At 69.8% G+C, this 56,184-nt stretch carries 52 protein-coding genes (1 of these 52 only partly in view); 23 read left to right on the forward strand and 29 right to left on the reverse strand.

The annotated features are described in order from the left end of the window. Window positions 1-48: 48 nt before the first annotated feature. The 4 genes from A4X17_RS02760 to A4X17_RS02775 all read left to right on the forward strand — a co-directional run bounded on the left by A4X17_RS02760 (window position 49) and on the right by A4X17_RS02775 (window position 4,305). Entirely contained in the window at window positions 49-1,347 is a 1,299-nt protein-coding gene (locus A4X17_RS02760) for a sugar ABC transporter substrate-binding protein (protein WP_064294151.1), read from the forward strand. A gap of 6 nt (window positions 1,348-1,353) precedes the next feature. Continuing rightward, window positions 1,354-2,334, forward strand: coding sequence for a carbohydrate ABC transporter permease (locus tag A4X17_RS02765; protein ID WP_064294152.1), 981 nt, complete (start codon window positions 1,354-1,356; stop codon window positions 2,332-2,334). Then, the gene (locus A4X17_RS02770) at window positions 2,331-3,167 is read left to right on the forward strand and encodes a carbohydrate ABC transporter permease (protein WP_064294153.1); all 837 of its coding nucleotides are present in this window, start codon (window positions 2,331-2,333) and stop codon (window positions 3,165-3,167) included. Before A4X17_RS02765 ends, A4X17_RS02770 begins: the two co-directional genes overlap by 4 nt. 145 nt (window positions 3,168-3,312) lie before the next feature. Continuing rightward, window positions 3,313-4,305, forward strand: a complete 993-nt coding sequence (locus A4X17_RS02775) for an NADP-dependent oxidoreductase (RefSeq protein ID WP_064294154.1) — start codon at window positions 3,313-3,315, stop codon at window positions 4,303-4,305. A 195-nt stretch (window positions 4,306-4,500) separates the two neighbouring features. Here the strand turns inward: A4X17_RS02775 and A4X17_RS19390 are convergent, their stop codons facing one another. From A4X17_RS19390 to A4X17_RS02785, 3 genes are read right to left on the reverse strand one after another with little or no spacing between them, the layout of a single operon-like run. Next, window positions 4,501-4,641: a hypothetical protein gene (locus tag A4X17_RS19390; protein ID WP_162852291.1), complete on the reverse strand. Its 141-nt coding sequence runs from the start codon at window positions 4,639-4,641 to the stop codon at window positions 4,501-4,503. A 34-nt stretch (window positions 4,642-4,675) separates the two neighbouring features. Further along, window positions 4,676-6,718, reverse strand: a complete 2,043-nt coding sequence (locus A4X17_RS02780; RefSeq protein WP_064294155.1) for a YhgE/Pip domain-containing protein — start codon at window positions 6,716-6,718, stop codon at window positions 4,676-4,678. Further along, entirely contained in the window at window positions 6,715-9,591 is a 2,877-nt protein-coding gene (locus A4X17_RS02785; RefSeq protein WP_064294156.1) for an MMPL family transporter, read from the reverse strand. Before A4X17_RS02785 ends, A4X17_RS02780 begins: the two co-directional genes overlap by 4 nt. 151 nt (window positions 9,592-9,742) lie before the next feature. On the opposite strand from A4X17_RS02785, the gene A4X17_RS02790 reads away from it, so the two are divergent. Continuing rightward, window positions 9,743-10,429: a TetR/AcrR family transcriptional regulator gene (locus A4X17_RS02790; RefSeq protein WP_064294157.1), complete on the forward strand. Its 687-nt coding sequence runs from the start codon at window positions 9,743-9,745 to the stop codon at window positions 10,427-10,429. 2 nt (window positions 10,430-10,431) lie between these two features. Here the strand turns inward: A4X17_RS02790 and A4X17_RS02795 are convergent, their stop codons facing one another. The 5 genes from A4X17_RS02795 to A4X17_RS02815 form a co-directional block, all read right to left on the reverse strand. Continuing rightward, window positions 10,432-10,887, reverse strand: a complete 456-nt coding sequence (locus A4X17_RS02795; protein ID WP_064294158.1) for a VOC family protein — start codon at window positions 10,885-10,887, stop codon at window positions 10,432-10,434. Window positions 10,888-10,973: 86 nt separating this feature from the next. Continuing rightward, on the reverse strand, window positions 10,974-12,185 hold the full coding sequence (locus A4X17_RS02800) for an ABC transporter permease (protein ID WP_064294159.1): 1,212 nt from the start codon (window positions 12,183-12,185) through the stop codon (window positions 10,974-10,976). Then, window positions 12,182-12,913: an ABC transporter ATP-binding protein gene (locus A4X17_RS02805; RefSeq protein WP_064294160.1), complete on the reverse strand. Its 732-nt coding sequence runs from the start codon at window positions 12,911-12,913 to the stop codon at window positions 12,182-12,184. The genes A4X17_RS02800 and A4X17_RS02805 overlap by 4 nt, the downstream gene beginning before the upstream one ends. Next, on the reverse strand, window positions 12,910-13,974 hold the full coding sequence (locus A4X17_RS02810; RefSeq protein ID WP_082915883.1) for a peptidoglycan-binding protein: 1,065 nt from the start codon (window positions 13,972-13,974) through the stop codon (window positions 12,910-12,912). Before A4X17_RS02810 ends, A4X17_RS02805 begins: the two co-directional genes overlap by 4 nt. Next, window positions 13,971-14,498: a hypothetical protein gene (locus tag A4X17_RS02815; RefSeq protein ID WP_064294161.1), complete on the reverse strand. Its 528-nt coding sequence runs from the start codon at window positions 14,496-14,498 to the stop codon at window positions 13,971-13,973. Before A4X17_RS02815 ends, A4X17_RS02810 begins: the two co-directional genes overlap by 4 nt. A gap of 190 nt (window positions 14,499-14,688) precedes the next feature. Between A4X17_RS02815 and A4X17_RS02820 the strand changes: the two genes are divergently transcribed. Further along, on the forward strand, window positions 14,689-15,351 hold the full coding sequence (locus A4X17_RS02820; RefSeq protein ID WP_064294162.1) for a response regulator transcription factor: 663 nt from the start codon (window positions 14,689-14,691) through the stop codon (window positions 15,349-15,351). Further along, complete coding sequence (locus tag A4X17_RS02825) at window positions 15,351-16,685, forward strand: cell wall metabolism sensor histidine kinase WalK (RefSeq protein ID WP_064294163.1); 1,335 nt, start codon at window positions 15,351-15,353, stop codon at window positions 16,683-16,685. Before A4X17_RS02820 ends, A4X17_RS02825 begins: the two co-directional genes overlap by 1 nt. Here the strand turns inward: A4X17_RS02825 and pnuC are convergent. Then, complete coding sequence (pnuC, locus tag A4X17_RS02830; RefSeq protein WP_064294164.1) at window positions 16,616-17,281, reverse strand: nicotinamide riboside transporter PnuC; 666 nt, start codon at window positions 17,279-17,281, stop codon at window positions 16,616-16,618. The two genes, A4X17_RS02825 and pnuC, sit on opposite strands and share 70 nt — an antisense overlap. Window positions 17,282-17,415: 134 nt before the next feature. Next, the gene (locus A4X17_RS02835; protein WP_064294165.1) at window positions 17,416-18,102 is read right to left on the reverse strand and encodes a GntR family transcriptional regulator; all 687 of its coding nucleotides are present in this window, start codon (window positions 18,100-18,102) and stop codon (window positions 17,416-17,418) included. Window positions 18,103-18,283: 181 nt separating this feature from the next. On the opposite strand from A4X17_RS02835, the gene A4X17_RS02840 reads away from it, so the two are divergent. Continuing rightward, window positions 18,284-18,724 carry a hypothetical protein gene (locus A4X17_RS02840; protein ID WP_064294166.1) on the forward strand — a complete coding sequence of 147 codons (441 nt, stop codon included), beginning with the start codon at window positions 18,284-18,286 and terminating at the stop codon, window positions 18,722-18,724. Between the two features lie 244 nt (window positions 18,725-18,968). Here A4X17_RS02840 and purL read toward each other — a convergent pair whose 3' ends face one another. Next, complete coding sequence (gene purL / locus A4X17_RS02845; protein ID WP_064294167.1) at window positions 18,969-21,302, reverse strand: phosphoribosylformylglycinamidine synthase subunit PurL; 2,334 nt, start codon at window positions 21,300-21,302, stop codon at window positions 18,969-18,971. Window positions 21,303-21,543: 241 nt separating this feature from the next. Here purL and A4X17_RS02850 point away from each other — a divergent pair, with 241 nt between their 5' ends. The 6 genes from A4X17_RS02850 to A4X17_RS02875 all read left to right on the forward strand — a co-directional run bounded on the left by A4X17_RS02850 (window position 21,544) and on the right by A4X17_RS02875 (window position 24,201). Further along, the gene (locus tag A4X17_RS02850; protein ID WP_064294168.1) at window positions 21,544-22,002 is read left to right on the forward strand and encodes an Asp23/Gls24 family envelope stress response protein; all 459 of its coding nucleotides are present in this window, start codon (window positions 21,544-21,546) and stop codon (window positions 22,000-22,002) included. Further along, the gene (locus A4X17_RS02855; protein WP_056008790.1) at window positions 21,999-22,190 is read left to right on the forward strand and encodes a DUF2273 domain-containing protein; all 192 of its coding nucleotides are present in this window, start codon (window positions 21,999-22,001) and stop codon (window positions 22,188-22,190) included. Before A4X17_RS02850 ends, A4X17_RS02855 begins: the two co-directional genes overlap by 4 nt. Further along, entirely contained in the window at window positions 22,187-22,600 is a 414-nt protein-coding gene (locus tag A4X17_RS02860) for a hypothetical protein (RefSeq protein ID WP_064294169.1), read from the forward strand. The genes A4X17_RS02855 and A4X17_RS02860 overlap by 4 nt, the downstream gene beginning before the upstream one ends. After that, entirely contained in the window at window positions 22,597-23,211 is a 615-nt protein-coding gene (locus tag A4X17_RS02865; RefSeq protein ID WP_064294170.1) for a DUF6286 domain-containing protein, read from the forward strand. Before A4X17_RS02860 ends, A4X17_RS02865 begins: the two co-directional genes overlap by 4 nt. Further along, complete coding sequence (locus A4X17_RS02870) at window positions 23,208-23,831, forward strand: hypothetical protein (protein ID WP_064294171.1); 624 nt, start codon at window positions 23,208-23,210, stop codon at window positions 23,829-23,831. Before A4X17_RS02865 ends, A4X17_RS02870 begins: the two co-directional genes overlap by 4 nt. A 151-nt stretch (window positions 23,832-23,982) precedes the next feature. Then, window positions 23,983-24,201, forward strand: coding sequence for a hypothetical protein (locus A4X17_RS02875; protein WP_064294172.1), 219 nt, complete (start codon window positions 23,983-23,985; stop codon window positions 24,199-24,201). 75 nt (window positions 24,202-24,276) lie between these two features. Here the strand turns inward: A4X17_RS02875 and A4X17_RS02880 are convergent, their stop codons facing one another. From A4X17_RS02880 to A4X17_RS02900, 5 genes are all read right to left on the reverse strand, one after another. Next, entirely contained in the window at window positions 24,277-25,053 is a 777-nt protein-coding gene (locus A4X17_RS02880; protein ID WP_064294173.1) for an amino acid ABC transporter ATP-binding protein, read from the reverse strand. Next, window positions 25,050-26,021: an amino acid ABC transporter permease gene (locus tag A4X17_RS02885; protein WP_231884275.1), complete on the reverse strand. Its 972-nt coding sequence runs from the start codon at window positions 26,019-26,021 to the stop codon at window positions 25,050-25,052. The genes A4X17_RS02880 and A4X17_RS02885 overlap by 4 nt, the downstream gene beginning before the upstream one ends. A gap of 2 nt (window positions 26,022-26,023) precedes the next feature. Then, a complete protein-coding gene (locus tag A4X17_RS02890; protein WP_175484425.1) occupies window positions 26,024-26,917 on the reverse strand; it encodes an ABC transporter substrate-binding protein in 894 nt (297 codons plus the stop codon). Between the two features lies 1 nt (window position 26,918). Next, on the reverse strand, window positions 26,919-28,622 hold the full coding sequence (locus A4X17_RS02895) for an amidohydrolase (protein WP_064294174.1): 1,704 nt from the start codon (window positions 28,620-28,622) through the stop codon (window positions 26,919-26,921). Between the two features lie 213 nt (window positions 28,623-28,835). Then, window positions 28,836-29,693, reverse strand: a complete 858-nt coding sequence (locus tag A4X17_RS02900; RefSeq protein WP_064294175.1) for an SDR family oxidoreductase — start codon at window positions 29,691-29,693, stop codon at window positions 28,836-28,838. 116 nt (window positions 29,694-29,809) lie between these two features. On the opposite strand from A4X17_RS02900, the gene A4X17_RS02905 reads away from it, so the two are divergent. Further along, window positions 29,810-30,181: a helix-turn-helix domain-containing protein gene (locus A4X17_RS02905; protein WP_064294176.1), complete on the forward strand. Its 372-nt coding sequence runs from the start codon at window positions 29,810-29,812 to the stop codon at window positions 30,179-30,181. Here the strand turns inward: A4X17_RS02905 and A4X17_RS02910 are convergent. The 11 genes from A4X17_RS02910 to gabT form a co-directional block, all read right to left on the reverse strand. Beyond that, window positions 30,178-31,431, reverse strand: coding sequence for a four-carbon acid sugar kinase family protein (locus A4X17_RS02910; RefSeq protein ID WP_064294177.1), 1,254 nt, complete (start codon window positions 31,429-31,431; stop codon window positions 30,178-30,180). The two genes, A4X17_RS02905 and A4X17_RS02910, sit on opposite strands and share 4 nt — an antisense overlap. Window positions 31,432-31,534: 103 nt before the next feature. Further along, window positions 31,535-32,422, reverse strand: coding sequence for an NAD(P)-dependent oxidoreductase (locus A4X17_RS02915; protein ID WP_064294178.1), 888 nt, complete (start codon window positions 32,420-32,422; stop codon window positions 31,535-31,537). A 180-nt stretch (window positions 32,423-32,602) separates the two neighbouring features. Beyond that, window positions 32,603-33,874 (reverse strand): HNH endonuclease signature motif containing protein, encoded by a 1,272-nt coding sequence (locus A4X17_RS02920; RefSeq protein ID WP_064294179.1) that lies wholly within the window; start codon window positions 33,872-33,874, stop codon window positions 32,603-32,605. Window positions 33,875-34,006: 132 nt separating this feature from the next. Continuing rightward, entirely contained in the window at window positions 34,007-34,714 is a 708-nt protein-coding gene (locus A4X17_RS02925; RefSeq protein ID WP_064294180.1) for a FadR/GntR family transcriptional regulator, read from the reverse strand. Between the two features lie 180 nt (window positions 34,715-34,894). Continuing rightward, window positions 34,895-35,596 (reverse strand): phosphoribosylformylglycinamidine synthase subunit PurQ, encoded by a 702-nt coding sequence (purQ, locus tag A4X17_RS02930; protein ID WP_064294181.1) that lies wholly within the window; start codon window positions 35,594-35,596, stop codon window positions 34,895-34,897. After that, window positions 35,593-35,853, reverse strand: a complete 261-nt coding sequence (purS, locus tag A4X17_RS02935) for a phosphoribosylformylglycinamidine synthase subunit PurS (protein WP_064294182.1) — start codon at window positions 35,851-35,853, stop codon at window positions 35,593-35,595. The genes purQ and purS overlap by 4 nt, the downstream gene beginning before the upstream one ends. A gap of 105 nt (window positions 35,854-35,958) precedes the next feature. Beyond that, a complete protein-coding gene (locus A4X17_RS02940; protein ID WP_064294183.1) occupies window positions 35,959-37,536 on the reverse strand; it encodes an APC family permease in 1,578 nt (525 codons plus the stop codon). Beyond that, entirely contained in the window at window positions 37,533-38,429 is an 897-nt protein-coding gene (locus A4X17_RS02945) for a universal stress protein (RefSeq protein ID WP_064294184.1), read from the reverse strand. Before A4X17_RS02945 ends, A4X17_RS02940 begins: the two co-directional genes overlap by 4 nt. Window positions 38,430-38,585: 156 nt before the next feature. Further along, window positions 38,586-39,944, reverse strand: coding sequence for an NAD(P)/FAD-dependent oxidoreductase (locus A4X17_RS02950; protein ID WP_064294185.1), 1,359 nt, complete (start codon window positions 39,942-39,944; stop codon window positions 38,586-38,588). Between the two features lie 240 nt (window positions 39,945-40,184). Next, a complete protein-coding gene (locus tag A4X17_RS02955) occupies window positions 40,185-41,651 on the reverse strand; it encodes an NAD-dependent succinate-semialdehyde dehydrogenase (RefSeq protein WP_064294186.1) in 1,467 nt (488 codons plus the stop codon). A gap of 146 nt (window positions 41,652-41,797) precedes the next feature. After that, window positions 41,798-43,162 carry a 4-aminobutyrate--2-oxoglutarate transaminase gene (gene gabT / locus A4X17_RS02960; RefSeq protein ID WP_064294187.1) on the reverse strand — a complete coding sequence of 455 codons (1,365 nt, stop codon included), beginning with the start codon at window positions 43,160-43,162 and terminating at the stop codon, window positions 41,798-41,800. Between the two features lie 156 nt (window positions 43,163-43,318). Between gabT and A4X17_RS02965 the strand changes: the two genes are divergently transcribed. Further along, window positions 43,319-44,914, forward strand: a complete 1,596-nt coding sequence (locus A4X17_RS02965) for a PucR family transcriptional regulator (protein ID WP_064294188.1) — start codon at window positions 43,319-43,321, stop codon at window positions 44,912-44,914. Between the two features lie 54 nt (window positions 44,915-44,968). Continuing rightward, window positions 44,969-47,020 (forward strand): bifunctional lysylphosphatidylglycerol flippase/synthetase MprF, encoded by a 2,052-nt coding sequence (locus A4X17_RS02970; RefSeq protein WP_082915884.1) that lies wholly within the window; start codon window positions 44,969-44,971, stop codon window positions 47,018-47,020. A gap of 13 nt (window positions 47,021-47,033) precedes the next feature. On the opposite strand, the gene A4X17_RS02975 is transcribed toward A4X17_RS02970, so the two are convergent. Together A4X17_RS02975 and A4X17_RS02980 are read right to left on the reverse strand one after the other, a co-directional pair. Continuing rightward, a complete protein-coding gene (locus tag A4X17_RS02975; RefSeq protein WP_064294190.1) occupies window positions 47,034-48,464 on the reverse strand; it encodes an alanine--tRNA ligase-related protein in 1,431 nt (476 codons plus the stop codon). A 58-nt stretch (window positions 48,465-48,522) separates the two neighbouring features. Continuing rightward, entirely contained in the window at window positions 48,523-49,668 is a 1,146-nt protein-coding gene (locus tag A4X17_RS02980; protein WP_231884276.1) for an alpha/beta hydrolase, read from the reverse strand. Window positions 49,669-49,930: 262 nt separating this feature from the next. On the opposite strand from A4X17_RS02980, the gene A4X17_RS02985 reads away from it, so the two are divergent. The 6 genes from A4X17_RS02985 to A4X17_RS03010 all read left to right on the forward strand — a co-directional run. Further along, window positions 49,931-50,851: a phosphate/phosphite/phosphonate ABC transporter substrate-binding protein gene (locus tag A4X17_RS02985; RefSeq protein WP_064294192.1), complete on the forward strand. Its 921-nt coding sequence runs from the start codon at window positions 49,931-49,933 to the stop codon at window positions 50,849-50,851. A gap of 137 nt (window positions 50,852-50,988) precedes the next feature. Further along, window positions 50,989-51,984, forward strand: coding sequence for a phosphonate ABC transporter ATP-binding protein (gene phnC, locus A4X17_RS02990; RefSeq protein ID WP_082915885.1), 996 nt, complete (start codon window positions 50,989-50,991; stop codon window positions 51,982-51,984). After that, a complete protein-coding gene (gene phnE, locus A4X17_RS02995; RefSeq protein ID WP_064294193.1) occupies window positions 51,984-53,741 on the forward strand; it encodes a phosphonate ABC transporter, permease protein PhnE in 1,758 nt (585 codons plus the stop codon). The genes phnC and phnE overlap by 1 nt, the downstream gene beginning before the upstream one ends. Beyond that, the gene (locus A4X17_RS03000; protein WP_231884277.1) at window positions 53,738-55,000 is read left to right on the forward strand and encodes a TIGR03364 family FAD-dependent oxidoreductase; all 1,263 of its coding nucleotides are present in this window, start codon (window positions 53,738-53,740) and stop codon (window positions 54,998-55,000) included. The genes phnE and A4X17_RS03000 overlap by 4 nt, the downstream gene beginning before the upstream one ends. Beyond that, a complete protein-coding gene (locus A4X17_RS03005) occupies window positions 54,997-55,797 on the forward strand; it encodes an HAD family hydrolase (protein WP_231884278.1) in 801 nt (266 codons plus the stop codon). The genes A4X17_RS03000 and A4X17_RS03005 overlap by 4 nt, the downstream gene beginning before the upstream one ends. A 19-nt stretch (window positions 55,798-55,816) precedes the next feature. Then, on the forward strand, window positions 55,817-56,184 hold the start of the coding sequence (locus A4X17_RS03010) for an alcohol dehydrogenase catalytic domain-containing protein (protein ID WP_064294194.1). Its footprint extends 760 nt past the window's final position; the window shows 368 of its 1,128 coding nt (coding positions 1-368); its start codon is at window positions 55,817-55,819; its stop codon lies beyond the right edge, outside the window.

Here is a 56,184-nt window from a genome sequence, read left to right on the forward strand (position 1 = left end):
CCCCCCCCCGCAGCACCCCCACCAGCACCACTCAAAGGAGAAGCGAGCATGAGGAAGTCACGCGCAACGGCCGCCATCGGCCTGTCCGTCGTCACCGGCCTCGCCCTGTCGGCCTGTGCCGGCGGCGCGAGCGACGGCACCGTCACCCTGCAGATGGTCGAGAGCCTGACCAACCCCGCCCGGACCGAGGTCCTGAAGTCGCTCATCGCGGACTTCGAGGCCGACAACCCGAAGATCAAGGTCGAGCTCATCTCGCCGCCGACCGATCAGGCCGACCAGAAGATCACCCAGATGCTGCAGTCCGGCTCCGGCGTCGACGTGCTCGAGGTCCGCGACATCACCGTCGGCCCGTTCTCCACCAACGGCTGGCTCGACGACATGAGCGGCGAGCTCGAGGACTGGAAGGGCTGGGACGACCTCACCGACAACGCGACGAAGTACGCGAAGGGCGAGGATGGCAAGGTCTACTACGTGCCCTACGGCTTCTACGGTCTGAGCCTGTTCTACCGCACCGACCTCATCAAGGAGGCCGGCTTCGACGGGCCCCCGACGAGCTGGGACGACCTCCTCGAGCAGGCCTCGGCGATCCAGGACCCCTCGAAGAACCAGTTCGGCTACGCCTTCCGTGGCGGCACCAATGCGAACAGCAACGTCGTCGCGGCCATCGAGGCCTACGTCGCCGACGACCTCGACACCGAGAACGCGTTCAAGCTGACCAACGGCGACACGATCTTCTCCGCACCGGAGGCGCTCGACGCCGTCAACACCTACTTCGACCTCTTCAAGGAGGCCTCGCCGCCGTCGTCTGTCGCGTGGGGCTACCCCGAGATGGTCGAAGGCTTCTCGAACGGTTCGACCGCGTTCCTCCTGCAGGACCCGGAGGTCATCGCGACCGTCGAGCAGTCCGAAGCGATCACGGCCGAGCAGTGGAGCACCGCTCCGCTGTTGACCGGCCCGACCGGCAAGGCCGCGCAGCCCATGGCGACCGCGGGCTGGGGCACGGCTGCGTCGAGCGAGCACAAGGCCGAGGCCGCGAAGCTCATCGAGTTCCTCTCCGAGGACAAGCAGGCCACCACCTTCGCCCAGGAGAACAGCCTCGTCCCGATCGTCAAGAGCGCGGCTGACAGCGACTTCTACAAGACCGGCCCGTGGGCCAGCTACGTCACGATGAACGAGAACCCGGACACCTACCTGAGCGTCACGCAGCCGCGCGGCTCCTCCTGGTGGACCGAGTGGATCCAGAAGTCCGACTCGGAGATCCAGCAGGTCCTCATCGGCCAGCTGACGCCGGAGAAGCTCCTCGCGGGCTGGGACGAGTACTGGACCGAGAAGTGGAAGAGCGAGTAACCGTCCATGACGACCACCACTGACGAAGCGGGTCGCACGCAGCAGCGTGCGACCCCGACACCCCCGGCCGGTCCCTCGCGGACCGCCGGTGGGCGTCGGCGGCGCACCTTCACGGTGCGCCGCGGCTTCGGCCTCCTCGCCTTCCTCGCCCCCGCGTTCATCTTCGTGGCGATCTTCATCTACTACCCGATGATCGCCGGCTCGCAGATGGCGTTCCGTAACTGGAACCTCGCCAACCTCACCGACACCTCGTGGGTGGGCTTCGCCAACTTCCTGGCCGTCTTCGCCGACCCGGCCTTCGGCAGGGTCGTCGCTAACACCGTGCTCTGGGTGGTGGCCTCGATCGTCCCGCAGTTCGTCATCGGCTTCGGCATCGCCCTGTGGCTGCGACGGAGGTTCCGTTTCCGCGGTCTCTACCAGGCGATGATCTTCTTCCCGTGGGCCATCTCGGGCTTCCTCATCGGCATCCTGTTCCGCTGGATGTTCAACAGCGAGTTCGGCGTGATCAACGACCTGCTCCAGAAGGTCGGGTTGATCGACACCCCGATCCCGTGGTTGGCCGACCCGAACACCGCGATGTTCGCCGTCATCGTCGCGAACGTCTGGTACGGCGTCACCTTCTTCGCGATCATGATCCTCGCCGCGCTGCAGTCGGTGCCGGAGGACCTCTTCGAGGCCGCAGCGCTCGACGGCGCGGGCAAGGCGCGCATGCTCTTCCAGATCACCATCCCGTACATCCGCACGACGCTCGCCCTCACGGTGCTGCTCCGGGTCATCTGGATCTTCAACTTCCCCGACATCATCTACGGCATGACGGGCGGTGGTCCGGCGAATCAGACCCACATCCTCACCACCTGGATGATCGCGACCACCCAGCGCGGCGACTACGGCCGGGCCTCCGCGATCGGACTCATCGTCGTCGCGATCCTGCTGGTGTTCACCGCGTTCTACCTGCTGTCCATGCGTGAGAAGAAGGTGAAGGCATGATCGACCAGGAGACCCGGACGGCCAAGGTCGTCAAGTTCCTCTTCCTCGGGCTCTGGCTCGTCATCACGGTGTTCCCGCTGTACTGGATCGTCGTCACCTCGTTCAAGAAGCCGGGCGCGATCTTCTCCTACCCGCTGACGTACTGGCCGGAGGTGTTCTCGATCGAGAACTATCTCGGTCTGTTCAGCAAGGCGCAGTTCGGCACCTACGTCGTCAACAGCCTCATCGTGGCGACGATCGCAGCCCTCGTGGCGACCTTCATCTCGATGCTGTCGGCGTACGTGTTGGCGCGGTTCGAGTTCCGGAGCAAGGGGGCGATCCTGCTGGCGTTCCTCGCCACGCAGATGATCCCGTCGTTCATCGCACTCGGCCCGCTCTACCTGCTGATGACTCAGCTCAAGCTCGTCGACAACCGGTTCGGGCTCATCCTCATCTACATCGCGGTGTGCATCCCGTTCTGCACCGTCATGCTCCGAGGGTTCTTCGAGAACATCCCCGACGCCCTCGAGGAGGCGGCCATGATCGACGGCTGCTCGCGGTTCGGCGCGCTCTTCCGGGTGCTCGTCCCGGTGCTGAAGCCCGGCATCGTCGCGGCGTTCATCTTCAACTTCGTGAACTGTTGGAACGAGCTGTTCCTCTCGGTGACGCTCATCAACAGCGATGCGAACAAGACGATCCCGACGGCGCTCAACGGCTTCATCACGAGCTACAACATCGACTGGGGCTCCATGTCGGCGGCCGCGGTGCTGACGATCATCCCGACGATGGTGCTGTTCGCGTTCGCGAGCCGGTACATCGTGCAGGGCCTGACCGCGGGAGCGGTGAAGGGCTGACCCCGCTCATTCGCCCGAACATGGGCGAACCGGCGCCCGTTCGCCCATTCCTGGGCGAGTGGGCGTCGTCACGGGCGGCCCTCGGTGAATCTGGAAGCCCGCTGATAGTTTGACGCTCTAGCGAACTGCAGGTGGAAGATGAACCATGTTCGGTTCGAAGCAGACGACGAGGTCACTCCGCTACGCCCGCTACGGCGGGCCCGACGTACTCGAGTTCATCGAGTCCGAGATGCCGCATCCCAGATGGGGCGAGGTCGTGGTCGACGTCCTCGCGAGCGGCATCAACCACATCGAGGCGTTCGTCCGCGAGGGGCACCTCGCCGAGACGGTGCCGATCGAGCTGCCGACGGGGCAGGGGAGCGACTTCGCCGGGTTGGTCCGCGAGGTCGGAACCGGGGTCGAGGGCTGGAAGCGCGGCGACGAGGTGATCGGGCACGCCGTCCGCGGCGCGCACGCCACCCAGGTCGTGGTCCCGGCGTCGTCCCTCGTCCGCAAGCCGAAGCGCGTGAGCTGGGAGGAGGCCGGCGGGCTCTACCTCGCCGGACTGACGGCGCTCGACACGCTCGACGGGCTGCATCTCAAGCAGGGTGACACGCTCGTCATCTCGGCGGCGGCCGGTGGCGTCGGGAACATCGAGGCGCAGTTGGCGAAGTTCGCGGGCGTGCGGGTCATCGGCACCTGCGGTGAGCGCAATCACGACTTCCTCCGTGAACAGGGCGTCAAACCGGTCGTCTACGGCGAGGGCATGGCGGATCGGATCCGCAAGCTCGCGCCAGAGGGCGTGACGGCGTTCATCGACAACTTCGGTCAGGACGGTCAGGAGCTCGCGTTCGAGCTCGGCGTACCACCTGAGAAGTACCGCTCGAGCGAGGATCGGAAGGCCATCGAGCTCGCCGCACTCGAGCCGGACGAGGAGTTCTCGGCGCACGCCACGAAGCAGCTGCACCGCCTCGCGGACTACGCCGCCGACCACGCGTTGAAGGTCGTCGTCTCGGCGTTCTACCCGTTCGACCTGATCATCGACGCGTTCGAGGATCTCGAGCGGTTGCACGCGCGGGGCAAGATCATCGTCGGCATGCGTCCGGCGAACCCGGAGCGCATCGTCAAACAGCGAGACCTGCACGACGCCAGGCCCTGACGACGGTGAGCGCGGTGCGCTGGCCCGAGACGTCGGGTTCCGGCGCCAGCGCGGTGCGCTGAACCGAGGTGCACGGTTCCGGTCTGGGCGCGGGTCTCGCGCATGAGCGCGACCCTCCGGAGACCCGCGCTCGCGCGTGTGGGCCGCGCTCGCGTCAGCGCACCGCGCTGGCAACCGGAAGGGGAGGGCGGTCGGCTAGTTGAAGATGAAGCCGAGGACGGTCGCGCCGCCTCCACCGAGGACGAGCGCGACGACGAGGACCCAGGCGATGAGCCGCTGACGACGCTTGCGCTGCTCGCCCCATTCGGCCAGTTCCCGGTCTTCGCTGCTGCTCATCACCCCAGCCTACCGGCGGGGTGCTCACCGGGCATCAGGCGACGGCAGGGACGAGGGCCTTCACCGACGTGGTCCTCGCCCGGGCGATCGCGAACGTCGTGGCGGCGAGCGATCCGAGGAGCCAGAGGACGAGGCCGACGACGCCGGCCGCTGCTCCCGCGTCACCGATCGCGATCGCCTGCAGACCACCGAGAGCCGGTGCGATCGGCAGGAACGCGAGGATCTGGTCCAGCACCTGCGGAGCGGTCGCGATGATCCCGGTCGCCAGACCGACGAGCGCGACGATCATCGAGATGAACCGACCTGCACCACCGAACAGGGCGTTCAGTGCCTGGTTGGCGGCGGCGAAGACGAGCCCTGCGAGGACGGCGACCCCGGCGAAGCCGAGCCAGCCGCCCGCGTCGAGGTCCAGCAGCGGTGCGGTGATGACGGCGACGAGCAGGCCCTGCAGCATCCCGATCGCTCCGGCCGGGACGAAGGCCCCGAGCGCGAGCCGCAGCGATGAGCGGGTGGATCCGAACGCCCGCACGGGCACCGGCCGCAGGACGAGGAAGCTCGCGAGCGCACCCAGCCAGAGGGCGAGGACGGCGTAGAAGGGAGCGCTGTTCGTGCCGAAGGACACCGTCGCCGAATCGCCGGCCGAGACCGGGTCGGCGACGACGCCCGCGAGCGTCTGTCGGTCGGAGCTCGTGTAGGTCGGCAGGCTGTCGACCGCGCTCTGCAGACCGGACGCGAGCGAGGTGATTCCGCCGGACAGGGTGCCGGCGCCCGAAGCGAGCTGGTTCGACGCGTCGGCGAGCTGGGTCGTACCGGTCGCCGACTGCGCCGCGCCGTCGGCGAGTGCGGACGCCCCCGTTTGCAGTTGCGTCGTCCCGGAGGCGGCTTTGGACGCGCCGTCGGCGAGGCCTGCCGCTCCGGCCGCGATCTGCGCCGCCGCGGTGTTGATCTTGGCGATGCCGTCGACGAGTGCGGGCATGCTGGAGGAGAACCGCTTGGTCGTCGTCGCCAGCGATGTGGTGCCGGGATACCCGGTCGAGACGTCGCCGTCGGTGAGGGCGGTGGCGGTGCCGACGGTCGTGAGGATGTCCTTGCACAGCGTCGGGTCGATCGCCGTCAGCGCTGCCGCCTTCACCGGGTCCAGGCAGCGAGCCGCCACGGACGTCGCCGCAGCCTTCGTCGCGTCGGCGACGCGGGAGGTTCCGGTCGCCGCCTCGGCGAGCCCATTGGCCCCGCCGACCAGCCCCGGGTTGTCCGCGCTCCCGTCACCCTGCGTCCCGGCGTACAGCGTCGCTGCTCCATTCGCGAGCTGGCTCGCGCCGCCGCTCAGTTGCGACGCACCGGACGAGAGCTGCGTGGCGCCGTCGGCCAGCGCATCCACCCCGTCGCTCAGCTGCGTCGCACCCGACGACAACTGCGTCGCGCCCGTGGCCAGCTGCGTGGTGCCGTTCGCGAGTTGCTGCGCACCCTGCGCGAGCGAGAGTCCGCCCGTCGAGAGTTGCTTCGCACCGTCGGCGGCCTCACCGAGCTGGTCGTGAAGGGTGTTGAACCCGACGTAGACGTTCTCGAGGTAGGTGGTGGTGAGCTGCCGACCGAGGAGCGAAGCCGCGGTCTGCGTGATCGTCTGGGAGATGGCGTCGTCGACGAGCTTGCTGCGGTCGCTCGTCGTGACGTCGAGGCGGGCGCGCTCGGCGTCGGCGGCGTCGCCGGAGAACGAGGTCGCCGCCTTCGAGAAGTTCTCCGGGATCGTCACGACCGCCGTGTATGAACCGTCGGCGAGGCCGGCCTTCGCGTCGGACGCGTCGGTGATGACCCAGGTGTAGTTGGTCTTCTGGTCACCGTCGACGAGGCCCGCGGAGAGCTGACGTCCGAGCGGCACGGTCTGGCCGTCGACGGTGACCGGCTTGTCGTCGTTCACGATGGCGGCGGTCACCTGGCCGAGTCGTTCCGCCGGGTTCCACAGCGCCCAGACCAGTCCGCCCGCGATGACGAGCGGCACAAGGATGAGGCCGATGATCGAGACGACCGTGATGCCCTTGCCGGAGCGGGCCCGTTCGAGGCGGTTCAGGATGGTGCTCATGCGTCGACCTTCGATTCAGCGATGGCGGTGGGAGTGGACGTGGTGGTGGAGGCGGTGCGGTCGAGGTCGAGCACCTCGGCCGTCGTGGTCGGCAGGACGTCGGCGAGCGAGGACGCGTCAGCGGTGCCGACGACGATCGTGAGCGGCCGGCGCGTGCGCTCCGCGGCCCTGGTCGCCGTCAGGAGGCGCTCGTACAGTCCGCGTCTCGTGTCGTCGTCCGGCACGGTGTCGACGCCGTCGAGGACGATGACGGCCGGGCGTTCGGCCAGCGCCGAGGCGAGCGTCCCGACGGCGTCGCCGTGGTCGAGACGGACGTACGCGACGCGGGACCGGACGGCTCCGGCGCGGACCGGGAGGACCAGACCGGCGACCTTGAGTCGGCCGTGGTCGGCTTCGAGGCGACCGGCCAGCGTCAGCAGAAGGGCGGTGACCGAGACCGGACGAGCTCCCTGCACCGCGAGCACGCCGCCGACGGGGACGGTCGTGTCGACGTCCGCGTACAGCGGTCCGTCCGCACCGGCCAGGGTGACCCCTGCTGCGGCGATCGCGACCTCGTCACCGTTGCGCCACTCGCGCAGCTCGAGTTCGCGCTGCAGCCCCTCGCCCTCGACGTCGAAGGACGGCAGGATGCGGTCGAGCCACTTCGGCAGGTACCAGGCGTGGTCGCCGAGGAGCGCGAGCACCGCCGGCACGAGGGTCATGCGCACGATGAACGCGTCGACGAAGACGCCGACCGCGAGCCCGAGGGCGATGGGTTTGATGTTCGTGTCGCCCTCGGGCACGAAGGCGGCGAACACCGCGAACATGATGACGGCCGCGGCGGTGACGACCTTCGCCGAGCCGAGGAAGCCGGTCTCGACGGATCGCTTCGCGAGTCCCGAATGGACGAAGTCCTCGCGCATCCGGGAGACGAGGAAGACCTCGTAGTCCATCGCGAGCCCGAACAGGACACCCATGAGGATGATCGGCATGAAGCTGATCACCGGACCGGTCCTCGCGACGTGGAGGGCCTCGGCGAACACGCCGTGCTCGAAGACGAGGGCCACGACGCCGAACGACGCGGCGACCGACAGCAGGTAGCCGAGGGTCGCCTTGATCGGGACCCAGATGGAGCGGAAGACCATCGTCAGGAGCACGAGCGAGAGGCCGACGACGATGAGGCCGAAGGGGAGGAGGGCGCCGCCGAGGCGGTCGGAGATGTCGATGCCGATGGCCGTGAACCCGGTGACCTGCAGGTCGACGTCGTACTCGTCCTGGAAGTACTGGTGCAGTCCCCGGATCTCGGCGACGAGGTCTTTCGTCGCCTGGGAGTCGGGACTGCCGCTCGGGATGACCTGGATGATGCCGGTGTCGGCCGTCGCGTTCGGGGTGGCGAGCGGGACGGCGGCGACGCCGTCGAGTCCCTCGATCTCCTGCTTGAGGTCGGCCATGAGTCCGAGCGGGTCGGTACTGCCGACGATGCCGCCGGTGACGATGAGCGGCCCGTTGAAGCCCTCACCGAAGTGCTCGGAGACGAGGTCGTACGTCGTGCGGGCTCCGTCGCCCTCCGGCAGCGAACCGGCGTCGGGGAGCGCGAGTCGGAGCGACAGGGCGGGGATGGCGAGGGCGCCCAGGACGGCGACGACGGCGACGATCGTGACGATGGGGAGTCGCGTGACGCCTCGCACCCAGCCGAGGAAGAAGCGGTTGGGGTGCCCTTCGACAGGCTCAGGGGCCGCGGTGTGGTGCTCCGGGACCGCGTTGTGGTGCTCAGGGACCGAGTCCTGCTGCCCTTCGACAGGCTCAGGGACCGCGTGGTGGTGCTCAGCGGCAGCGCCCCGGGCCGCCGCGCGCTTCCTGGCCCGCCTGGCCTTCGGCCGGAGGCGCTCGCCGGCGAAGCCGAGCATGGCCGGGATGAGGGTGAGCGAGATGACGACCGCGATCGCGACACCGACCGCCGCGGCGACACCCATCGTCGTGAGGAACGGGATGTTCGCGACCGCGAGCCCGAGGAGGGCGATGATGACCGTGAGGCCCGCGAAGATGACGGCCGAGCCGGCCGTCGCGGTCGCGCGGGCGGCCGACTCTGCCGGGTCGAGCCCGCTGCGCAGGCCGTCCTGGTGTCTCGAGATGATGAACAGCGCGTAGTCGATGCCGACGGCGAGACCGAGCATGAGCGCGAGCATCGGCGTCGTGGAGGAGATCGGCCCGAAGACCGTCGCCACGAAGATGAGCGCCATCGAGATGCCGACCCCGAGCAGTGCGGTGATGAGCGGCATACCCGCGGCGAGGAAGGAGCCGAAGGTGAGGATGAGGACGACGAGCGCGACGACCACGCCGACGAGCTCGATGACACTCAGCGTCGGGAGGCTGTTGCTGAAGAGCTGCCCGCCGAGGGAGGCCTCGGCGCCGGCCGGGAGCGCCTTCGCGAGGCTCGCCTCCGCGTCCTCGACGCCACTGATGGTGGCGGCGGTGATGTCGGTCTGCGCCCCGTCGAACTGGATCGAGATGAGCGCCGCCCGCTGATCCTCCGAGACAGCCCCCGTCACGTTCTCGTCGAAGGGGGAGACCGCCTGCTCCACCTGCCCGATGTCGCCCAGGGCGGTGACCGCGTCGTCGATCGCCGTTCGGACCCCGGCGTCCTCGACGGTGTCGCCCTCCGGTGCGACGACGATGATCTGCGCCGAGGCACCGGCCACCTGCGGGAAGGTGTGGTCGAGCGAGTCGAGCGCCTCCTGCGACTCCGTACCGGGGATGGAGAAGGCGTTGTCGGTGCCCTGGTTGAAGAGCAGCGCGCCGCCACCCGCGAGGGCGAGCACGGCGATCCAGAGGATCAGCACGAGCTTGCGGGCGCCGAACGCCCAGCGGCCGAGGGTGTAGAGCAGTGAGGACACGCGTCGCTCCTAGGGAGGTCGGCGCTGCTTGCAGGCGAGCCGACGGAGAGGTTCGGACAGGATCGATACAGCGGTGTATCCGATACACGACTGTATTGGATACAGTGGTGTATCGGCAAGAAGTCGGTCGAGCTGTCAGTAAGGTGTCAGGATGCGCGTGCACGAAGCGGTCGAATCCCCGGGCGACGAAGCACCGGTCGAGTCCGCGCGTCGGCAGCGGACGCGCGAGCGGCTCGTCGACGCCGCCTACGAGGTCTTCGCCGAGTTCGGCGTGCACGCCGCCTCCGTCGAGCAGATCAGCGAGCGCGCAGGCTTCACCCGCGGCGCCTTCTACTCCAACTTCGACTCGAAGGAGGAGCTGTTCTTCGCCCTCGAGTCACGCGAGAACCAGCTCCGACTCGACCGCCTGGAGGCTGGACTGCAGGCGGTCAGCCCGTCGCTCCTCGACGCAGCGGGCCGCTATACGGAGGGCTCGCTCGAGGCCCTGATCCGTGCCTTCCTCGAGCTCCAGCCCGATGACCGCCGCTGGTGCCTCGTCCAGTCGGAGTTCCGGATGCTGGCGATGCGCGACGCCGACGTCGCCGCCCGCTACCTCCAGCACCAGGAGAGCGCGGGCCGGCAGCTCGCCGCGTGGCTCGACCAGGCGGCCGGACTCGCGCATGTCCGATTCACGATCCCGACGCCCGACATCGCGAACATCGTCGTCGCCCTCTACGAGTCGGCCATCCAGACGGCCGTGCTCATGGACCCGGACGGCGACGAGGGCTCACCGCGCGAGCTCGCGATGCGCACGCTCCCGGCCATCGTCCGCGCCCTCACCGAGTCGATCGCCGACTGACCTCAGGCCGACTCGCCGGGCCGATCCGGCTGCAGCGCCTGGGCCAGCATGACGATGATGCCGCTCGGCCCGCGCACATAGCTGAGCTTGTAGACGCCCTGATAGTCCGCCACGCCGCGGAGCGGGTGGCAGCCGTGTTTCGCGGCGATGGCGAGCGCCTCGTCGATGTCGTCGACGGCGAATGCGACGCGGTGCATGCCCATCTCGTTCGGCAGGGTCGGCTCGGTCTCGATCGCGTCCGGGTGGAGGTACTCGAAGAGTTCGAGGCGACCGTGACCGTCCGGGGTCTGGAGCATGGCGATCCTGGCGTGGTTGCCGTCGAGGCCCACGGCCGTGTCGGCCCACTCGCCGCTCACCGTGTCCCGGCCGACCACGGTGAGGCCGAGGTCCGTGAAGAATGCGATCGTCGCCTCGAGGTCGCGGACCGCGATCCCGACGTTCTCGAGTCTGATGTCCATGGGCTGCACGCTACCCGGCCGCGCGGGCCCGATCCAGGGTCTCCTGGAACGGGCCCGCGTCGGAGCGGTTCGTCCTCCGGCCCGACTCAGCCGCTGAGGGCCGAGGTCGGTGGCGTCCTGGCCGCGCGGATCGCCGGGTAGAGGCCGGCGATCGCGCCGATCACCAGGGTCGCACCGACGCCCGCGAGCAGCACCTCCGGCGGCACCGCCGTCGGCCAGTCGTTCACCGCGGCGACGACGCTCGTCACACCGGTGCCGATCACCGCACCCGCGACCCCGCCGAGGGCCGAGAGGAGGAGCGCCTCGGTCAGGAACTGGGACCGGATGTGCCCGCGGGTGGCACCGAGTGCCCGGCGCAGGCCGATCTCGCGGCGGCGCTCCAGCACGGAGATCACCATCGTGTTCGCGACCCCGATGCCACCGACGAGCAGAGCGACCGAGCCGAGGCCGAGGAGGAGTCCGGTGAACGCCTGATCGGCGGCGTGCTTGGCGGCGAGGGCGTCGGAGGGTCGGGACACCTCGACCTCCTCGGGCGCCGCCGGGTTGACGGTGCGGGGGAGGAGCGCCCGCACGTCGCCGACGCGCTCGTCCGTCGACCGTTCGTACACCATCGTGGGTTTGCCGTCGTAGCCGAAGCGTTCGGCGGCGACGGCCTCGCCGATCATCGCGCTCGTGTCGAGCTCGGGCGCGAGGTCGATCGGTTCCAGGATGCCGACGACGGTGAACGGCTGCTCGCCCACCTGGATGACCGAGCCGACGGTGGCGACACCGAGTCGCTCGGCGGCCTTCGACCCCAGCACGACGGTGGGATAGCCACTCGTCGCCCGGTTCAGCCAGTCGCCGGCCGCCAGGGTGCCGCCGACGACGTCGAGCAGTCCCTCCGTCACGGCCGTCACGGCGAGGCCGCCGCTCTGGGCCCGGTCGATGAAGCTGCTCCGGTACACGAACGCGCCGTCGATGGTCGCAGCGCCGCCGACCTGTTCCACGCCCTCGATGAGCCCGACTTTGCCGACGGTGCTCTCCGGGAGGGCTGCGTCCTGGCCGAAGAGGCTCTTGCCCGCCTGCACGGTCAGGAGGTTCGTCCCGAGCTCCGAGAGCTGCGCCTGCAGTTTCGCCTGGCTGGAGGAGGAGATGCCGACGACGGCGATCATCGCGGCGATCCCGATCGCGATTCCCAGGGCCGACAGCACCGCGCGCGTCGGGCGGGCGCGGAGCCCGGTGGTCCCGAGCCGCAGGATGTCGCGACCGAGCAGGCGTGATCGACGGTCGTCCTCGGTGCCGCCGGTGCGGTCTCTCATGCCGCCCTCCCTGAGTCGTCGACGATGCGGCCGTCGCGGATCGCCACCTGACGGGGCAGTCGGGCTGCGAGTTCGGCGTCGTGGGTGATCACGACGATGGTCGTCCCACCGCGGTGGAGCTCGTGCAGCAACTCCACGATGCTCGCGCCGGAGACGGAGTCGAGGTTGCCCGTCGGCTCGTCGGCGAGCAGCAGGGGCGGGTCTCCGACGACCGCGCGTGCGATGGCGACGCGTTGCCGCTCACCACCCGAGAGCTGCGAGGGCCGGTGGTCGAGCCGGTGGCCGAGTCCGACGCGTTCGAGCGCGAGGTGCGCCCGTCGTCGGCGTTCTGTCCGCGGTACTCCGGCGTAGATGAGGCCGTCGGCGACGTTGTCCACCGTGGTCACGCCGTCGGCGAGGTGGAACTGCTGGAAGACGAAGCCGATGCGGTAGGCGCGCAGGGCCGACAACTTCGCGTCCGAGAGGCGTCCGACGTCCGAGCCCGCGATGCGGGCGGTCCCACTGGTGGGTCGGTCGAGCGTTCCGATGAGGTTGAGCATCGTCGACTTCCCGGAGCCACTCGGCCCCACGATGGCGACGAACTCGCCCTCCTCGACCGTGAGGTCGACACCCGCGAGCGCGAGCGTGGGTGGCTCCCCGTACTCCCGGGTGACCCCGTCGAGGTGGATGATCGGTGGTCCGGCCGGCTGCGTGAGTGCGGCTGCCGATGCCGTCGTGGTGTCCGTCATGAGACCGGCACCACGACGTCGAGACCTTCGCGGATGCCGTCGCCCGAGACCTCGACGCGACCGTCGGCGAACAGGCCCGTCGTGACGGGGACCTGCCGGTGCTTCCCCTTCCCGTCGACGACCTCGACGCCGAAGTGCTCGTCGTCGATCGCGATGAGCGCTTGGACCGGGACGGAGAGGACGTTCTCGCGTCGTTCCGTCGGGAAGCCGACCGTCACGGTCGCGCGCTGCAGCTCGGCTGCCGCCGCCGGGTCGTCCAGGGTGATCCCGACCGGGATCGTGACCTTCTTCTGGCCGTCCGCATCCGATTCGGTCGGGACACCGACGTCGGTGACCGTGCCGGTCGTGCGCTGCCCGCCCGGGAGGTTGACGTCCACCTTCGTCCCGACGACGCCGAGCCGCTGATCGGCGAGCTTCAGCGGGACGTCGATGCGCTTCACGAGGGACGAGACGGTGACGACCTTGTCCGAGGCGGTGGTGCCGACCGCGGCGTCGACCGATGCGATCCGCACGTCGCCCGGCATGAAGACGACCGATCCGAGCTCCAGTCGTCCGGTCTCCTCGACGCCGAGGGCTTTCTGCCACCGCTCGATGGCACGCGCGGTGGACGCGGCGAACTCGCCGTCCGGTTCGCGGTCGAAGTACCCGAGCGCGGCGAGGCTCTGTTCGAGCTGCTGGACGTCCGGTCCGTCGCTCATCCCGGATTCGAAGGTGCGCCAGGCGGGCAGCGGTCCGTGGAGCAGGGTCACCGGGACGTTGGCGACCGCGTACAGGGTGCCACCGAGCGACACCGTGCTTCCCGGGGCCGGGGTGCTCGTCACGATGCCGGTCCCACCGCCGATGGTGCGCTGGTCCGCGTAGTCGAGGGTGCCGCTCGCCTGCGTCGTGCCCGCGAGGTCGCCGGCGGTGATCGGAGCGGTGCCGGTGCGGATGCTGCTGACCGGCTCCTCCTGGTTCGTCCCCTGCGTCGGTGCCAGCGTGACCGCCGCGACGGCGCCGCCTGCAAGCAGGACGGCGCCGACGCAGACGGCCACGACGACCCCGCGTCGTCTGTTGCTCATCGGCCGGTGGAGCCGAGCGGCGCGCTCGAGTCGGACGAGAGACCGCAGGCTTCCATCACCTCTTCCGTGACATCGGAGGGGATCTGCATGGCCTGCCCCTTCACCGGGTCGGCCATCTCGTATCCGTGCTCGCGGAAGCACTCGGCCATCTCGAGCTGTTGCTCGAAGGCGTCGGCGACCGCGGGGTTTCCTCCGGCGGGTGCCGGAGGCGTCCCGAGACGGTCGATACAGGTCGCGGAGGCGTCCTGGAAGGCATCCTGGTCTCCGTCGCCGAGGGTCACGGACGTGCCGCCGGAGCCGTTCTGCTCGGGGTCGGGCATGTCGACCCCCTCATCGCGCATGCATGAGGCGAAGGCGACCTGCCAGTCGTCGAACGACTGCACCGCCTTCGGGGTCTTGCTGCTCGAGTCGGGCGAGCCCGAGCTGCAGGCCGCCAACGATCCGATGAGGAACGGGATCGCGATGAGGGCGGCGAGTCTGCCGGCCGGACGGCGGACGGAACGGGTGATGGTGATGTCGGACATCTGCACTCCTCAGTGGGTGGGGCTGACTGGTGACGACCAGTCCACTCGGCGGCGCGTTGTCCGGGCGTCAAGGAAAACGTTGACGTTCTCTGAACGTCCCGAACGGCACGATAGATAACCGACACTCGGGGGTTGCTCGATCGGCGTCCGTACGATCCCGGAGTCACCACACCCAATCGAGAGGAACATCATGCGCGTCCTGGTTGCCGAGGACGAGGTCTACCTGGCCGAGGCGGTCCGAGCCGGCCTCCGGCAGGAGGCGATCGCCGCGGACGTCGTCCACGACGGCGACGCAGCGCTCGAGGCGCTCACGATCAACGACTACGACGTCCTGCTCCTCGATCGGGACCTGCCGGGCACCCACGGCGATGACGTGTGCCGAACTGTGGTCGCCGAGCATCCCGGTGTGCGCGTCATGATGCTGACGGCGGCACGTCGACTCGACGACACCGTGTCCGGCCTCGGCCTCGGCGCCGACGACTACCTGGTGAAGCCGTTCGAGTTCCCGGAGCTCGTGGCCAGGCTCCGCGCGCTCGCCCGGCGCACGGCGGAGTCGCGCCCTCCGGTCCTCGAGCGCGCGGGAGTGCGACTCGACCCGTTCCGGCGGGAGGTCTTCCGCGACGGCGTGTACGTGAAGCTGTCGCGGAAGGAGTTCGCGGTCCTCGAGCAGCTGCTGCTCGCCGACGGCGGGGTCGTGAGCGCCGAGACCCTCCTCGAGAAGGCCTGGGACGAGAACGTCGACCCGTTCACGAACACCATCCGCGTGACCATCTCGAACCTCCGCCGACGCCTCGGCTCGCCGTGGGTGATCACGACCGTCCCGGGCGCGGGCTACCGGATCGAGGGCGACTGATGCCCCGTTCCGACGCCGCGGGGTTGCTCAGCCGCCCGAACCGCTTGACGGTGCGCATGCGCTTGACGCTGACGTACGCGCTGCTGTTCGCCGTCGCCGGCTCGATCATGCTCGCCCTCATCTACGCCTTCATGCGGTACGTCCCGACGTACGCGATCACCGCGGTGCGGGCCGATGCGGCCATGGACGGCGCGACCTGGCTGCAGGCGACCGTGCCGACCGAGGCCGCCGGGGCGGCCACCTATCAGCCGGTGGAGGGGCTGACCTCGGCGAACGGTGCAGCGGCACTCGTCGTCTCGGACCAGAGCGACATCCTGAACACGCTCCTCGTCTGGTCGCTCATCGTGCTCGTCGTCCTCGCGGCGGCGAGTGCGTGGGGCGGTTGGATCCTGTCGGGCAGGCTGCTGCGTCCGTTGCACGAGATCAACGTGGCCGCGCAGCGGGCGGCGACCGGATCCTTCGACCATCGGGTCGCCCTCGCGGGCCCGCGGGACGAGATCACCGACCTCTCCGACACCTTCGACCACATGCTCGAACGGCTCGACCGGTCGTTCCGCGCCCACCAACGGTTCGCGGCGAACGCCTCTCATGAGCTGCGGACCCCGCTCGCGACGACCCAGGCGATGCTCGACGTCGCCGCGACCAGCGACGACCTCGACGAACAGACCGTCAGGGGACTCATCGCCCGACTCCGTGAGACGAACACGCGCAGCATCCAGACCGTCGAGGCCGTCCTCGACCTCGCCGACCTCGAGCACTCGGAGCTGCGGGGTGAGAACGTGGCACTCGGAGAGCTGGCCTCCGAGGCCTGCGTCGCCGCGGCCTCAGCAGCTCGAGCGCGCGGGATCGACTGCACGGCCGAGGTACAGGACCTCGCGGTCTGGGGCGACGAGGCCATGCTGCATCAGCTGTGCGGGAACCTCCTGCAGAACGCCGTCCGACACAATGTCGACGGTGGTTTCGTGCGGGTCTCGGTGCGCCGGTCGGGCGGGCCGGCGGGCGGCACGGTCGTCCTCCGGGTCGAGAACTCCGGCGAGTCGATCCCGGCGGACGTGGTCGCGAGGCTCACCGAACCGTTCTACCGCGCCGGCGGCCGGGTCGCGCGCGGTCCGGAGCGGTCACGCGGGCTCGGACTCGCCATCGTGGAGAGCATCGCCGAGGTGCACGGGGCTGCGCTCGAGCTCACCGCGCGGTCGGAGGGCGGGCTGGTGGTGACGGTCACCTTCCCGCCGCGCCGCCCGGACGCGGATGCAGCGTCGTCGACTCAGCGCGCCGTGACGACGCGCTCGCCGCGGGCCCACACGAAGAAGCCGGCGAGGGTGAACGCCCCGTAGAACAGGTACATCGACGCCGAGACCCAGTACCCGGCGCCGAACAGGAGCGGCACACCGACCAGGTCGACCGCGACCCAGATGAGCCAGAACTCCACCCAGCGTTTCGCCATCCCCCAGGTGGCGAGGAGGGATCCCATGAAGATCCAGGCGTCGGCCCAGACCGGCTCGTAGGAGCCGAGTGCCCGGAACACGGGGATCAGGAGCAGCGTCCCACCGAGCAGGAGACCGACGAGGACGAGCCGCACCCGCCAGCCGGCCCAGCGGGGCCGGATCACGGCGACCGGACCGGTCGTCGCCTCGACGCGCTCGACCCGTCGCCACTGCACCCAGCCGTAGATCGACACGACGATGAACATGAGCTGGCGGCCCGCCTGCCCCAGCAGGTTGGTCGGGTTCGGCGTGTGGAAGACCGCGCCGAGGAAGACGGTCAGGAGGAGCGCGTTGCCGATGATGCCGACGGGCCAGGCCCAGGCGCGGCGACGCATGCCTCCGAGGGCGCTCGCCAGGCCGAACAGGTTGCCGACGACCTCCCGCCAGAGGACCACCTGGTCGCCGACCCTGAACGTCGCGTCGAAGAGCCAGAGGAGGATCCCCACTGCAGTGCTCCGATCAGGTCTGTGGCCGAATGATGCGCGGTCACCCGACCGACGGTCCACCGTACAACGTGCAGAGCCGCCTCCCGATCGGGAGGCGGCTCTGTGACGGTCCGCTGTTCGACAGCGTTCGCCGGCTAGCTCGCGGCGGGCAGTCCTCCACCGGCGGCGATGACCTGCTCGAGGAAGGCGTCGGTGGCCTCGGCCTGCTTGCGCATGACGCGCTCGGCGTCCTCGGCGCTGCGTGCCTCGGCGGCCGCGACCAGTCCGGTGACGTACGCGGCGAAGATGTCCCACTGGAAGAAGTCGATCGTCGGCAGCGAGGTGTAGGTCACCCGCGTGTTCATCTGACGGGCGACCTGCTGCAGCAGCGAGTTGCCCGAACGCTCGACCATGAAGTCGGCGAAGGCGGACGACGACCGGAGGACGTGCTTGTCACGCGCCTCGATGTCCGCGAGCACGGCGTCGCCGAGTTCGCGGAACGCCGCGACGTCCTCGTCGGTGAACTGCGGGATGCTCCATCGTGCGCTGAGCTCGTGGAATCCGTTCAGGAGGCGCAGTGCTTCCGCGTACTGCTCGGCGGTGGGCTTCGCGACGCGGGTGTACCGCTGCGGGGCGGTCTCGACCAGTCCGATGTCGGCGAGCTTGCTGATCGCTTCGCGGATCGGGGTCCTCGAGACACCGAGCCACTTCTCGAGCTCCTCGTCATTGAGGCGTTCCCCAGGCTCGAGGGTGCCGTCCTCGATGGCGGTCAGGAGCTGCTCGAAGACGATGTCGCGCAGGAGCTTCCGAGGGCTCGTCTCGACGGTTTTGGGAACAGGCATGGAACTCCGATCGTCGAGCTGGGATATGACCAGTTCAGAATACCGATATCCAAGGTGTGTTGGATAGTTTTGTGCCTCATGTGTTGTAGAACATGCCGGATGCACAGGTGTCGTCGGGCGCGCTGAGCCTTGCTATCCTGACGCGCACGGGTTGACCTGGAACGGCAGGAAGGTGGGACGCATGTCGGCGGATTCGGCGGCCAGCAGACCCCGCCATCGGCGGATCCATCTCTTCCAGACGCTCGGGGCGCTGCTGGGCGGTGTGACGCGCGTGACCGTGCCCGTCCTCGAGGACGCCGACCGAGCGGTGCTCGTCGCCGAGTTGGACGAGGTGTCGCGAGTGATCGGCCTGCAGGACCCGGTCGCCTACGCCGGGCTCTCCTGGCCGCTCATGGACCATCTCGTCGCCCTCTGTCCGAATCGCATCCTGGTCACGACCGCTCGCGACGCACTCGCGCTGCTGTCGCCGCAGCTGGAGGTCACCGCCGACACCGACTGGCTCGATTGGCCGTCGCTCGCGGTCGACTTCCCGATCCTTCGGGACGCGGTCGCGGAGGGGGACGCGATCGCCGCGGAATTGGCCGTGGAACGACTGTGGGGGATGGCCGCGACGCTTCCGTGAAGCATTCCAAATGCTGATATGCTGAAGGTGTCGCTTGCGACACCACTGCCGGAGACGCCGGTCAGGACATTCGGGTTCCTGGCTCGAGCGCCCGGTGGTGAGTCGGGTGGGTGGGTTTCGGGTATCCGCCCACCCGGCGTCTCGAGGTCCATCCAGCGACGACGCAGCCCCGACAACGACGCAGCCCCGAGAACGACACAGCCCCCGCGCCGTCGGGCGCAGGGGCTGTGTGGAGTCGGGTCGCTCAGCCGATGACCGGGCCGAACCGCTCGGGGAGCACGCTCTTCGACACCCGACGCAGTTCGGAGACAGGGATGGTCAGGACGTCCTGGATCTCGAGGGCGGGCTCGGTCGCGTCGCCGACGGCCGAGGCGTCGGTCACGCCGATGCGGAGCACCGGGTAGCCGCGGCCCTCGCACAGGCCCTGGAACTTGACGTCGTCCTCGCGCGGCACCGAGACGATGACGCGTCCGGTGGACTCGGAGAAGAGCGCCGTCGTGAGGTCGACGCCGTCGCGCGCGAGCAGCTCACCGAGGAAGACCCGGGCACCGACACCGAAGCGCATGACGCTCTCCGCGAGCGCCTGAGCGAGACCGCCGTCGGAGAGGTCGTGGGCGGAGGACACGAGGCCCTCCTTGGCTGCGGCGTGCAGTAGCTCGGCCAGCGTCTTCTCGCCGGCGAGGTCGACCTTCGGCGGCAGACCACCCAGGTGGTCGTGGATCGTCCCGGCCCAGGCGGATCCGTCGAGCTCGAGTGACGTGGTGCCGAGGAGGTAGAGGTTGTCGCCCTCGTCCTGCCAGCCGCTCGGGATGCGGCGCGCGACGTCGTCGATCACGCCGAGGACGCCGACGACGGGCGTCGGGAAGATCGGGACGTCGCCCGTCTGGTTGTAGAACGACACGTTGCCGCCGGTGACGGGCACGCCGAGCTCGAGGCAGGCGTCCGACAGGCCGGCGACGGCCTCGGAGAACTGCCACATGACCTCGGGGTTCTCCGGCGAGCCGAAGTTCAGGCAGTCGGTGACGGCGGCCGGGACGGCACCGGTGACGGCGACGTTGCGGTAGGCCTCCGCGAGCGCGAGCTGTGCACCCTGGCGCGGGTCGAGCTGGCAGTAGCGGCCGTTCGCGTCGGTCGCGATGGCGAAGCCGAGGCCGGACTCCTCGTCGACGCGGATCATGCCGCCGTCGTCGGGGAAGGACAGCGCGGTGTTGCCCATGACGTAGTAGTCGTACTGGTTGGTGATCCAGCTCTTGTCCGCGAGGTTCGCCGATCCGAGGAGGGAGCGGAACTGCTGCTCCAGCTCGGCAGGGGCGTCGGTGCGGGGGAGGGCCGACGCGGAGTCGGCCTGCAGTGCGTCGATCCAGGTGGGGTAGGCGACCGGGCGCTCGTAGACCGGGCCGTCGACCGCGACGGTCGAGGGGTCGACGTTGACGATCTCCTCGCCGTGCCAGTTGATGACGAGGCGGCCGGTGTCGGTGACCTCACCGAGCACCGAGGTCTCGACGTCCCACTTGTCGGTGACGGCGAGGAACGCGTCGAGCTTGCCCGGCTCGACGACGGCCATCATGCGCTCCTGCGACTCCGACATGAGGATCTCCTCGGGCGTCAGCGAGGGGTCGCGCAGCAGCACGTGCGACAGCTCGACGAACATGCCGCCGTCGCCGTTGGCCGCGAGCTCGCTCGTCGCGCAGGAGATGCCGGCGGCACCGAGGTCCTGGATGCCCTCGACGAGGCTGTCGCGGTAGAGCTCGAGGCAGCACTCGATGAGCACCTTCTCGGCGAACGGGTCGCCGACCTGGACGGCCGGACGCTTCGTCGGGCCGTTCGCGTCGAAGGAGTCGGACGCGAGGATGGACGCGCCGCCGATGCCGTCGCCACCGGTGCGAGCACCGAAGAGGACGATCTTGTTGCCGACGCCCGAGGCGTTGGCGAGGCGGAGGTCCTCGTGACGCAGGACGCCGACCGACAGGGCGTTGACCAGCGGGTTGCCCTGGTACACCTTGTCGAAGTAGGTCTCGCCACCGATGTTCGGCAGGCCCAGGCAGTTGCCGTAGGAGGAGATGCCGGCGGTGACGCCGTGCACGACGCGCGCGGTGTCGGGGTGGTCGATGTCGCCGAATCGGAGCTGGTCCATGACGGCGACCGGTCGGGCACCCATCGAGATGATGTCGCGGACGATGCCGCCGACGCCCGTTGCCGCACCCTGGAAGGGCTCGATGTAGGAGGGGTGGTTGTGGCTCTCGACCTTGAAGGTCACGGCCCAGCCCTCGCCGACGTCGATGACGCCGGCGTTCTCGCCCATGCCGACCATGAGGTTCTTCTTCATCTCGTCGGTGACCTTCTGGCCGAACTGGCGCAGGTAGATCTTGCTGGACTTGTAGGAGCAGTGCTCGCTCCACATGACCGAGTACATGGCGAGCTCGCCGCTCGTGGGACGACGGCCGAGGATCTCGCGGATCTTCGCGTACTCGTCGGCCTTCAGCCCGAGGGCGCCGTAGGGCTGCTCGCGGTCCGGTGTCGCGACGGCGTTCTCGACGGTGTCGGCGACGGCGGAGCTGGTGGGGGTGGTGGTCGTCACGAGGGCAGGACTCCAAAGGAAGTGGTGGGATGCCGGACCCACCAATCTTAGCGGCGTGCAGCGACGAACAGATCCTCGGATGGGCGTCGGAGGTCGACGCCGATTCGTCACGGTGCGGTGCAGGATTCGAGGTCTCTTCACGAGCTTCGAGATCGACCGTGACGATCGGTGCGATGGTTGCGTCCTATCACCAACGAAGCGATCAACCGCTCGCTCGAGACGAACCAGGAAGGGCAACACCATGTCGAACACCACCAACTCCCCGAAGCCCACCGTCACGAAGGGTGTCGTCGGCGAGAACAACGCCGCCACGCAGACGAACACCCACGGCAAGACGGTCATCGACAACGGCGTGGTCGCGAAGATCGCCGGCATCGCAGCCCGCGAGGTCCGCGGCGTGCACGCCCTCGGTGGTGGCGCAGCCCGTGCCTTCGGTGCCATCCGCGACGCCATCGGCTCCTCCGACCTGTCGCAGGGCATCCGTGTCGAGGTCGGCGAGACCCAGGTCGCCGTCGACGTCGTGATCGTCGCCGACTACCCGGTGGACCTGCAGGCCGTCGCGAGCGAGGTCCGCGCCTCCGTCATCCGCGCGATCGAGCAGTTCGTCGGCATGGAGGTCACCGAGGTCAACGTGACCGTCAGCGACGTCTTCATCCCGTCCGACGACGAGGACCAGAACGCCGAGGCGCGAGTCCAGTGACCGCCACCAACACCGGCATCCTGATCGGAGCCGTCCTCGCACTCAGCTGGGTCGCCTTCGGGTTCTGGGCGTTCGTGTTCGTCGCGGTCGCGATGGGGATCGGCGCCCTCGTGGCTCGCATCGTCACCGGCCAGACCGACCTGAACGCGATCGTCGACGCCGTCCGCGGGAAGCGCGTCTCGTCATGACCACCGCGGTCCTCGACCGGGGAGTCCCCTCGGCCGCCGAAGCGCCCGTCGTGCACCAGCACGGCGGGCCGGGCCGGACGCGGATCACCGCGAAGGCCCTCGAGCACGTCGCCGTGAACATCGCGGCCGAGTCGCTCGGGGTCCCGGCGGGACGTGTGAAGGTCGAGCTCGCCGACGACCAGGGCGCGCTCGCGCTCATCGTCACCTCGCCGATGCGTGCGATCCCACTGGCGCGCGTCTCGGCCGCCCCCGACGCGCTCCAGCGCTCAGGGGGCTCCATCGTCGAGCGCGTCTCGGCCGCCACCGGTGCCATCGCCGCTCGCGTCGAGCAGCTATCCGGTTCGAGCGTCTCGCGCGTCTCCATCCGCGTGAGCGGACTCGAGATCGACCAGGAAGGACGCGTCTCATGACCGCCACCGCCACCGCAGCCACGACCCCGGCCGCCGGCCCGACGAGGGTGCTCCGGCGCCTGGCTCGCCGCGAACTGCACTCGCCGCGCTCGACCGCCGCGATCCTCCTCGCGGTCCTGCTCGTGCTCGTCGCGCTCTGGATCGCCGTGGAGACGGTGCTCGCCCTCATCGGCGTCCGCCCGCTCCTCGTCGCCCCGGGTGAGATCCCGGGAGCCGCGGCGAGCCTGCCGTCGACGCAACCGGTCATCCTCGGTGTCGCGGGGGCACTCGTGCTCCTGCTCGGAGTGGTCCTCATCGGGATCGCGCTCGGCCCGGGACGTCGTCACCGCCACCTGTTGTCGACCGGGCGCGTACTCGCGGTCGTCGACGACGAGGTCATCGCGTCGGCCCTCGCGCAGCGCGCTTCGACGACGGCTGCCACGCATCCTGACGGCACCTCCGTGGCCGTCGGGCGGCGGACCGCAGCGATCCGGATCACCCCGGCCAGCGGCATGAACGTCGACCGGTCCGAAGTCGACCGCGCCGTCGCCGCAGACCTCGACGCGTTCGGCCTGCAGCCGTCGCTCCGGTCGACCACCTCCATCTCGTCGAACGGGAAGGTCGGACAGTGAACTCCACCAACCGCGGACTGAACCGTCTGCTCATCCTCCTCATCGGACTCGTGTTCGTCGTGATCGGGGCGGCGGCGCTCGCCGTCGTCACCGTGCCCGTCGTCGCGGACTGGTGGCGCGACAATCGGGCCGCCGTGCTCGACACGATCGACGGCTGGTTCGCCTGGAACCCGTTCGCAGCGGTGTCCGGCGCGGACGCCGGTCAGACGGCCCCGGTCCTCGTCCCGATCGCCGGGATCGTGCTGCTCGTGGTCGTCGCCGCCCTGCTCATCTTGTTCGTCCTTCGCCAGGGGCGCGGCCGTTCCGGCGTCGTGCATCGCGCGACCGTCGAGCACGGCGACATCGTGCTCGAGACGGACGTCGCGGCCAATGCCCTCGGCGATGCCCTCGACGACACCGAGGCGTTCTCGTCCGTCCGCGTCTCCGCCTGGGACGTGAACCGGGCGCAGGCGCTCAAGGTCGCCGTCACCTGCCGGCGTGGCGTCTCGCCCCGCACGGCGGTGGAGACCGTCAGTACGGCGGTGGAGTCGCTCGACCGCCTGCTCGGCGTCGAACTCCCCGTCCTCGTCGAGGTCGGTGGCGGCTTCCGCGCCGCCAAGCCGAAGCGCGTCCTCCAGTGACCGTCACTGATCCGGACATGCCGGTGCAATTGCAAGCCCCCGTCCGAATCGGCTGATCCGCAGCCGCGCGTCGCAGAATGCCAGTGTCGCGGGATGAACCATCGGGACACATCAACGCCCCACGGCGATCCGTGGGAGAGGGAGCAACATCATGGGTAAGAAGATCCTCCTCATCATCGTCGGCCTCATCGCCTTCGGTGCCTACACGCTCGGCGCGAAGGCCGGACGCACTCGGTACCGCGAGATCAAGCACGCCGCAGAAGAGTTCTGGAACGACCCTCGCGTCGAGAAGGCGCGCAAGAAGGCCGTGAAGAACGCGAAGAAGGCCACGGCGAAGGCTCAGAAGGAAGTCCAGAAGAAGCTCCACTGAGCCCCTTCGCCCGTCCGTCCTCGGGCAGAACGCCGCCCGCTCGCCCCAGTCTGGGAGAGCGGGCGGCGTTCGTGCTCACAACACTTTCGACAGGAACGCGCGTGTCCTGGCGTGCTGCGGATTGGCGAGCACCTCGCGGGGCGCTCCCGTCTCCACGACCACGCCGCCGTCCATGAACACGAGCGAGTCGGCCACCTCTCGGGCGAACCCCATCTCGTGCGTCACGACGATCATCGTCATGCCGTCCTTCGCGAGCCCCTTCATGACGTCGAGGACCTCGCCGACCAGCTCCGGATCGAGTGCGGAGGTCGGCTCGTCGAACAGCATGAGCTTCGGATCCATCGCTAGGGCCCGCGCGATCGCGACCCGCTGCTGCTGACCGCCCGACAGGTGACCGGGGTATGCAGCCGCCTTGTCGCTCAGACCGACCCGGTCCAGGAGTTCCCGGCCGCGCTGCTCGGCGACCGCTCGCCGTTGACCCTTCACCTGCATGGGCGCCTCGATGATGTTCTCGAGCGCCGTCATATGCGGGAACAGGTTGAACCGCTGGAACACCATACCGATGTCGCGCCGCTGCTTCGCCGCCTCCTTGGGCTTCAACTCGTAGAGCTTGTCGCCTCGCTCGCGGTAGCCGATGAGGTCCCCCTCGACGAGCAACCGTCCGCCGTCGACCCGCTCCAGGTGGTTGATGCAGCGCAGGAAGGTCGACTTGCCGGAGCCCGACGGCCCGACCAGGCACATGACCTCGCCGCGTCGTACCGTCAGGGAGATGTCCTTGAGGACCGTGTTCGAGCCGAAGGACTTCACCACGCCCTCCGCGCGGACCATGTCGATCGTGTCCGTGATCGTCATCGTCGTTCTCCGCTCTCGCCGTCGGTTGGGCTCTGCTTGGCGCGCGCCTCCGCCTCCTGGACCTGGATGGCCTCGGTCGTGACGGGTGCCCCCGCGTCGATCCGGGTGAGGCCGCGCGCGAACCGCTTCTCCAGGAAGTACTGCCCCACCATCAGGATCGAGGTGAACAGCAGGTACCAGAGCGACGCGACGATGAGCAACGGGATCGGGTTGAACGTCTCGGACGAGATGTCCCGCGATCTCGTGTAGAGCTCCTGCGTGAACGGGACGGCCGTCACGAGCGACGTGGTCTTGAGCATCGAGATCACCTCGTTGCCGGTCGGCGGGATGATGATCCGCATCGACTGCGGCAGGATGACCCGCCGCATCGTCTGCGCCCAGCTCATCCCGAGCGCCGTCGACGCCTCCTCCTGTCCGCGGTCCACCGACAGCAGACCGGCGCGCACGATCTCCGACATGTAGGCGGCCTCGTTGAGTGCCAGCCCGATGACGGCGATCCAGAACGTGTTCAGCGCGGCATCGGTCGGCAGCTGCGCGATCGGCGGGAGGAAGGGCAGTCCGATGTTGAGCGTCGGATAGATCGTCGCGAGCAGGCCCCAGAAGACCAGCTGCACGTAGACCGGCGTCCCGCGGAACAGCCAGACGAAGCCCCACGCGATGGCCTTGAGCACCGGGTTCGGCGACAGCCGCATGATCGCGAGCACGACGCCGAGGACGATGGCGCCGATCATCGAGTACACCGTCAGCTGCAGCGTGATGAGCGCTGCCATGGTGATCCGCCGGTCGAAGACGTACTTGCCGACGGCCGGCCAGTCGTACGCCGGCCGCGTCGCCGCGTCGACCACGAACGCGACGAGCAACAGCACGATGATGACGGCGAACACGTTCCGCCAGGGATGGCGGAGCTTGACGACCTTCAACGGCACCGGGGGCGCGGACGCCGTCCCGGTGATTCTGGAGTCGCTCACGGTCAGCTCGTCGCGCCGTTGATGTCGATCTTGTCGAGGGCGCCGGACTCGACGCCCCACTTGCTCAGGATCGAGCCGTAGGTACCGTCGTCCATGAGGGACTGCAGGGCGGCCTGGAGGGCCTTGCCGAGGTCGCCACGGTCCTTCGCGATCGGCATGCCGTAGAGGAACGTCGAGTAGACGTCACCGGAGAGTTCGAGCTTGCCGTCGCTCTGCTGGACGGCGTACTGCACGACCGGGGAGTCGGCGGTCATCGCGTCGGCGCGGCCGAGTGTGACTGCAGCCGTGGCCTCGTCCTGCGTGTCGTAGCCGAGGGCCTCGATCGCCGGCTTACCGGCGTCGGTGCAGGCCTGCGACTTGGCGGGGACGTCGTCGAGGGCCTCCGTCGTGCCGTTCTGGACGGCGACCTTCAGCCCGCAGGCGTTGTCGGGGTCGACGGACTTGCCCGCCAGGGTCGCCCACTGGATCCCGGCCGTGAAGTAGTCGATCATGTCGACCTGCTGCTGACGCTCCTTGGTGTCGAAGAACGACGACAGCCCGACGTCGTACTTGCCACCGGTGATGCTCGGGATGATGTTGTCGAACTTCGCCACCTGGTAGTCGGTGGTGAGGCCGAGCTTGCCGGCCATCGCGTCGGCGAGCTCGATCTCCCAACCGATCGGGTCGCCGTTCGCGTCCTTGAACTCATTGGGCGCGTAGGTCGCGTCGGTGCCGAGGATGAGCTTGCCGGCCTGACGGATGTCGTCGGGGAGGAGCGCCTCGGCGGCCTTGTCGACGGTCACCGCGGCGGTGGAGCCGGTGGCGTCGGGCGTGGCGACCTCGTTGTTGACGCAGCCGGTGAGCAGCAGCGCGGCGGCGGCCGTGAGTGCGGCCGGGAGCAGGTATCGGTTCTTCATGTCAGGTTCCTTGCTCGGTTGATGTGGTGGTGGAGGTGAAGACGCGGCGTCCGGCGATCCAGGTCCCGACGGTCCTGGTGTGCGCGATCTCGGTGGTGGGGCCGGCGAACGGGTCACGGTCGACGAGGACGAGGTCTGCGACGGCGCCGACCTCGATCACGCCGGTGTCGTCGCGGTGGTCGATCCGGTTGGACCCGTGCGTGTACGCGGCGATCGCCGCTCCGAGCGTCAGCGACTGTCCTGGGTTGAGCGGTTCGGGGTGGTGGTCGGGATCGTCGGCCGGCAGCGTGCGGTTGACCGCCACATGCAGGGCCTGCCACGGGTCGGGGGTCGTGACGGGCCAGTCCGATCCGGCACAGAGCAGGGTGCCGAGTCGTGCCGCATCGCCGAACGGATACTGCCAGGAGGCGCGTTCGTCGCCGAGCAGCGGCAGGTTCAGCTCGACCATCTGGGGCTCCCACGTGGCCCAGAGCGCCTGCATGTTCATCGTGACGCCGAGTCGGGCGAACCGCGGCAGGTCGTCGGGATGGACGATCTGCACGTGCGCGATGTGGTGCCGGTTGTCGCTCTCGCCGTTGCGCTCCCGCGCGGCCTCGAGGGCGTCGAGGCACTCGCGGACCGCCCGGTCGCCGATCGCGTGGAAGTGGACCTGGAACCCCGCGGCGTCCAGCCTCGTGACCGCCTCGACGAGGATCGCGGGCTCCAGGAAGGAGATGCCGCGTTCGGGCGCGGTGTCTCCGCAGTGACAGGTGCGCAGGTAGGGGTCGATCATCGCGGCGGTCCGGTTCTCGGGGATGCCGTCCTGCATGATCTTGACGGTGCCCGCGGTGAAGCGCCCGGTCGTCGTCCCGAGGGCCGCGGCGCGGCGTGCGATCGCGTCGCGGCGAGCGATGAGTTCGTCGATCTGCTCGAGTCCACGATCCCGGTCCCACCAGAGCGCCCCCACGACGTCGCTCATGAGCAACCCGTCCGCCATCGCCTGCAGGTAGGCGTCGCTCGTATCGGTGTGGCTGCCGTAGTCGCCGACGATCGCGTCCTGCCAGCCGGTGACGCCGAAGCCGTGGAGGGTCTGCTGGGCTGCGACGAGGGCGTCCGCGACGTCCTCGTCGGTGTCGACGGGGACGAACCGGGACACGAGCGAGCGGGCACCCTCGTGGAGCATGCCGTTCGGGGTGCCGTCCGCGTCCCGTTCGATCCGGCCGTCGGCGGGGTCCGGTGTGGTGTGGTCGACGCCGGCGAGGCGGAGCGCCTCGGTGTTCACCCAGGCTCCGTGGTGATCGCGATTCTGGAGGAAGACGGGCCGGTCCGGCACCACTCGGTCGAGCTCCGCGGCGAGCGGGGTGCCGCCGGGGAAGGCGGCCTGTTGCCAGCCGCCGCCGACGATCCACGGGCGATCGGGGTGGGCCTCGGCGTAAGCGGCGATCGTGGCGAGGTATCCCTCGGGGGTGCGCTCGCCCGACAGATCGCACGCGAGCTGTTCGAGTCCGGCCTCGATCGGGTGGACGTGCGCGTCCACGAAGCCGGGGAGCAGGAGACCGCCTCGGAGGTCCACGATCTCGGTGTCGGGACCGATCGCCGCGTGTGCGTCAGCGTCGAGGGCGACGATCCGGCCGTCGGAGACGGCGACGGCACCGTTCTGCGGCGTGAGCAGGGCGTTCCGGAAGACGGTGCCTCCGGTGAAGACCGTGTCCGCGTTGCTCGTCATATCACCTGCTCGAAGCGTCGGTGGTGCCGTCTGGCCGGCGCGTCATCCTCGGCGCGCTAGCGGTATCGAGAGCATAACCCGGATCGAGGTGACGGATTCGTGCGTCGGATCGCGTTTCTGCAACGGAATCCTTCAGCCGGAGTGTCAGTGCACGCGAACGGGCCCGGAGCGTGCGCTCCGGGCCCGGCTGATTGCAGGAGATGTCGACGCGGCTCAGGCGACGAGCGTGCGCAAGCCCTCGACCAGCGGCGTCGTAGGGTGGCCGATCAACCGGCCGAGGTCGCCGCTCGTCTCGGCGAGGAGGCCGTCGCGGGTGTTGCCGTCGAGCGCGACGACGAAGCCCGCGGTGCCCTCGTCGAGACCGGCCGCCAGCAAGGCCTTCAGGTGGTCCTCGGGGGAGAGGTCCTGGTAGACGACCTCTCGGCCGACGACCTCGCCGATCGCCTGCGCCAGCTCGGGGTGCGACCACGCGACGTCGCCGGCGAGCTCGTAGGCCTTGCCCTCGTGGCCGTCGGTGGTGAGGACGACGGCGGCCGCCTCCGCGTAGTCGGTGCGAGACGCGCTCGACACGAGCCCGTCGCCGACGCTCCCGACGAACGATCCGGTCGCCTTGGCCTGGTCGACGGACTGGCCGTAGTTCTCGGTGTACCAGCCGTTGCGGAGGATGGTGAAGGGGAGACCGGACGCGTGGATGAGCTCCTCGGTCGCCTTGTGCTCGGGGGCGAGGATCAGCGGGGAGGTGTCGGCCCGGAGCGCGCTCGTGTAGACGAGGCGGGCGACGCCGGCGCGCTTGGCGGCGTCGATGACGGCTGCGTGCTGGGCGACGCGCTGGCCGACCTCGCTCCCGGAGACGAGCAGCAAGGTGTCGCCGGCCTCGAGGACGGCGTCGAGGGTGGCCGGGTCGGTGAAGTCGACCTTCGCGGTGCGGACGCCCTGGGTGGCGAGGTCGGCCAGTGCCTCGGTCCGGCGGCCGGTGGCGACGATGGTGGCGGGGTCGGTGCCGCGGGTGAGCAGGTGCTCGACGACGAGGTGGCCGAGGTGGCCGGTGGCTCCGGTGACGACGAGAGACATGTGAGGGTCCTTTCGATGGGGTTCGCTGAGGAGGAACCCGCTTCCGATCACATTACTTCCCGATCTGCAGTACCCACTTTGAGGTAAGCTACTGTCCGACGAGTAAGGAATGAGTCATGACGAGCGTGGACACGCAGCTGGGAAGACGCCCTGGATTCACCGACGGCATCCTGCCTGCCGCATGCCCCTCGCGCACGGTGCTCGACCACGTGACCAGCAAGTGGGGCGTCCTCGTCCTCCTGGCGCTGTCCGACGGCACCCATCGCTGGGGTGAGCTGCGACGGGTGGTCCAGGGCATCAGCGAGAAGATGCTGGCCCAGACACTCCGGACGCTCGAGGAGGACGGCCTCGTCGTCCGCGTCGCGCACCCCGAGATCCCGCCCCGTGTCGAGTACAGCCTGAGTGACCGCGGTCGCGACCTCAACGAGCACCTGATGCCCTTGATGGCGTGGATCGACCACAACGCGTCGGAGATCCTCGGGCGCTAGGCGGTCCGGCCGAGCGCGGTGAGGACGTCGACGAGTGTCGACGGGTCGCCGACGTTGCCCGGGACGACCACGTAGAGCTTCTCCTCGTGCTCGGGTGTCACCACACTCCACACCGAGACCCCGGGCAGCACCTGTCCGAGGACGCGAGCGCGCCGTGCACCGAGTCCGACCCGGGCGACCTCGGCGGAGGTGATGCCGCCCTTCGACACGACGACCTCAACCGATCGTCGGAGCGCAGCGGTCGCCGACGTCAGTGCGATCATCACCTGCTCACCGTGGTCGAGCGTGTTGTGCGAGGCGTCCCGTTCCCGCTCGGACGAGATCGCGGCGAACCCCGTCTCGGTGAGTCTCGCTCGAGCGGCCTCCGCCACGGCCCGCCCGGTGGCGACGGCATCCTGGAGGGCGTCGCTCGTGGGGACGATCTCGGCGGGGCCGAACGCCGCCTCGACGGGCGCGAGCTGTCGCGTCGCGCCGATGGTGTGGGAGCCGCAGACGAGGAGTGCCGCGACCGGCTCCGCGACGAGCGGCGAGCGCAGGAGGCCGTCGCTCTCGACGCCCGCGATGGCTGCAGCGAGGGGTGACGCGGACCGGACGACCACGTCGGCTCCGTCGGCCCACGCCGCCGTGATGGCCTGCGCGATGATCCGCACGTCGTCTCCGGTCTCCGCGTCCGGAAGGAGCACCGTTCCGGGAACGGCATCACGGAGAGCTGCACGGAACTCGGCGGCGCCGTCGCGGAGACCCGCCAGGCCGAAGTGGGCGGCCTCCCGACCGGACTGCTCGCGCACGTAGTCCGGCAGGTGTCCCGAGCGGAACGGGAACACGGGGTCCTGGGCGTATTCCGTCTCGTGGGCCGGCAGCGTCTCGTCGCCGATGCGGACGTAGTGGGTGCCGTCGATCGTCGTGCGCCCGCCCTCCGGGAAGGCCGGGACGAAGACGATGACGCTGCGGTCTCCGGTGAAGACGGCGGTCTCGGGGAACACGTGCCCGCGCAGGGTCGAGTCGCCTCGGAGGACGACGTGCACCCGTTCGCCGAGTCGACGTCCCGCTTCCTCAGCCTCGGTCCGCGTGCGTTCGAGGAGCGCGACCGCGTCGGCCTCGGAGACGGCACGCGTGTTCGTGAGCAGGTAGACCGCGTCGGCGCCGTCGAGGGCCCGCTCGATGAGGTCGGCGTCCCACTCGAGCAGGACGTCGACGCCCGTGGCCGACTGCGTGCCGGTGGGGTCGTCGTCGAGGATGATCGTCTTCATGCGGGGGTCTCCTGGCGGGGGTCGCGGTCAGCTCGGACGATCCGGGGCGCCCTGCGCGGCGTTCCTGGGCCATGCGACGTGTCGTCGTCGAGGATGATCGTCTTCATGCGTGGGTCTCCTGGTAGGTCTCGATCACGCGGGAGTCGTCGCGTGCGCCGAGGCCCGACGCTGCAGCGGCGAGGAAGCGTTCGCGCGCTGCGTCCAGGACTGGGGTCGCGGCTCCGGCGGCGCTCGCCGCATCCGCGACGAGACCGGTGTCCTTCACGAAGATGTCGACACGGCTCATCACCGGGGCGTCGGTGTCCTGCAGCATGCGGGGTCCGCGATCCGACAACATCCAGGAAGCGGCTGCACCGGACTCGACGAGGGGGAGGACGGCCGCCGGGTCGAGTCCGAGCGAGGACGCGAGGGCGAGGGCTTCGGCGGCAGCGGCGATGTGCACGGCGCAGAGGTGCTGGTTGACGACCTTGATCGCCTGGCCGTCGCCGATGGCTTCGCCGACGATCCTGGCGGTGCCGAGGGCGGCGAGCGGTTCCGCTGCGGCGGCGGTCGCAGTGGGGGATCCGGATACGAACATGGTGAGCTCGCCGGTGCTTGCACGTGCCACGCCGCCGGTGACCGGGGCGTCGAGGACCGCTGCGCCCGCGGCTTCGAGACGGGCGGCCTGCTCGACGACGGAGGCGGGGCCGACGGTGCTCATGATGATCCAGGTCTGGCCGGAGGGATCGGTGTCGGCGAGGGCGAGGGTGACGAGCTCAGCGAGCTGGTCGGGCGTCGCCACCATGACCACGACGGTGTCGGCCTGCGGTGCCTTGGTGATCGACTCGACCGCGCTGATGCCGGCGGCGGACGCGCGTTCCCGTGCGGCGGGGAAGGGGTCGACGCCTGTGACCTGGTGGCCGGCCGCGGCGAGCTGGGTGGCCATCGGCAGGCCGATCGCGCCGATACCGACGAAGGTGATGGTGTGTGCGGGCAGTGGCGTCGATGCCATGGCGTCCTCCGGTGGATTGGTTGGACCAATCGTAACCGTGGACATCGGCCCGGGCAAGCGCCCGGTGGTGGGTGCCCGGCTGCCTGTCGAAACGCCGACGAGGACCGAATCGTTCCGGCCATACCTCTCCCGGTCACTGAGTCTGTCGAAGTGCCCACGAAGGAGCCTTCGTCGGCGGGGTCAGAACGGCGCCGGGTCGGGCTTTGTCCGGTGGTGCTTCCCGTCGGGTGTCGTCCAGTCGAGCACCCCACCGGGCCTGTGGTCGAGGTTCCACCCGGGCAGGTGCTTCATGCGGTGGTGATGTCGACACAGGCAGGCGAGATTCCCGACGTCTGTGGTGCCGCCGTCTTCCCACGCGACCGAATGATCGAGATCGCACGCTCTGGCCCGTCTGCCGCAGCCCGGTGCCCGACAAGTGCCGTCCCGGAGGCGCACCGCCCGTTGGAGATCGGCGGGAACGCGGTACTGGCCCCGCCCGACGGAAAGGACTGCGCCGGTTTCCGGTTGGACGAGGATCCGGGTGAAGCTGGGGGCGTTCACGGCGATACGTGCTGCGGTCTCAGGGTCGATGGGCCCGTAGCCGTCCAGCGTCGCCGGGGCATCGCTCACGCCGGCCATCGTGAGCGCCGGGACCGTGATCTGCACGGTCGGCTTGATGTGCTCCTGCACTTCGACCGGGTGCGGCAGGACCGGGCTCGTCATGACGTCGTCGGGCGTGACTCCGGTGAGCGCAAGCGCCGCCAGGGCGTCGGCCTGCAGTTGTGCGCACGTGCGGGTTTCGCCGGCTGCGCGTGACTCCGCTGCGGCGGCCTCGACGCGCTCGATGATGCCCTGGGCGATGGGCGCCGTGGTGAAGAGATGCACCCAGGCCATGCCGTCCGCTGCGGGCTCGAACTCCACCCGACGGTCCGCCTCGGACCGCCGGGCGCGGGCGGTGATCGACTCGGGGTGCAGTCGCTCGCGCAGGATGCGGGCGCGTCTGCGGAGGTTCGCGTTGGTCGACTCTTCCGCAACCGGCAGGACCTCAGCGAGGAACACCGTTCGCCCTGCGGTCGGCACGTCGCCGAGCTGGTCCATGATCGTCTGCGCATGACGGGCGGAGATACGACCGGCCTCAAGTGAGGCAAGCACAGCCGGCGCTTCGTTGACGAGCAGTTCGGCATCGTTGGTCGCACGCTGAACGGTCCGTTCCGGCGTCCGTGTCGCCATCGCGAGCGCCGCACAGGTCGACCGGCGCGACAGGGCCTGCCGTTCCGCCGGCGGGAAGATCGCCGGGACCGTGGCGTCGGCGAAGGCGTCCGCGTAGGCAGCGGAACGGGCCAGCAGTCGGGCCTCCTCGGCGTCCAGCTTGGCGCGACGCCGCTGGATGTCCGCGTACTGGTCCGAGAACTCCGCGAGGCGCGCGGCGTATTCGTCGCTCGCGCGGATCGCGGTGGTGCTGGTCTCGGTCATGGAACCAGTCCATCATGGACCACTGACATTCCAGATGTTGAGTCGGCCCGGTTGTGGAGGTGTCCGCGTGTGCCCTTCGACAGGCTCAGGGACCGGTTGAGGTTGCCCGGACGGGGGCGGAGTCGCGACGCGTCAGCTCGCGGCGTCGTCGGCTTCGAGCTGCAACCAGTCCTCGAAGTGCTGGCGCATCGCGCGCCTTGCGGCCTCGGCGTCTCGAGCGGCCAGGGCATCGACGACGGCGTAATGCACGCTGTCGGTCCGCCGGACGCCGCGCTCGTCCGGCTGCTCCACCTCGAGCGCGCGGAGTCGACGCTGCCGGATCGTCTCGCGGAGCACGTGACTGAAGCCCTCGTGCATGAGTCGGAAGATCGGGTCGTCGACGATGGCGTTCAGTCGGCTGTGGAAGTCGACGTCGGCCTCGAGCGCCGCATCGTGATCCCCGGCGAGCGTCGCGGCGATCATGCGGTCGACGTCGCCGCGCAGCACCGCGACCGCCTCGTCGGTGACGAGCCCGGCCGCCGCCTCGGCGACGGTCTCCTCCAGCATCATGCGCGACCGGGCGAACTGATCGTCGGACAGGTAGCCCAGCTGACGGGAGATGGTGAACCAACTGCGGACGAAGTCGTCGCCCGGAGCGTCGATGGAGGTGCCCCGACCCTGGGTGCGGTGGAGGAAGCCGAGCCGTTCGAGGACGGCGAGCTGCTCGCGGAGGGCGCCGCGGCTCATCTGCAGTGCCTCGCCGAGTTCGCGTTCGGGCGGCAGACGCCGCGCGGAGGTGCCGGGCTCCGGCGTGGCCAGCTCCACGAGCCTCGCCACGAGCGCTTCGAGCGGCTCCGCCATCCTGCCCCCTCGATTGGTCCGACCAGTGTCGATGGTAGCCGGTGCTGCTGGCCGCCCTTCGACAGGCTCAGGGACCACGGTGTCGGGCTCAGGGACCGGGGCGGGGCTCAGGGATGCGTCCACCGATGCAACACGCCCGCCCCGACGGATCGGGACGGGCGTGGAGACGACGTGTTTTGGCTAGACCGCCTGGAGGGCCTGCACAGCGCTCGTGAAGAAGGCGAGACCGTCGACACCGGAGCGCATGGCGAGCGGGGTGTCTGGACCGAAGCCCGGCTCGATCGCGTGCTCGGGGTGCGGCATGAGGCCCACGACGTTGCCAGCGGGGTTCGTGAGGCCGGCGATGTCGTCGAGCGAACCGTTCGGGTTCACGCCCGCGTACCGGAAGGCGACCAGGCCCTCGCCCTCGACGCGTGCCAGGGTCTCGGCGTCGGCGATGTAGCCGCCGTCGGCGTTCTTGAGCGGGATGGTGATCTCCTGCCCCTTCGAGAACTGGTGGGTCCAGGCGGTGTCGGCGTTCTCGACCGTGAGCAGCTGGTCGCGACGGATGAACTGCTGGTGGGCGTTCCGGATGAGGCCACCGGGCAGCAGGTGCGCCTCGACGAGCATCTGGAAGCCGTTGCAGATCCCGAGGATCGGCATGCCCTTGCCGGCGGCGTCCTTCAGCTCGGTCATGATCGGCGAGACCGCGGCGATCGCGCCGGCGCGGAGGTAATCGCCGTAGCTGAAACCACCGGGCAGGATCACGGCGTCGACGCCCTGGAGGTCGTGGTCGCCGTGCCAGAGCGCGACGGGCTCGGCACCCGCCATGCGGACCGCGCGCTGGGCGTCGCGGTCGTCGAGTGAACCGGGGAAGGTGATGACACCGATACGGGTCGTCATGCCTCGGAGCCCTCGGGGTAGTGGATGGCCACCACGTCCTCGATCACGGCGTTCGAGAGGATGTCGTCGGCGATCTGCTGCACCGTGGCGCGCGTGGCGTCGGTGATGGGGCCGTCGACCGTGAGCTCGAAGCGCTTGCCGATGCGGACATCGGTGAACTCGCTCTTGCCGAGACGCGCGAGGGCGCCGGCGACGGCCTTGCCCTGGGGGTCCAGCAGTTCGGCTTTCGGCATGACTTCTACGACGATGGTCGGCACGGAGGTCTCTTTCGTTGCGACGCGGCGGGGATGCGAACAGTCTAGCGCCGAGCGCACGACGCCCGTCCGACGGCGGTGCCTCGGCGCCGCGTCGTGATCAGCGGGTCATTCCGGGAGGGCGGCGTCCGCTTCGTTCGCGTCGCCGGCGATGCCGCGGGCGAGCGTCTTGTTGCGGAAGAAGTCCGGTCGGAGCTTCGCCTGGATGAGCATGATGACGATGCCCGCCACGATGATGATCATGCCGAGGATGAACACGAGCCCGACACCGCCGATGTTCGACCCGCTGCCGTAGTCGGGGTCCGCGCTCTCGATGATCGTGGTGAAGAAGAGCACGCCCAGGATGAGACCGCCGACGAGCGGGGAGAAGAACTGGAAGATGAAGTTCCGTGCGCTCGAGAACCACTGCTTCCGGAAGTACCAGACGCACGCGAACGCGGTCAGGCCGTAGTAGAAGCAGATCATCATGCCGAGGGTCGTGATCGTGTCCCAGAGGACGTCCTCGGAGATGAAGCGCATGACCGCGTAGAACACCGACGCGACGACACTCGAGACGATCGTCGCGTAACCGGGCGTGAAGAACTTCGGGTGCACCTTCGAGAACTTCGGCGACAGCGCGCCGTAGTGTCCCATCGCGAGCAGGGTCCGCGCAGGGGAGACGAACGTCGACTGCAGCGAGGCGGCCGAGGACGACAGCACCGCGATCGACACGAGGATCGCGAGCGGGCCGAGGATGGGCCCCGCGAGCGAGAAGAACACGTTGCCCTGGATGTCCTCGTTGCCGAGCCCGAACTCGCCGTCGCCGACGCCCGCGTAGTTGATGAGCGCGACCGACAGGAACAGGTAGAGGACGACGATGATGATGACGGTCGCGGTGGCGGCCTTGCCCGGCGTCGAGCTCGACCCCTTCGTCTCCTCGCTCATCGTCAGCGTGACGTCCCAACCCCAGAAGATGAAGATGGAGAGCGAGAGGCCTGCGGCGAAGGCGCTGAACGACCCGACGGCGAACGGGTTGAACCAGTCGAGCGAGATCGGGAGGGCGTCGAACGCGTCACCGCCCGCCACGTGCGCGAAGGCGACGATGCCGAACAGCACCATCACGAGCAACTGGAAGCCCACGAGCACGTACTGCAGCTTCTGCGTCGTCTGCATGTCGCGGTAGGAGATGAGCGTCGCCCCGAGCATGAACGCCAGACAGGTGATGACGTTGATGAACGGGTTCGACGTGAGGCCGGCGATGTCGGGGTTCTGGAAGATCTGCGACAGCATCAGGTAGAAGAAGTCGACCGCGATGCCCGCGAGGTTCGAGAGCACGACGATGGTCGCGGCGATGAGGCCCCAACCGGCCATCCAACCGACCCACGGGCCGAACGCGCGCGTCGCCCAGGTGAACGAGGTGCCGGAGTCCGGCATGCGGCTGTTGAGTTCCCGGTAGCCGAAGGCGACGAGCAGCATCGGGATGAAGCCGACGAGGAAGATGGCAGGCACGTGGGTGCCGACCTCCGCGACCGTCGGACCGAGGGCGCCGGTCAGGGTGTACGCCGGGGCGATGCACGAGATGCCGATGACGATCGCACCGATGAGGCCGACGGTGCCGGCGCCGAGGCCTTTCTTGGAGAGGGCGCCCGTCGCGGTCGTCTCGGGGTGGGCGACGTCGCGAGGCGGGGTGGTTTCGGGAGGAGTCATGTCGGGTCTCCGAGGGTCAGCACGGAGTCGCGGGGCACGACCACCATGGGTACGGGGAGCTCACGCAGCATCTTCGCTGCCGTGGAGCCGAGGAAGAGGTGCTTCGGGGTGGCGAGTCGGCTGGAACCGACGAGCACGATCTCCGCGGGCTTCCACTCGAGGTTCGAGACGGCGTCCTCGATGCGGGTGCCCGAGGCGATCTCGGTGGTCACGTCGATGTCCTTCGGCAGGTGCTCGGTCGCGTAGGCGAGGACCTCCGCCGCGTGCGACTCGGCCCTTGCGGTCGCCTCGGGGTGCTCGGCGCCCTCCGGCTGGTCGAGCGCGACGAGCGAGACCAGCCGGAGCGGGATGACCGCGTTCTTTGCGACGACGATGGCCGCGTCGAGCAGCTGGTGCGCGCCGGCACGGGTGCCGATCGCGCAGGTGATCCGGCTGACCGTTCCTCCGGTGGGCTGGGCCTCGAGGAGGTCCCGGCTGCCGACCGGAGCGAGGGCGACCGGGACGACCGCCGAGTGCAGGAGCGTGTTCGCGACGCTGCCGAGCGTGAACCGCCCGAGGAGTCCACCGCGCGCCGCACCGATGATGATGAGCCCGCCCTCGAGGATGCGGGAGGCCTCCAAGAGGCCCTCGGCGAACGACTCGTCGTACACGAGGTGCGTCTTGGCGGTGATGTCGGCTGGGACCGCGTCGAGCGCCTCGGCGAGCCAGCGTTCGGCCGTCTCACGGAGGAACCGTTCGTACCCGGGATCGGCCGGGGTGATCGTCGGGCGTTCCTCGTTCGCGAGCACGAGGACGATGTCGAGCCGGGCTCCGGTGGTCCGAGCGATCCGGATGCCGAGCGCGAGCGCGTCGCGTCCCGCCGGCGTATCGGTGTAGCCAACGATGTATCTCATCTGGTGTTCGCTTTCGATCGGGTGCGAAGGTGCCGGACTGCACGGCGGCGTGCGGGTGTTTCGTTGGTGCAGGGTATCGACGGGGGTGGCCCTTCGACAAGCTCAGGGACCGGAGGTGGTGGGCGGGGAGCGGAGCGGGCCCCGCTCCCCGGATCGCTACGCCTGGTGGCGGGCGATGATCGCCTCAGCGGTGTCGGCGCCCTTGCGGATCGCGCCGTCCACGTGCTGGTAGCCCTCGGCGGCGAGGTCGCTCGTCGACCAGAAGATCGGACCGACCGGCGTCGACTGCATGGCGCCGTAACGCGAGAGGCCGCCCAGGTCGAAGCTCGCCGCGTACGCGCCTCGCGTCCATTCCTCGCTGCCCCAGTCGCTCTCGTAGTAGACGACGGGGGAGAGGGCCTGCTCGCCGTAGTAGTGGGAGAGCGAGGTGAGGATCCGCTCGCGACGCTCCTCGGCGCTCAGCTTGAAGACCTCGTCGGCGCGCTCGTCCGAGACGAACCCGACGAGCGTGCCGCGCGGGTCCTCGTGGTTCGTGTTGTCGTAGGCCTCGTGGACGAGCTCGTACGGGCTGAACGCGGTGGCCGACAGGCCGTCCGCGCGCCAGAACGGCGTCTCGTACACGGCGTGGACCTTGATGACGAGCCCGAGCGACATGTGCTGGTGCATCTGGTGGCTGAGGCGCGGCAGCGGCGGCTGGAAGTCGATGCGGGAGTAGAGGTTCGGCGGAACGGCGACGATCGCGTACCGCGCGTTGACCGTCACACTGTCCGCCTCGGCCGAGACGCCGGCGTCGGACCACTCGAGGCGACGCACGGGCGAGGACAGGTGGACGTCGTCGCCGAGGGCCTCGGCGAGCTTGATCGGGACCTGCTGCAGGCCGCCGACGACGCGCTTGTCGAGGATGAAGTCGGCCTCGACGAGGTGGGTGAAGCTGCCCGCGGACGCCGCCATGAGGAGCGCCTGCAGGAGCGAGAAGGAGTGGGAGGGCTTCGTGAGCATCGCGGCGGCGATGAAGAGGGCGATGTTGTCGCGCGCCTCGACGTCGTCCGTCTGCTCGGCGAGCCAGGCACTCCACGAGATGCGGTCGTATTCCTTCGCCCGGGCGTGCGCCCACGGCTCGGAGACGCCGACCTCCTCCACGAGCTCGTCGAGCAGGGCGATGAGTCGCTCCATCTCCGCTGCGGTCGACTCGGCGACGGGGAAGATGTCGCCCGTGAAGCGGGTGCGCACGCCCTCGGCATTGACGTAGACGCTGTCGCCCTCGCGGTAGCGGGAGTAGGTGTCGAGCCCGAGCTCCTCGAGTGTGGCGAGCAGCGCGGTTTGGTCGGGGGAGACCCACTGGCCGCCCAGCTCGAGCATGGCTCCGTCGATGTGGTTCGTCCAGAGGCGACCACCGACGCGGTCGCGCGCCTCGAGGACGGCGACGGACAGGCCCGCCGCGCGGAGCTTGGTGGCGGCCGTGAGCCCGGAGGCCCCGGCGCCGATGATGACGACGTCGCGTTCGATAGCGCTCATGAGGTGTCTTCCTGTTCGTGGCCCTTCGACGAGCTCAGGGACCGGGGTGGTGCTCGGGTGACCGGGTGGTGCTCGGGTGACCGGGTGGTGCTCGGGACCGGGGTGGTGCTCGGGTGGTGCTCGGGCCGGGCGCCGATAGTCGAGTATGGCGGATCCGGCGGTCGGATGGAACCGAGGATGGCGAGGTCGCCGGTCGGATCGGTGATCGGCGACGGTTTCCGTTGTGCCGACCGAGGTAGATCAGCCGATGGGCGTCATGGTGTACTTCGTGTACAGGTACTCGTGGATGCCCTCGACCCCGCCCTCGCGTCCGATGCCCGACTGCTTGACCCCACCGAACGGTGCTGCGGCGTTCGAGATGACGCCGACGTTGAGGCCCATCATGCCGGTCTGCAGACGGCCGATCATGCGCTGTCCGCGGGCGAGGTCGGTGGTGAACACGTAGGAGACGAGCCCGTACTCGGTGTCGTTCGCGAGCCGCACGGCCTCATCCTCGTCGTCGAACGGCACGATCGCGAGGACCGGGCCGAAGATCTCCTCGCGGAGGATGTCGGACCCCGGCACGACCCCGGTGACGACCGTCGGCTGGAAGAAGGTGCCCGGTCCGTCGACGGCCTCGCCGCCGGTGAGGACCTCGGCGCCGCGCTCGACGGCGTCGCCCACGAGGGTCTTCGCCTTCGTGACCGCGCGGTCGTCGATGAGTGGGCCGATCGTCACGCCGTCATCGGTACCACGACCGATGCGGAACGCGTTCACCTTGTCGGTGACGCGCTTCGCGAACTCGTCCGCGACGTCGCGGTGGACGATGAAGCGGTTCGCCGCGGTGCACGCCTGTCCGATGTTGCGGAACTTGGCGGCCATCGCGCCCTCCACGGCCTTGTCGAGGTCGGCGTCCTCGAACACGACGAACGGGGCGTTGCCGCCGAGCTCCATCGAGGTGCGGAGGACGTTCTTCGCGGACTGCTCGATGAGCTTCTGACCGACGGCCGTCGATCCTGTGAAGCTCAGTTTGCGGAGCCGCGGGTCGGCGATGATCGGGCCGGAGACCGCGGAGGAGCTGGAGGTGGTGATGACGTTCACGACGCCTGCGGGGAGCCCGGCGTCCTCGAGCAGCTTCACGAAGTACAGGGTCGTGAGCGGGGTGAGCTCGGCGGGCTTGACGACGACCGTGCAGCCGGCTGCGAGCGCCGGGGCGATCTTGCGGGTCGCCATCGCGAGGGGGAAGTTCCACGGGGTGATGAGGAAGCACGGGCCGACGGGGTGCTGCGAGACGGTCATCATGCCGGTGCCCTCGGGGTTCGACCCGTAGCGTCCGGAGATGCGGACGGCCTCCTCGGAGAACCAGCGGAGGAACTCACCACCGTAGGTGACCTCGCCGTTCGCCTCGGCGAGCGGCTTGCCCATCTCGAGCGTCATGAGGAGGGCGAACTCCTCGCGACGCTCCTGGAGGAGGTCGAAGGCCTTCCGGAGGATGTTGGAGCGGGTGCGGGGAGCGGTCGCCGCCCACTCGTCCTGGGCTGCGACCGCGGCGTCGAGGGCCGCCGTGCCGTCGGCGACCGAGGCGTCCGCGATCGTCTTGATGACGTCGCCGGTGGACGGGTCGCTCACGTCGAGCGTCGCGCCCTCCGTCGCGTCGCGCCAGACGCCTCCGATGAACAGGCCGTTCGGGACCTTGGCGAGCAGATCGGTTTCACGTGCGTCGGTCATGGGTGGAGCTCCTTGGTGGTGTCGGTGCCGTCGGTCACAGTGTTTCAGCGTGCATGCCCATCGACAAGCTCAGGGTCCGGGGTTGTGCTGCGGGGGCCGCCTCGGTCCCTGCCCTTCGACAGGCTCAGGGACCGGCGGGCGTGGCGTCAGTTCGCGGCGAGCGCCTCGAGGACGACGTCGAGTCCTTCGTCGAGCAGTTCGAGGGGGATGGTCAGCGGTGGGAGGAAGCGGACCACGTTGCCGTAGGTGCCGCAGGTCAGGACGATGACGCCGGCCTGGTGGGCGGCCTTCGCGACGCGTGCCGTGAGGGCGGCGTCGGGCTCGCCGGTGGCCGGGTCGACGAACTCGACCGCCATCATGGCGCCGCGCCCGCGGATGTCGCCGATGCGCGGGTCGGAGGTCTGCGCCGCGGTGAAGCGGTCGACGATGCGGGTTTCGATCGCCCGGGCCGAGGCTGCGAGGTCCTCCTCCTCGTACGCTTCGATCGCCGCAAGGGCGGCGACACAGGCGAGTGGGTTGCCACCGTAGGTGCCACCGAGCCCGCCGGCGTGCGGGGCGTCCATGATCTCCGCGCGTCCGGTGACGGCGGAGAGTGGCAGGCCCCCCGCGATGCCCTTGGCGGTGATGATGAGGTCGGGCACGATGTCGAAGCGCTCGGACGCGAACATCGCACCCGTGCGGGCGAAGCCGGTCTGCACCTCGTCGGCGATGAAGACGACGTCGTTCGTGCGGGCCCAGTCGAGCAGGGCCGGCAGGAAGCCGTCCGCCGGGACGATGAAGCCGCCCTCGCCCTGGATGGGTTCGATGATGATCGCCGCGAGATTGTCTGCGCCGATCTGCTTCTCGATCTGGGTGATCGCGCGCTGCGCCGCTTCGGGGCCGGTGAGCCCGCCGTCGCGGAAGGGGTAGGACAGCGGTGCGCGGTACACCTCGGAGGCGAAGGGACCGAAACCGCTCTTGTACGGCATGGACTTGGCGGTGAGGGCCATCGTCAGGTTCGTGCGGCCGTGGTACGCGTGGTCGAAGGCGACGACCGCCTGCTTCTTCGTGTGGCTGCGGGCGATCTTCACCGCGTTCTCGACCGCTTCGGCGCCCGAGTTGAACAGTGCCGTCCGCTTGGCGTGGTCGCCGGGGGTGAGGCGGTTGAGCGCCTCGGCGACCTCGACGTAGGAGTCGTAGGGGGTGATGGTGAAGCAGGTGTGGGTGAACTCCTGCAGCTGTCGGGTGACGGCCTCGACGACGCGCGGGTTGCTGTTGCCCACGCCGGTCACGGCGATGCCGGACCCGAGGTCGATCAGGGAGTTGCCGTCGACGTCGACGAGGACGCCACCGCCCGCGCCGGCCGCGAACACCGGCATCGTCGTGCCGACGCCGGACGCGACCGCAGCGTGTTTCCGGGCCATGAGTTCCTCGGAGATCGGTCCGGGGATGGCGGTGACGAGGCGACGTTCCTGGGGGAGCGAGGGTCCGCCGAGGATGGAGGGCGCGGGGGCTGCGGTGCTGCTCGTCATCGGTACTCCTTCGGCTGCCGCGTCCGGCGGGGGCGCCGAGGTCGTCCGCGAGCAGTGCCACCAGGCTAGGCAGCGGTCCGCATCGGTACAGTCGACAGTCTGTCCATACCAGCGGCTTCAGTTGGACGATCCGGCATCCCTGCGTAGACTCGCGCCATGGCACCGACGCTGCAGGACCTCCTCGACCACCGTGCGCTCGGCCTGAAGCTCGTGGTGGCAGGAACCGAGGGCGCCCTCGACCGGCAGGTCGCCTGGGTATCCGGGTCGGACCTGCCGGACCCCACGCCCTTCCTCCTCGCCGACCAGGTGCTGCTCACGACGGGCACGCAGTTCGGGACCGCCGTGTCGACGACGCAGGTCGAGGCGTACGTCGCCCGCCTCGCCGACGCCGGTGTCGCCGGACTGGGGTTCGGTACCGAGGTGATCACGGCCGGGACACCGCCGGAACTCGCCGAGGCCTGCGCGGCGCACGGGATGCCGCTCGTCGAGGTCCCGTACCGCACGCCGTTCATCGCCGTCATCCGGTACGCGGCCGACCTCCTCACCGAGGCGGCTCGGGCGAGGGACGCCTGGGCACTGGGCGCCCAGCGCGCGATCGCGTTCGCCGCGCTCCGCCCCGACGCGACGGTCGCCGTCGTGACCGAACTCGCGCGGTCCCTCGGCGCCTGGGTCGTGCTCTTCGACGCGCACGCGACCCCGGTGGCGATCGCGGGCGACGGGCCCACCGCCGCTCCCGAGGCCGAGCGCCTCCTGGAGCGGGTGGCCGGCGAGGCCACCATGCTCCTGAGCCGCGGACAGCGTTCGGGGGCGACGCTCGCGAGCCGCACGCGGACGGTGTCGCTGCAGACCCTCGGCCGACGCGGCGACCTCCGGGGCGTGCTCGCCATCGCCGGGACCGACGGCCCGTTGGACGCCGCGGCCCAGAGCGTCGTGACCTCGGTCGTCGCCATCGCCGGGCTCACCCTCGAGCAGGGCGGCGCACTCGGACGGGCGGGGCGCTCGCTGCGCACCGGTGTCTGGCAGCTGCTCCGCGCCGGACAGGCCGCCGCGGCGCGCGAGGTCGCCGAACAGCTCGGCACGCCGTTGCCGAGCGGAGCTGTTCGTGTCGGCGTCTGCTCCGGGCCGACCGACGGGCGCGAGGCGCTCCTCACCGAGCTGGAACGGGCCGAGACGCTCGGTCCGGGTTCGCTCTTCGTCGCCGAGCAGGACGGACGGCCCGTCCTGCTTCTCGCAGCGGCTGAGGGGGACACCGAGACGGACGTCGATCGGGCGGTCGAGGCGGTGATCGCGGCGGCCCCCGCACGGCGGCTCGGACTCTCCCGATCCCTCGCGCTCGCCGATCTGCCGACGGGGATCGAGCAGGCGGTCTCCGCGCACGAGCACGCCGTCTCCGCAGGCGAGGCCGTCGTGCGGTTCGGGGCGCTCGCCGCGGCAGGGATGGCAGGGTTGCTCGACCCCGTCCGCGCCGCCGCCGTGGCCGAGGAACTGCTCGAGCCCGTGCTCCGCGTCGACCGCGAGGAGGGCTCCGACCTCGTGCCGAGCCTCCGCGGCTGGCTCGAGGCGAACGGCCAGTGGGAGCCCGCCGCGCGGCGACTCGGGATCCATCGACACACGCTCCGCAACCGCATCACCCGGGTGGAACAGGTGCTCGGGCGACCGCTCGACACCTTCGCCGCTCGGGCCGAACTCTGGCTCGCGCTGGCCAGCCTGCCGGACGGGGATGCGTTGCGGTCCCGCGAGGCCGTTCTGTAGCCTCGACCGCACGGCGCGCGTGTGCTCCGTGGAACCACGAAGGGGGCGGCGCGCATGAGGATCCGAACGGTGGTCGCCCGGGTGCCGGTCACGATCGCCCTGGTGCTGGTCGTCCTCGTCGTGGGTGTCGTCGGGCGTGGCCTCTGGGAGTCGACGACGGCGCAACCGTGGTGGGACGCGGTCGCCTACGGCCTGCCCGCCTTCGAGGCCGGGCGCTGGTGGACTCCCGTCACCGGGACGTTCCTCGTCGTGGAGCCGTGGGCCTACGTGTTCGCGGTGATCGGGTTCGCCTGGGTCGGCCTGCTGGAGTGGTGGCGGGGATCGAAGGTCGCGCTCATCACCTTCGCCGCCGGTCAGCTCGTCGCCGTCCTCGCCACCGCCGGGTTCCTCTGGGCCGCGAGTCAACTGCCCTGGCCGTGGGCGGCGAGCCTCGCCGGGATGCTCGACGTCGGTCCCTCCGGCGGGACGATGGCGTGCTTCGCCGCGTGCGTGTCGCTCTTCGCCTCTCCGTGGCGGCAGCGGGGCTGGATCATCGTCGCGTCCTACGCCGCGATCGGGGTCCTCTTCATCGGGTCGCTCGCGGACCTCGAGCACGCCTTCGCGGTGCTCTTCGTCCTCGCGGTGAACCGTTCCTTCCGCATCCAGCGGGCCAGTGTGCGCGAGCGCCGACTGCTCGCGTTCACGACGAGTGTGGCCCTCGGCGTCGTCCAGATCGTCGCCCTACTCGTGCCGACCAACGGCCCGTTCGGTCCGACCGCTCCGGCGGAGGGCCCGTGGCTCGACGTCGCGATCGACACGGTGGTGATCATCGTGGTCGCCAACGGCCTGCGGCTCGGTCGTCGCTGGGCGTGGGTGCTGAGCGTCGTCTGGGCGATCCTCAACGTCCTGGTCGCGGTCCTGTACCTGGCGCTGTCGCCGCTCGATCCCGCCGACCTCCCGATCGACTGGGGCGACACCGACGTGTTCCTGGCGACGTCGGTGCTCTGGCTCGCCTTCCTGGTCTACCTCGTCGCGACCCGCAGCGCGTTCTCATCCCACCGACGCCGACAGCTCGGCGTCGGGCGCAAGCAGCAGCAGGACCTGCCGTCGGCGGACGACGCCCGCGCGCTCATCCGGACCGAGGGCGGCGGCTCGCTCTCCTGGATGGCCACGTGGGACGGCATGGAGTACTTCCGCACCTCGGTGGGCCTCGTGCCCTACCAGAAGCACGCCGGTGTCGCGATCGTGCTGGCCGACCCGCTCGGCCCACCGGATCACCTGCGGGCGAGCGTCGCGGAGTTCGTCCAGGCGGCCGAGCGCGACTCCCTCATCCCGTGCTTCTTCAGTTCCAGCCAGGGGACGAAGGACGCGATGCCCGAGGGATGGCGCGACCTCATCATCGCGGACGACACGATCGTCGACCTTCCCGGTCTCGCGTTCACCGGCAAGGCCTGGTCGAACATCCGCACGGCGCTCAACAAGGCCGAGCGCGAGGGGATGGTCTTCCGGATGAGCACCTACGCCGCCGAGACGTGGGGCGTCCGACAGCAGATCCGCGCCATCTCCGAGGGCTGGGTCGGCGACAAGGGTCTGCCGGAGATGCGGTTCACCCTCGGGACCCTGCAGGAGGCCGACGACCCCGAGGTCCGTCTGGCACTCGCGATCTCGCCGGACGGCGACGTCGACGGCTTCCTCAGCTGGCTCCCGGTCTTCGGCCCCGACGGCGAGCACCGCGGATGGACGCTCGACCTCATGCGGCGCCGCGAGGAGGGCTTCGGTTCGGTCATGGAGTTCCTCATCGCCTCCTCGGCCAAGGTCTTCGCCGAGGAGGGCGCGCAGATCCTCTCGCTCTCGGGTGCGCCGCTCGCACACCGGGTGGAGGACGACGAGGGCCGCATCGCGCACCTGCTGGGTCAGCTCAGCGGCATCCTGGAGCCCGTGTACGGCTTCTCGTCCCTCCACCGGTTCAAGCAGAAGTTCAACCCGCGATCGGAGCCGATCTACCTCCTGTACCGCGACGAGGGCGACCTCACGCGGATCGCGGCGGCGCTCACCCGTGCGTTCCTGCCGGACGCGACCCTCCGGCAGTTCGCCGGCGCCGGCATCGACATGCTCAAGCGCGACTGAGCGAGGCCGGCCCTCAGGCGGTGTCGCCGCCCGGGAGTCCCGCTGCGCCGAGGTGCGTCGCCCCGCGGGACCGCGCTCGCTGCTCGGCGAGGGCGGCGGCGAACTCCGTCTCCCAGTCGGAAGCGACCTCGATGCCGAGGCGCCCGGCCTCCTCGATGGTCAGCTCCTTCGGGAAGCCGTTCGTGTCGGACAGCCGGAACACGTCGTGTCCCGTCATGACCCGTCCGGCGTACCCCTGGACCATCTGAAGCCCTGCGCCCAGCGTGCGCCGGAACGACTGCTCCTCCTTGACGAGGACGGCGACGACCTCATTGCGGGCGGCGGCCACCTCCGGGTAGTCGTCGGCGTACAGTCCGGCGATGACGGGCACGATCTCGCCGAAGAAGTTCTCGTGGAGGTCGAGCGAGAGCGCGAGCCGGATCGCCCGTCGGAGCAGTCGTCGCATGACGTAGCCCTGCTCCTTGTTCGACGGACGCACACCGTCCACCGCGAGGAAGGTCGCACCCCGCAGGTGGTCGGCGATGATGCGCATGGCGGTGGTCTCGTCCTCGTAGCGTCTCCCGGTGAGCTCCTCGAGGCGCTCGACGATGGGCCAGAGCAGCGAGATGCGGAAGACGTCGTCGGAGTCGATCGACGCGGCGGCGATGCGTTCGAGGCCGCCGCCGAAGTCGACGTTGCGTCTGGCGAGTTCCTCGAACGAGCCGTCCTCGCGCCGTCGGTACTGCATGAACACCTGGTTGCCGATCTCCATGAACCGTCCGCCGTCGCTCGCGGGATGCGCGAGACCGTAGGACGGGTCCTGGAACTCGGGGCCGAAGTCGTAGAACACCTCGCTGTCGGGGCCGCACGGGTCGCCGATCGGTGTGCCCTCGAGTGACCCGCCGCGGGACCACCAGTTCTCGCCGCCGTCGTAGAAGAAGATCCGCTCACCGGGCCGCACCCCGCGGGCGTCGCCGTCGGCCTGGGAGCCGATCTCCGCGATCCCGTTGGAGACCCCGCGCTCGGCGAACACCGACGCCCAGATCGAGGCGGCCTCGTCGTCGCGCGGGATGCCGTTCGCGGGATCGCCGATGAAGCAGGTGACGGAGATCCGCTCCGGATCCAGTCCGACGATGTCGACCAGGAAGGTGAAGAACTGCCGGATCTGCGTCTCCTTGAAGTAGTCGCCGAGCGACCAGTTGCCGAGCATCTCGAAGAAGGTGGTGTGCCGGTTGTCGCCGACGTCTTCGATGTCCTGGGCCCGGACGCACGGCTGGCTGTCGGTCAACCGCCGTCCGTCGGGGTGATCCTCACCGAGGAGGAACGGCAGGAGCGCCTGCATCCCGCTGCCGTTGAAGAGGGTGCTCGTGTCGCCGCGCGGGACGAGCGGAGCCCGCTTGATCAACGCGTGGCCGTTCCGTTCGAGGAAGTCGAGGTAGGCGTTCCGGATGTCGTGGGCGTCCATGCCGACACGATTCCAGCTTTCCGGTCCGAGGGGAAGCCGCTGGGCGCGGCGACCCGACTCAGTCCGCGTCGTGGAGTGACCGCAGGGCGGTCACGACGTCGTCGTGCCAGCGGCGGGCCGCAGGGAGCACGCCGCCGAAGATCGGGGTGTCGTGCGTCGCGCCCAGGTACATCGTCCCGCTCGCGTCGACGCCGTCGGCCCGGAGCGCGGCGAGGTAGGCCGCGCCGTCACCGCGGAGGGGGTCGTACTCGGCCGTGAGGATCACGGCGCGGGGGAGGTCCGCGTGCGACCGGGCGAGGAGGGGCGACGCGTGCGGCTCCTTCGCCTGACGTCGGTCCAGGAGGTAGGTCTTCGCCACGGAGCGCAGCTCCTTGATCGCGAAGATCCTCGGGATGCCCATCTCCCGCACGGGACGGAGGTCGATGTGGCCGCCGGTGAGGTCCGTGACCGGCACTTCGAGCAGCTGGAGTCGGATGGGCAGCCGGCCGCGTTCACGGTTCACGAGCGTGAGCGCCGCCGCGATGCTGCCGCCGGCGGACACCCCGGCGACGGCGATCCGCCGCGAGTCGATCCCGAGCGTCGCGGCCTCGGCGAACAGCCACTCGAGCGCCGCGTGGGCCTGTTCCAGCTGGGTCGGGTACCGGTGCTCGGGAGCGAGCGCGTAGTCGACGGCGGCGATGACCACGCCGGCGTCGGCCGCCCGACGACGGAACCCCGCGTCGGTCGTCGGGTAGTCGATCCCGCCGATGCGGAACGCCCCACCGAAGAAGGACAGGACCGCGGGCACCGCCTGGTCTCCGTCGGCCGTGGGCGGGTGATAGAGCCGGATCCGGACGTCGGGGAAGCCGGCGACCGGGATCGTGTGCTCCTCGATGCGCAGCTCCGGGCCCGGGACGCCGACGGTCGCGAGCTCCTTCTTGTCCCAGTTCCGCGCGGCCTTGCGGTGCTGTGCGCGTGTCTTCTTGCGGCGGGGTGCGGCGGTGGTGGCCTTCGCCGTCGGGCTCGAGGGCTTCGCCTTCGGTCCGGTGGCCTTCGGGGAGGTCGCCTTCGGGTCCGCGGCGGGAGCGGGCTTCGGGCGTGCGACGGTGGTCGTCTTCGGCCGCAGGAAGAAGGCCTTCGCCTGCTCGAGTGCGGTCGAGATGAGGTAGGCGCGGTGCGTCCGCGCTCGTTCGACGAAGATCGGGTCGAGAGGCAAACGACTCACCTGCCTTGCTGCTCGGATGGGCGGATCCCAGCAGTCTAGGCGGGCTCGGCAGACGACGACCGTGGCTTGCCTGATCGATCCTTCCGCGCGGCTTCACCTCTTGTTCACCGGGAGGCCCGGCCCTGTTCGGGTGCCGCTCGTAGCGTGATCACACGTACGGCACACAGCAGTGCCCGCGTCGGTCACTCGCGGTTCCGCTCCACCGGAGCCACGCGCGGAGCGGGCGGGTGCATCGGTCCTTCTGAAAGGTACGTCCCAGCACATGAAGCTCTCCCTCACCCGCGTCGCTGCGCTCGGCGCCGCCGCCCTCCTCTCGATCGGCCTGGCCGCCTGCTCGAGCGCCAGCGCCACCGACACCGGTTCAGCCGCGGCCGGGACCTTCGCGGTCGACGACCAGACCCTCGTCTTCGGCGTCGTCCCCGACTCGGTCGACACGCAGACCAACTACCAGCCGCTCATGGACTACATCGCCAAGGAGACCGGCAAGAAGGTCGAATACCACGAGTCGACCGACTACGCGGCCCTCATCGAGGCGGCCGTCGCCGGCAAGATCGACGTCGCGTCCTTCTCCGGCTTCACCTACGTGACCGCGCTCAACAACGGGGCCAAGATCACGCCGATCTCGTCGATCATCACCGTCGAGGGGCAGGAGCCGGGCTACTACTCCGAGGCGATCGTCCCGAAGGACTCGTCGATCACCAAGATCGAGGAGTTCAAGGGCAAGAAGGTCTGCTTCGTCGACCCGTCCTCGACGTCCGGGTACCTCTTCCCGAGCTACAACCTGCTCGAGGCCGGCATCGACCCCGAGAAGGACATCACCCCGGTCTTCGCCGGCAAGCACGACGTCTCGGTGACGAAGACCGCCGAGGGCGTCGAGTGCGAGGCGGGCTTCGCCGAGGACTCCGAGGTCGAGAAGAACGACGGCGTGAAGGTCATCGACCGCACGATGGTCCCCGGTGCGCCGATCGTCGAGTCCGACTCCCTGCCCGCCGACGTGAAGGAGAAGCTCGAGAAGGCCCTCTCCGAGGTCACGATCGACCAGATCATCGACTCCGGCGTGAAGAGCGCCGACAGCGACGCCTTCCGCGCGACCTTCTACGGCACCTCGCCGGTCGACGACGCGTACTACGACACCATCCGCGACATCTGCAAGAAGACCAACGCCAAGCAGTGCCAGGCCTGATCTGAGCACCGGCACGCCCTTCGACAAGCGGTTCCTGAGCTTGTCGAAGGGCGGTGGCCGGTGCTCCGGTTCCAGGTCACCAAGCCCGTCGCGGTGCGACGTCCGCATCACCACCAACCTCACGAGAGGCAGCAGTCATGAGCGTCACCGAGCAGCAGGCGCGTCACACCGCACCCGACGGAGCGGAACCGCTCGTGCGTCTCCGCGGGGTCACGAAGCGCTTCGACCGGACGGTCGCCCTGCAGCGCGTCGACCTCGACATCCGTCGCGGTGAGATCGTCGTCCTCCTCGGTCTGTCGGGATCCGGCAAGTCGACGCTCCTCCGTCACCTGGACGGTCTCGAGCGGCCCACCGCAGGGTCCGTCTCGGTCCTCGGCGACGAGGTGCCGGCCCTCGGGCAGCGCGCCCTGCGCCGGCTCCGCGCCCGCGTCGGGTTCGTCTTCCAGCAGTTCGAGCTGGTGCCGTCGCTCACCGTCCTCGAGAACGTCCTGACCGGTTCGCTGGCGGGCGTCCGCGGACCACGTCTCGGCATCCTCGGCTACGGCCGCAACCTGAAGATGAAGGCGCTCGGCCACCTCGACCGCGTCGGGCTCCTCGAGCGCGCCTACCAGCGCGCCGACACCCTCTCCGGTGGTCAGCAGCAGCGCGTCGCCATCGCCAGAGCGCTGATGCAGGACCCCGAGATCCTCCTCGCCGACGAGCCCGTCGCCTCCCTCGACCCGGAGTCGAGCGAGCAGGTGATGGCCCTCATCCGCGAGATCGCGATCGACCGCGGACTCACCGTCGTGTGCAGCCTGCACCAGGTCGACCTCGCGCTCTCCTGGGGCGACCGTATCGTCGGTCTCCGTCACGGCGAGGTGGTCCTCGACACCACGACCGACGGCCTCTCGAAGACCGAGGTGATGGAGATCTACGGCCGGGTCGCGACGAGCACCCGTGAGCTGCAGGCGATCGCCGTGGAGTTGGAGACCGACGAGCTGCTCGGCGACCCCGACGACGACCTCCGCGGCCTGCTCGGCGTCGAGGAGCGCGTGGGCGAGGACGAACTCCCCGACGACCCGGGGTGGGAGTTCGACGCCGATGTCGACGGCCGCGAGCCCGACGAGCTCCGTCGACCTGGCAGGACCCGCTGATGGTCGTTACCGCGCCCGCGAAGACGGCACCGCCCGCCGACCGCCCGCCCGGACTCTCCGGACCCGTCCCGGTCGGTCGTCTCCGCCCGCAGACGATCGCCGCCGTGCTCACGCTCGTCGCGCTGCTCGCGTTCTCGGTCTACTCGCTCCTCGAGGTCGGGATCTCGATCCCGAACATGGTGGCGAGCTGGGGCAACGCGGTCAACTTCTTCAACCGGGTGGGGACGATCACGTTCCCGCCGCCCGGGGAACTGCTGTCGCTCACCGCCCTGACCCTGGGGATCGTGATCTCCGGCACGGTCCTCGCTGCGGTGCTCTCGATTCCGGTCGCCTACCTCGCAGCCGCCAACACGACCCCGGGACCGGCCTGGCGCGCGGTCGGTCGGTTCATCGGCGTACTCAGCCGTGCTGTGCCGGACGTCGTCATCGCGATGATCCTCGTGCTCATGTTCTCGCTCGGCTCGCTGCCCGGCATCATCGCGATCGGGCTGCACTCCGTCGGCATGATCTCGAAGCTCTTCGCGGACGCGATCGAGCAGGTCGACGAAGGGCCGCGACTCGCGATCCGGGCGGCCGGCGGCTCGAAGCTGCAGGAGTTCACCTCGGGTGTGCTGCCGCAGGTCCTGCCGTCCTGGGTGGCCACGGTCCTCCACCGCGGCGACATCAACCTGCGCGGTTCGGTCCTGCTCGGCTACGTCGGCGTCCTCGGCCTCGGCCGTGAGCTGTCGCTCGCGTTCAAGTCACTCGACTACTCGCTCGGCATCGGACTCGCGATCGTCATCTTCGCGCTGTGCGTCGTCATGGAGATCGTGTCGAGCACCGTGCGCACCGTGATGCTCGGGGTGCAGCCGACCGGACGCGGACTCGGTGACCGCGTCGTGCGTCGGGTGGCCGCGGGTCGGGACGCGCGTCGCGCGGTGAATGGGAGCAGTCGGACGACCGCTGCTCCGAGCGCCGAGTCCCGGATCGCCGCTGCAGCGAAGCGACCCTGGACGCCGGCCCGCGTCCGCGACACCGTCGGTGCCTGGCTCGCCGTGGCGGTCGTGGTCTGGGGCGTCGTCGTGTCCGACATCCAGTGGGGCGACCTCGTGACGTTCTGGGCGAAGGCGCCCGACGTCCTCGCCCGTCTCTGGCCGCCGTCGTTCGGCATGCGCACGACGGAGCAGATGGTCGAGGCGATGTTCGAGACCGTCGCGATCGCCTTCGCGGCGACCCTCATCGCCCTCGTCTGCTCGATCGTCATCGGGTCCCTCGCCGCACGGAACGTCGCCCCGAACCGTGGTGTCCGCACCGGCGCCCGGTTCGCGCTCGTCGGCATCCGCGGCATCCCGGAGCTCATCCTCGCGATCCTGCTCATCGTCGTCACCGGGCTCGGTGCCCAGGCGGGGACGCTCGCGCTCGGCATCTGCGGGATCGGCCTCCTCGGCAAGCTCATCGCCGACTCCTTCGAGGAGGTCGCGCCCGGACCGGAACGGGCGCTGATCGCCGTCGGTGCGACCCGACCGCAGGTCTACGCCGCCGCGACCCTCCCGCAAGGGGCCCGCGCGCTGGTCGGGCACACCTTCTACACGCTCGACACGAACATCCGCGCCGCGACCATGCTCGGCATCGTCGGCGGAGGCGGCATCGGCTACTACCTGATCCAGGCGGACCAGGGCGGGAACTACGACCAGGTCACGGCCATCGTGCTGATGATCCTCGCGGTGGTCCTCGTCGTCGAGGGCATCGCCATGTGGATGCGGAGGGTGTTCTCGTGAACGGACGACGGATGAGCGGCGGGGTGTCGGCGGCGCGGGTCGGCCTCGGCGTCGGCTCGCTGGGTGCTTCGGCCGATCGCGCCGATGTCGTGATCGTCGGAGCCGGCATCGTCGGGCTGTCGGCGGCGCTCGCCGCCGTTGACGCCGGTGCCGAGGTCGTGGTCGTCGAACGCTCGGCCGAAGCCCAGGGTGCATCGGTCCGGAACTTCGGCCATCTGGCGGCGACGCCGCAGGCCGGGCTCGCCGCTCGCCTCGCCGCGCGTTCGGCCGAGATCTGGCAGCGACTCGAGCAGGACGCGGGGCTGTGGGTCCGGCGTTCGGGCACGCACGTGGTCGCCCGGCACCTCGACGAGCTGCGCGTCCTCGAGGACTTCGCGGCGTCCCGTGCTCAGGCGGGTGCCGCGGCCGACGTCCGCCTGTACGACGCGGCCGAGTTCCTGCAGCAGGTGCCGATCAGCGCCGACGACGTGGTGGGCGGCGCCTGGCTGCCACGCGATCTCCAGGTGAATCCGCGTCAGGCCCTGGGCGCCGTCACGGCGTACCTGGAACGCCGCGGTGTCGAGTTCCGGCGCCGGACGACGGTGACCGGACTGCGCTCCGGCTTCGTCGACACCAGCCGCGGCGTCATCGCCGCAGGCCTCACCGTGGTCGCGGTGAACCACGACATCGACACGCTGCTGCCCGAGCTGGCCGAGCGGGCGGTCGTCCGTCGATGCGCGCTCGACATGGTCCGGGTGCGCGCCGAGCTCCCGATGCCGATGCCGGCGCCGCTCCTGACCGGGTGGTCGCTCCTGCGCTACGCGGGATTCGCCGACTCGCCCGCCATCCCGGCACTCCGGGAGCGACTGCAGCAGGACCACCCCGGGCTCGCTTCGCTCGACGTCAACCTCATGGCGACCCAGCTGCCGGACGGCTCGATCATCCTCGGCGACACCCACAGCCGCGGCGAGGCGGTCTCCCCGTTCCAGTCCGAGCACGCCTTCGACGAACTCCTCCGGGCAGGGAGCGCGCTGTTCGGGACGAGGCTCGACGTCCTCGAACGCTGGCAGGGCGTCTACGCCACCGCCCCGGAGGAGTTGCTCATCGACGAACCGACCCCGGGCGTCCGCGTGGTCGCCGCGACGACGGGCATCGGGATGACGACCGGACCCGCACTCGGCGAGCTGGCCGTCGCCGAGCACCTCGGCCCGACCTTCTCGCCGGCGCAGCCGACCAGTGTCCGCGCCGCATCAGCCCACCTTCAGAAAGGCCTCTCGTGACCAGCATCGATCGATCCCAGCAGGACAGCACCACCGCTCCCGACCCCGTCGACGACGTGGAGACCGACCTCGACGACCTCGACGAGCTGGAGGACGGGTTCGACGACGCGCACGAGGAGGACCTCCTGCTCGAACTGGTGGTCCTCGACCTCGCCGGGACGACGGTCTCGGACGACGGCGTCGTCGAGGACGCCTTCCGCGTCGCCGCCGAGACGATCGGCATCGACACCGAGGACGCGCTCGACGCGGCCATCGAGCTCGTCCGCGACACGATGGGCCAGTCGAAGCTCGACGTGTTCCTCATGCTGACCGACGGCGATGAGGCTCGAGCCGCTTCAGGCAACGCCACCTTCGAAGCGGCCTACGAGCGCCTCGTCGGCGAGGGGCGCGTCGAGGCGATCCCCGGAGCCGAGGACACGGTGCGGCGGCTCCGCGAGCTCGGCGTGGGCGTCGTGTTCACCACCGGGTTCGCCCCCGCCACGCGCGACGCGCTCCTCGCGAGCCTCGGGTGGTCCGAACTCGCCGACGACGCCCTGTCGCCCGCCGACGCCGGCCGAGGGCGTCCAGCGCCCGACCTGCCGCTGACGGCGCTCCTCCGGTTCGGTGCGAGCGCCGTCGACACCATGGTCGTCGTCGGCGACACGGCCAGCGACATGCTGTCCGGGGTGAACGCCGGCGCCGGGCTCGTCGTCGGGGTGCTCACCGGAGCGCACGACGAGGAGACGCTGCTCGAGGCGGGCGCCGACGAGATCATCACGAGCATCGCCGAGTTGCCCGCGCTGCTCGGTCTCGACTGAACGACCGACCGGGGGAACCATGCACACGACGCTCACCGCGCACGAGGGCAACGACGTCTTCATCAGACCGTCGCCGATCGCGATGGTCTGGCAGGGGCCTGGGCACCCGCACCAGGCGATGGCGGTGCCCGGGGTGACGCTCGGGCCGGGGGACGTCCTCGTCGAGGTGGAACTGGCGACCGTGTGCGGCTCCGACGTGCACACCGTCCTCGGGCACCGTGACGCCGCCACACCGCTCGTCCTCGGGCACGAACAGGTGGGACGCGTCGTGGCGGTCGGGGGACCCGTCACCGCGGTGGACGGCACCGTCCTCGTCGCTGGGATGCGGGTCGTGTGGTCGGTCGTCGTGAGCTGCGGCGTCTGCGATCGCTGCTCCGCCGGCCTGGA

This window comes from Plantibacter sp. H53 (genome assembly GCF_001650455.1).
Classification (GTDB): domain Bacteria; phylum Actinomycetota; class Actinomycetes; order Actinomycetales; family Microbacteriaceae; genus Plantibacter; species Plantibacter flavus_A.

What these genes read in the sequence shown, in the direction of transcription:
- A4X17_RS02825 (WP_064294163.1), top strand. Translation starts at nt 15,351, where the DNA reads ATGCCCCGTTCCGACGCCGCGGGGTTGCTCAGCCGCCCGAACCGCTTG.
- A4X17_RS02880 (WP_064294173.1), bottom strand. Translation starts at nt 25,053, where the DNA reads ATGACGATCACGGACACGATCGACATGGTCCGCGCGGAGGGCGTGGTG.
- A4X17_RS02815 (WP_064294161.1), bottom strand. Translation starts at nt 14,498, where the DNA reads ATGTCCGACATCACCATCACCCGTTCCGTCCGCCGTCCGGCCGGCAGA.
- A4X17_RS02850 (WP_064294168.1), top strand. Translation starts at nt 21,544, where the DNA reads ATGTCGAACACCACCAACTCCCCGAAGCCCACCGTCACGAAGGGTGTC.
- A4X17_RS02800 (WP_064294159.1), bottom strand. Translation starts at nt 12,185, where the DNA reads ATGAGAGACCGCACCGGCGGCACCGAGGACGACCGTCGATCACGCCTG.
- A4X17_RS02810 (WP_082915883.1), bottom strand. Translation starts at nt 13,974, where the DNA reads ATGAGCAACAGACGACGCGGGGTCGTCGTGGCCGTCTGCGTCGGCGCC.
- A4X17_RS02920 (WP_064294179.1), bottom strand. Translation starts at nt 33,874, where the DNA reads ATGACCGAGACCAGCACCACCGCGATCCGCGCGAGCGACGAATACGCC.
- A4X17_RS02955 (WP_064294186.1), bottom strand. Translation starts at nt 41,651, where the DNA reads ATGACCGACGCACGTGAAACCGATCTGCTCGCCAAGGTCCCGAACGGC.
- A4X17_RS02770 (WP_064294153.1), top strand. Translation starts at nt 2,331, where the DNA reads ATGATCGACCAGGAGACCCGGACGGCCAAGGTCGTCAAGTTCCTCTTC.
- A4X17_RS02945 (WP_064294184.1), bottom strand. Translation starts at nt 38,429, where the DNA reads ATGAGATACATCGTTGGCTACACCGATACGCCGGCGGGACGCGACGCG.
- A4X17_RS19390 (WP_162852291.1), bottom strand. Translation starts at nt 4,641, where the DNA reads ATGAGCAGCAGCGAAGACCGGGAACTGGCCGAATGGGGCGAGCAGCGC.
- A4X17_RS02975 (WP_064294190.1), bottom strand. Translation starts at nt 48,464, where the DNA reads ATGGACGCCCACGACATCCGGAACGCCTACCTCGACTTCCTCGAACGG.
- A4X17_RS02970 (WP_082915884.1), top strand. Translation starts at nt 44,969, where the DNA reads ATGAGGATCCGAACGGTGGTCGCCCGGGTGCCGGTCACGATCGCCCTG.
- A4X17_RS02765 (WP_064294152.1), top strand. Translation starts at nt 1,354, where the DNA reads ATGACGACCACCACTGACGAAGCGGGTCGCACGCAGCAGCGTGCGACC.
- A4X17_RS02890 (WP_175484425.1), bottom strand. Translation starts at nt 26,917, where the DNA reads ATGAAGAACCGATACCTGCTCCCGGCCGCACTCACGGCCGCCGCCGCG.
- phnC (WP_082915885.1), top strand. Translation starts at nt 50,989, where the DNA reads ATGAGCGTCACCGAGCAGCAGGCGCGTCACACCGCACCCGACGGAGCG.
- A4X17_RS02835 (WP_064294165.1), bottom strand. Translation starts at nt 18,102, where the DNA reads ATGCCTGTTCCCAAAACCGTCGAGACGAGCCCTCGGAAGCTCCTGCGC.
- A4X17_RS02875 (WP_064294172.1), top strand. Translation starts at nt 23,983, where the DNA reads ATGGGTAAGAAGATCCTCCTCATCATCGTCGGCCTCATCGCCTTCGGT.
- gabT (WP_064294187.1), bottom strand. Translation starts at nt 43,162, where the DNA reads ATGACGAGCAGCACCGCAGCCCCCGCGCCCTCCATCCTCGGCGGACCC.
- A4X17_RS02780 (WP_064294155.1), bottom strand. Translation starts at nt 6,718, where the DNA reads ATGAGCACCATCCTGAACCGCCTCGAACGGGCCCGCTCCGGCAAGGGC.
- purQ (WP_064294181.1), bottom strand. Translation starts at nt 35,596, where the DNA reads ATGACGACCCGTATCGGTGTCATCACCTTCCCCGGTTCACTCGACGAC.
- A4X17_RS02895 (WP_064294174.1), bottom strand. Translation starts at nt 28,622, where the DNA reads ATGACGAGCAACGCGGACACGGTCTTCACCGGAGGCACCGTCTTCCGG.
- A4X17_RS02840 (WP_064294166.1), top strand. Translation starts at nt 18,284, where the DNA reads ATGTCGGCGGATTCGGCGGCCAGCAGACCCCGCCATCGGCGGATCCAT.
- A4X17_RS02950 (WP_064294185.1), bottom strand. Translation starts at nt 39,944, where the DNA reads ATGAGCGCTATCGAACGCGACGTCGTCATCATCGGCGCCGGGGCCTCC.
- A4X17_RS02985 (WP_064294192.1), top strand. Translation starts at nt 49,931, where the DNA reads ATGAAGCTCTCCCTCACCCGCGTCGCTGCGCTCGGCGCCGCCGCCCTC.
- A4X17_RS02820 (WP_064294162.1), top strand. Translation starts at nt 14,689, where the DNA reads ATGCGCGTCCTGGTTGCCGAGGACGAGGTCTACCTGGCCGAGGCGGTC.
- A4X17_RS02805 (WP_064294160.1), bottom strand. Translation starts at nt 12,913, where the DNA reads ATGACGGACACCACGACGGCATCGGCAGCCGCACTCACGCAGCCGGCC.
- A4X17_RS02900 (WP_064294175.1), bottom strand. Translation starts at nt 29,693, where the DNA reads ATGTCTCTCGTCGTCACCGGAGCCACCGGCCACCTCGGCCACCTCGTC.
- phnE (WP_064294193.1), top strand. Translation starts at nt 51,984, where the DNA reads ATGGTCGTTACCGCGCCCGCGAAGACGGCACCGCCCGCCGACCGCCCG.
- A4X17_RS02915 (WP_064294178.1), bottom strand. Translation starts at nt 32,422, where the DNA reads ATGGCATCGACGCCACTGCCCGCACACACCATCACCTTCGTCGGTATC.
- A4X17_RS02860 (WP_064294169.1), top strand. Translation starts at nt 22,187, where the DNA reads ATGACCACCGCGGTCCTCGACCGGGGAGTCCCCTCGGCCGCCGAAGCG.
- A4X17_RS02790 (WP_064294157.1), top strand. Translation starts at nt 9,743, where the DNA reads ATGCGCGTGCACGAAGCGGTCGAATCCCCGGGCGACGAAGCACCGGTC.
- A4X17_RS02965 (WP_064294188.1), top strand. Translation starts at nt 43,319, where the DNA reads ATGGCACCGACGCTGCAGGACCTCCTCGACCACCGTGCGCTCGGCCTG.
- A4X17_RS02795 (WP_064294158.1), bottom strand. Translation starts at nt 10,887, where the DNA reads ATGGACATCAGACTCGAGAACGTCGGGATCGCGGTCCGCGACCTCGAG.
- A4X17_RS02760 (WP_064294151.1), top strand. Translation starts at nt 49, where the DNA reads ATGAGGAAGTCACGCGCAACGGCCGCCATCGGCCTGTCCGTCGTCACC.
- A4X17_RS02775 (WP_064294154.1), top strand. Translation starts at nt 3,313, where the DNA reads ATGTTCGGTTCGAAGCAGACGACGAGGTCACTCCGCTACGCCCGCTAC.
- A4X17_RS02905 (WP_064294176.1), top strand. Translation starts at nt 29,810, where the DNA reads ATGACGAGCGTGGACACGCAGCTGGGAAGACGCCCTGGATTCACCGAC.
- A4X17_RS02925 (WP_064294180.1), bottom strand. Translation starts at nt 34,714, where the DNA reads ATGGCGGAGCCGCTCGAAGCGCTCGTGGCGAGGCTCGTGGAGCTGGCC.
- A4X17_RS02940 (WP_064294183.1), bottom strand. Translation starts at nt 37,536, where the DNA reads ATGACTCCTCCCGAAACCACCCCGCCTCGCGACGTCGCCCACCCCGAG.
- A4X17_RS02865 (WP_064294170.1), top strand. Translation starts at nt 22,597, where the DNA reads ATGACCGCCACCGCCACCGCAGCCACGACCCCGGCCGCCGGCCCGACG.
- A4X17_RS02910 (WP_064294177.1), bottom strand. Translation starts at nt 31,431, where the DNA reads ATGAAGACGATCATCCTCGACGACGACCCCACCGGCACGCAGTCGGCC.